Origin of the sequence: Sphingomonas sp. Leaf208, from assembly GCF_001421415.1 — a bacterium.
Taxonomy (GTDB): domain Bacteria; phylum Pseudomonadota; class Alphaproteobacteria; order Sphingomonadales; family Sphingomonadaceae; genus Sphingomonas.
Genome location: NZ_LMKH01000023.1, coordinates 1 through 56,720, shown reverse-complemented (window position 1 = coordinate 56,720; position 56,720 = coordinate 1). Strand labels below are relative to the sequence as shown.

At 64.0% G+C, this 56,720-nt stretch carries 54 protein-coding genes, 2 tRNA genes and 1 pseudogene (1 of these 57 running past the window's edge); 25 read left to right on the top strand and 32 right to left on the bottom strand.

Features of this window, described 5'->3' with window-relative positions:
- The 3 genes from ASE69_RS10225 to ASE69_RS10215 all read right to left on the bottom strand — a co-directional run.
- Positions 1–213, bottom strand: the 5' portion of a protein-coding gene (locus tag ASE69_RS10225; RefSeq protein WP_056485980.1) for an MBL fold metallo-hydrolase. The gene continues 768 nt to the left of window position 1, outside the view; only the first 213 of its 981 coding nucleotides appear in the window; it begins with the start codon at positions 211–213; its stop codon lies beyond the left edge, outside the window.
- A gap of 38 nt (positions 214–251) precedes the next feature.
- A complete protein-coding gene (locus tag ASE69_RS10220; RefSeq protein ID WP_056485976.1) occupies positions 252–2,174 on the bottom strand; it encodes a S9 family peptidase in 1,923 nt (640 codons plus the stop codon).
- A 210-nt stretch (positions 2,175–2,384) separates the two neighbouring features.
- Entirely contained in the window at positions 2,385–2,816 is a 432-nt protein-coding gene (locus ASE69_RS10215; RefSeq protein ID WP_056485973.1) for a hypothetical protein, read from the bottom strand.
- 330 nt (positions 2,817–3,146) lie between these two features.
- Here ASE69_RS10215 and ASE69_RS10210 point away from each other — a divergent pair, with 330 nt between their 5' ends.
- On the top strand, positions 3,147–6,227 hold the full coding sequence (locus ASE69_RS10210; RefSeq protein ID WP_056485970.1) for a TonB-dependent receptor domain-containing protein: 3,081 nt from the start codon (positions 3,147–3,149) through the stop codon (positions 6,225–6,227).
- Between the two features lie 200 nt (positions 6,228–6,427).
- On the opposite strand, the gene ASE69_RS10205 is transcribed toward ASE69_RS10210, so the two are convergent.
- Positions 6,428–7,522, bottom strand: coding sequence for a hypothetical protein (locus ASE69_RS10205; RefSeq protein ID WP_235518488.1), 1,095 nt, complete (start codon positions 7,520–7,522; stop codon positions 6,428–6,430).
- A gap of 129 nt (positions 7,523–7,651) precedes the next feature.
- On the opposite strand from ASE69_RS10205, the gene ASE69_RS10200 reads away from it, so the two are divergent.
- On the top strand, positions 7,652–7,912 hold the full coding sequence (locus ASE69_RS10200; RefSeq protein WP_056485967.1) for a hypothetical protein: 261 nt from the start codon (positions 7,652–7,654) through the stop codon (positions 7,910–7,912).
- A gap of 18 nt (positions 7,913–7,930) precedes the next feature.
- Positions 7,931–9,220, top strand: coding sequence for an aspartyl/asparaginyl beta-hydroxylase domain-containing protein (locus ASE69_RS10195; protein WP_156362291.1), 1,290 nt, complete (start codon positions 7,931–7,933; stop codon positions 9,218–9,220).
- Positions 9,221–9,254: 34 nt separating this feature from the next.
- On the opposite strand, the gene ASE69_RS10190 is transcribed toward ASE69_RS10195, so the two are convergent.
- The 3 genes from ASE69_RS10190 to ASE69_RS10180 form a co-directional block, all read right to left on the bottom strand.
- The gene (locus tag ASE69_RS10190; protein WP_156362290.1) at positions 9,255–10,388 is read right to left on the bottom strand and encodes an aspartyl/asparaginyl beta-hydroxylase domain-containing protein; all 1,134 of its coding nucleotides are present in this window, start codon (positions 10,386–10,388) and stop codon (positions 9,255–9,257) included.
- Positions 10,389–10,694: 306 nt separating this feature from the next.
- Positions 10,695–10,769 (bottom strand) — tRNA-Gln (locus ASE69_RS10185).
- Positions 10,770–10,821: 52 nt separating this feature from the next.
- Positions 10,822–11,931, bottom strand: coding sequence for a branched-chain amino acid aminotransferase (locus tag ASE69_RS10180; protein WP_056485961.1), 1,110 nt, complete (start codon positions 11,929–11,931; stop codon positions 10,822–10,824).
- 41 nt (positions 11,932–11,972) lie between these two features.
- On the opposite strand from ASE69_RS10180, the gene ASE69_RS10175 reads away from it, so the two are divergent.
- Together ASE69_RS10175 and ASE69_RS10170 are read left to right on the top strand one after the other, a co-directional pair.
- Positions 11,973–12,479, top strand: coding sequence for a MarR family transcriptional regulator (locus tag ASE69_RS10175; protein WP_056485958.1), 507 nt, complete (start codon positions 11,973–11,975; stop codon positions 12,477–12,479).
- A gap of 130 nt (positions 12,480–12,609) precedes the next feature.
- Positions 12,610–12,683: transfer RNA gene (locus tag ASE69_RS10170), tRNA-Gly, on the top strand.
- Positions 12,684–12,728: 45 nt separating this feature from the next.
- On the opposite strand, the gene ASE69_RS10165 is transcribed toward ASE69_RS10170, so the two are convergent.
- The 11 genes from ASE69_RS10165 to ASE69_RS10120 form a co-directional block, all read right to left on the bottom strand.
- The gene (locus ASE69_RS10165; protein WP_056485955.1) at positions 12,729–13,718 is read right to left on the bottom strand and encodes a sensor domain-containing diguanylate cyclase; all 990 of its coding nucleotides are present in this window, start codon (positions 13,716–13,718) and stop codon (positions 12,729–12,731) included.
- Entirely contained in the window at positions 13,711–13,950 is a 240-nt protein-coding gene (locus ASE69_RS10160; protein WP_133018988.1) for a hypothetical protein, read from the bottom strand. The genes ASE69_RS10165 and ASE69_RS10160 overlap by 8 nt, the downstream gene beginning before the upstream one ends.
- Positions 13,951–14,186: 236 nt before the next feature.
- Complete coding sequence (locus tag ASE69_RS22575) at positions 14,187–14,330, bottom strand: hypothetical protein (protein WP_200924158.1); 144 nt, start codon at positions 14,328–14,330, stop codon at positions 14,187–14,189.
- 18 nt (positions 14,331–14,348) lie between these two features.
- Positions 14,349–14,531 carry a hypothetical protein gene (locus ASE69_RS10155; protein WP_056485951.1) on the bottom strand — a complete coding sequence of 61 codons (183 nt, stop codon included), beginning with the start codon at positions 14,529–14,531 and terminating at the stop codon, positions 14,349–14,351.
- A gap of 183 nt (positions 14,532–14,714) precedes the next feature.
- Positions 14,715–14,960: a response regulator transcription factor gene (locus ASE69_RS10150; protein WP_268795501.1), complete on the bottom strand. Its 246-nt coding sequence runs from the start codon at positions 14,958–14,960 to the stop codon at positions 14,715–14,717.
- A 162-nt stretch (positions 14,961–15,122) separates the two neighbouring features.
- A complete protein-coding gene (locus ASE69_RS10145) occupies positions 15,123–15,845 on the bottom strand; it encodes a PAS domain-containing protein (RefSeq protein ID WP_056485945.1) in 723 nt (240 codons plus the stop codon).
- Between the two features lie 283 nt (positions 15,846–16,128).
- Positions 16,129–16,992, bottom strand: a complete 864-nt coding sequence (aqpZ, locus tag ASE69_RS10140; protein WP_082453060.1) for an aquaporin Z — start codon at positions 16,990–16,992, stop codon at positions 16,129–16,131.
- Between the two features lie 113 nt (positions 16,993–17,105).
- Positions 17,106–17,390, bottom strand: a complete 285-nt coding sequence (locus ASE69_RS10135) for a CsbD family protein (protein ID WP_056485942.1) — start codon at positions 17,388–17,390, stop codon at positions 17,106–17,108.
- A gap of 33 nt (positions 17,391–17,423) precedes the next feature.
- Positions 17,424–18,827, bottom strand: coding sequence for a mechanosensitive ion channel (locus ASE69_RS10130; RefSeq protein ID WP_056485937.1), 1,404 nt, complete (start codon positions 18,825–18,827; stop codon positions 17,424–17,426).
- Between the two features lie 98 nt (positions 18,828–18,925).
- Positions 18,926–19,291, bottom strand: a complete 366-nt coding sequence (locus tag ASE69_RS10125; protein ID WP_056485936.1) for a hypothetical protein — start codon at positions 19,289–19,291, stop codon at positions 18,926–18,928.
- A gap of 307 nt (positions 19,292–19,598) precedes the next feature.
- A complete protein-coding gene (locus ASE69_RS10120) occupies positions 19,599–20,414 on the bottom strand; it encodes an IclR family transcriptional regulator (RefSeq protein WP_056485933.1) in 816 nt (271 codons plus the stop codon).
- Between the two features lie 164 nt (positions 20,415–20,578).
- On the opposite strand from ASE69_RS10120, the gene lldD reads away from it, so the two are divergent.
- Positions 20,579–21,712: an FMN-dependent L-lactate dehydrogenase LldD gene (gene lldD / locus ASE69_RS10115; RefSeq protein ID WP_056485930.1), complete on the top strand. Its 1,134-nt coding sequence runs from the start codon at positions 20,579–20,581 to the stop codon at positions 21,710–21,712.
- Positions 21,713–21,920: 208 nt separating this feature from the next.
- On the opposite strand, the gene fucP is transcribed toward lldD, so the two are convergent.
- The 5 genes from fucP to ASE69_RS10090 are packed head-to-tail and all read right to left on the bottom strand — an operon-like array spanning position 21,921 to position 26,846.
- Positions 21,921–23,198, bottom strand: a complete 1,278-nt coding sequence (gene fucP, locus ASE69_RS10110; RefSeq protein ID WP_056485928.1) for an L-fucose:H+ symporter permease — start codon at positions 23,196–23,198, stop codon at positions 21,921–21,923.
- 28 nt (positions 23,199–23,226) lie between these two features.
- Entirely contained in the window at positions 23,227–23,979 is a 753-nt protein-coding gene (locus ASE69_RS22570) for an SDR family oxidoreductase (RefSeq protein WP_056485926.1), read from the bottom strand.
- Positions 23,976–25,253 (bottom strand): L-fuconate dehydratase, encoded by a 1,278-nt coding sequence (locus tag ASE69_RS10100; protein WP_056485923.1) that lies wholly within the window; start codon positions 25,251–25,253, stop codon positions 23,976–23,978. Before ASE69_RS10100 ends, ASE69_RS22570 begins: the two co-directional genes overlap by 4 nt.
- Positions 25,250–26,095 carry a fumarylacetoacetate hydrolase family protein gene (locus ASE69_RS10095; protein WP_056485920.1) on the bottom strand — a complete coding sequence of 282 codons (846 nt, stop codon included), beginning with the start codon at positions 26,093–26,095 and terminating at the stop codon, positions 25,250–25,252. Before ASE69_RS10095 ends, ASE69_RS10100 begins: the two co-directional genes overlap by 4 nt.
- 10 nt (positions 26,096–26,105) lie before the next feature.
- The gene (locus ASE69_RS10090; protein WP_056485917.1) at positions 26,106–26,846 is read right to left on the bottom strand and encodes an SDR family oxidoreductase; all 741 of its coding nucleotides are present in this window, start codon (positions 26,844–26,846) and stop codon (positions 26,106–26,108) included.
- Between the two features lie 112 nt (positions 26,847–26,958).
- Here ASE69_RS10090 and ASE69_RS10085 point away from each other — a divergent pair, with 112 nt between their 5' ends.
- Positions 26,959–27,300, top strand: coding sequence for an L-rhamnose mutarotase (locus tag ASE69_RS10085; RefSeq protein WP_056485913.1), 342 nt, complete (start codon positions 26,959–26,961; stop codon positions 27,298–27,300).
- A 21-nt stretch (positions 27,301–27,321) separates the two neighbouring features.
- On the opposite strand, the gene ASE69_RS10080 is transcribed toward ASE69_RS10085, so the two are convergent.
- On the bottom strand, positions 27,322–29,604 hold the full coding sequence (locus ASE69_RS10080) for an ATP-dependent helicase (protein ID WP_056486916.1): 2,283 nt from the start codon (positions 29,602–29,604) through the stop codon (positions 27,322–27,324).
- 109 nt (positions 29,605–29,713) lie between these two features.
- Here ASE69_RS10080 and ASE69_RS10075 point away from each other — a divergent pair, with 109 nt between their 5' ends.
- From ASE69_RS10075 to ASE69_RS10060, 4 genes are all read left to right on the top strand, one after another.
- On the top strand, positions 29,714–30,109 hold the full coding sequence (locus tag ASE69_RS10075; protein WP_056485909.1) for a GFA family protein: 396 nt from the start codon (positions 29,714–29,716) through the stop codon (positions 30,107–30,109).
- Between the two features lie 202 nt (positions 30,110–30,311).
- Entirely contained in the window at positions 30,312–30,641 is a 330-nt protein-coding gene (locus ASE69_RS10070) for a UrcA family protein (protein ID WP_056485908.1), read from the top strand.
- Positions 30,642–30,892: 251 nt separating this feature from the next.
- On the top strand, positions 30,893–32,560 hold the full coding sequence (locus ASE69_RS10065) for an inorganic phosphate transporter (RefSeq protein WP_082453058.1): 1,668 nt from the start codon (positions 30,893–30,895) through the stop codon (positions 32,558–32,560).
- 179 nt (positions 32,561–32,739) lie between these two features.
- Entirely contained in the window at positions 32,740–33,687 is a 948-nt protein-coding gene (locus tag ASE69_RS10060; protein ID WP_056485906.1) for a hypothetical protein, read from the top strand.
- Here ASE69_RS10060 and ASE69_RS10055 read toward each other — a convergent pair.
- Complete coding sequence (locus ASE69_RS10055; RefSeq protein ID WP_056485904.1) at positions 33,603–34,847, bottom strand: glycosyltransferase family 4 protein; 1,245 nt, start codon at positions 34,845–34,847, stop codon at positions 33,603–33,605. The genes ASE69_RS10060 and ASE69_RS10055 overlap by 85 nt on opposite strands.
- Before the next feature lie 141 nt (positions 34,848–34,988).
- Here ASE69_RS10055 and ASE69_RS10050 point away from each other — a divergent pair, with 141 nt between their 5' ends.
- Both ASE69_RS10050 and ASE69_RS10045 read left to right on the top strand, forming a co-directional pair.
- Positions 34,989–37,082 carry an HAD-IIB family hydrolase gene (locus ASE69_RS10050; RefSeq protein WP_056485901.1) on the top strand — a complete coding sequence of 698 codons (2,094 nt, stop codon included), beginning with the start codon at positions 34,989–34,991 and terminating at the stop codon, positions 37,080–37,082.
- A complete protein-coding gene (locus ASE69_RS10045) occupies positions 37,079–37,945 on the top strand; it encodes a glycosyltransferase family 2 protein (protein ID WP_082453057.1) in 867 nt (288 codons plus the stop codon). The genes ASE69_RS10050 and ASE69_RS10045 overlap by 4 nt, the downstream gene beginning before the upstream one ends.
- A 59-nt stretch (positions 37,946–38,004) precedes the next feature.
- On the opposite strand, the gene ASE69_RS10040 is transcribed toward ASE69_RS10045, so the two are convergent.
- From ASE69_RS10040 to ASE69_RS22050, 3 genes are read right to left on the bottom strand one after another with little or no spacing between them, the layout of a single operon-like run.
- Entirely contained in the window at positions 38,005–39,105 is a 1,101-nt protein-coding gene (locus ASE69_RS10040) for a glycosyltransferase (RefSeq protein ID WP_056485898.1), read from the bottom strand.
- Positions 39,102–39,929 (bottom strand): hypothetical protein, encoded by an 828-nt coding sequence (locus ASE69_RS10035; protein ID WP_056485896.1) that lies wholly within the window; start codon positions 39,927–39,929, stop codon positions 39,102–39,104. Before ASE69_RS10035 ends, ASE69_RS10040 begins: the two co-directional genes overlap by 4 nt.
- Positions 39,930–39,940: 11 nt before the next feature.
- Positions 39,941–40,207: a hypothetical protein gene (locus ASE69_RS22050; RefSeq protein WP_156362288.1), complete on the bottom strand. Its 267-nt coding sequence runs from the start codon at positions 40,205–40,207 to the stop codon at positions 39,941–39,943.
- On the opposite strand from ASE69_RS22050, the gene ASE69_RS10030 reads away from it, so the two are divergent.
- Positions 40,181–41,023 carry an amidohydrolase family protein gene (locus ASE69_RS10030; RefSeq protein ID WP_056485893.1) on the top strand — a complete coding sequence of 281 codons (843 nt, stop codon included), beginning with the start codon at positions 40,181–40,183 and terminating at the stop codon, positions 41,021–41,023. The two genes, ASE69_RS22050 and ASE69_RS10030, sit on opposite strands and share 27 nt — an antisense overlap.
- Here the strand turns inward: ASE69_RS10030 and ASE69_RS10025 are convergent.
- The 3 genes and pseudogenes from ASE69_RS10025 to ASE69_RS10015 all read right to left on the bottom strand — a co-directional run bounded on the left by ASE69_RS10025 (position 41,020) and on the right by ASE69_RS10015 (position 43,301).
- Positions 41,020–42,456: a mannitol dehydrogenase family protein gene (locus tag ASE69_RS10025; protein WP_235518481.1), complete on the bottom strand. Its 1,437-nt coding sequence runs from the start codon at positions 42,454–42,456 to the stop codon at positions 41,020–41,022. The genes ASE69_RS10030 and ASE69_RS10025 overlap by 4 nt on opposite strands.
- Positions 42,453–42,683 (bottom strand): annotated as a pseudogene (locus ASE69_RS22960) (altronate dehydratase); the annotation flags it as partial. The gene ASE69_RS10025 and the pseudogene ASE69_RS22960, both read right to left, overlap by 4 nt.
- 366 nt (positions 42,684–43,049) lie before the next feature.
- Positions 43,050–43,301, bottom strand: coding sequence for a hypothetical protein (locus tag ASE69_RS10015; RefSeq protein ID WP_082453055.1), 252 nt, complete (start codon positions 43,299–43,301; stop codon positions 43,050–43,052).
- A gap of 486 nt (positions 43,302–43,787) precedes the next feature.
- Between ASE69_RS10015 and ASE69_RS10010 the strand changes: the two genes are divergently transcribed.
- From ASE69_RS10010 to ASE69_RS09980, 8 genes are all read left to right on the top strand, one after another.
- Complete coding sequence (locus ASE69_RS10010; protein ID WP_056485881.1) at positions 43,788–45,017, top strand: tyrosine-type recombinase/integrase; 1,230 nt, start codon at positions 43,788–43,790, stop codon at positions 45,015–45,017.
- Entirely contained in the window at positions 45,014–45,796 is a 783-nt protein-coding gene (locus ASE69_RS10005; RefSeq protein WP_056485879.1) for a hypothetical protein, read from the top strand. Before ASE69_RS10010 ends, ASE69_RS10005 begins: the two co-directional genes overlap by 4 nt.
- 122 nt (positions 45,797–45,918) lie before the next feature.
- Complete coding sequence (locus ASE69_RS22045) at positions 45,919–46,086, top strand: excisionase (RefSeq protein WP_156362287.1); 168 nt, start codon at positions 45,919–45,921, stop codon at positions 46,084–46,086.
- Between the two features lie 207 nt (positions 46,087–46,293).
- On the top strand, positions 46,294–46,482 hold the full coding sequence (locus ASE69_RS22040) for a hypothetical protein (RefSeq protein ID WP_156362286.1): 189 nt from the start codon (positions 46,294–46,296) through the stop codon (positions 46,480–46,482).
- A gap of 435 nt (positions 46,483–46,917) precedes the next feature.
- Positions 46,918–47,901, top strand: coding sequence for a CHC2 zinc finger domain-containing protein (locus tag ASE69_RS09995; protein ID WP_082453054.1), 984 nt, complete (start codon positions 46,918–46,920; stop codon positions 47,899–47,901).
- Complete coding sequence (locus ASE69_RS09990; protein WP_235518477.1) at positions 47,898–49,466, top strand: DUF3987 domain-containing protein; 1,569 nt, start codon at positions 47,898–47,900, stop codon at positions 49,464–49,466. Before ASE69_RS09995 ends, ASE69_RS09990 begins: the two co-directional genes overlap by 4 nt.
- Positions 49,438–49,905 (top strand): hypothetical protein, encoded by a 468-nt coding sequence (locus tag ASE69_RS09985; RefSeq protein WP_156362285.1) that lies wholly within the window; start codon positions 49,438–49,440, stop codon positions 49,903–49,905. The genes ASE69_RS09990 and ASE69_RS09985 overlap by 29 nt, the downstream gene beginning before the upstream one ends.
- Positions 49,906–51,400: 1,495 nt before the next feature.
- Positions 51,401–51,721 carry a hypothetical protein gene (locus ASE69_RS09980; RefSeq protein ID WP_056485870.1) on the top strand — a complete coding sequence of 107 codons (321 nt, stop codon included), beginning with the start codon at positions 51,401–51,403 and terminating at the stop codon, positions 51,719–51,721.
- Positions 51,722–52,407: 686 nt separating this feature from the next.
- Here ASE69_RS09980 and ASE69_RS09975 read toward each other — a convergent pair.
- The gene (locus ASE69_RS09975; RefSeq protein ID WP_056485867.1) at positions 52,408–52,926 is read right to left on the bottom strand and encodes a hypothetical protein; all 519 of its coding nucleotides are present in this window, start codon (positions 52,924–52,926) and stop codon (positions 52,408–52,410) included.
- Positions 52,927–53,233: 307 nt separating this feature from the next.
- On the opposite strand from ASE69_RS09975, the gene ASE69_RS23460 reads away from it, so the two are divergent.
- From ASE69_RS23460 to ASE69_RS09960, 3 genes are all read left to right on the top strand, one after another.
- On the top strand, positions 53,234–53,530 hold the full coding sequence (locus ASE69_RS23460) for a DUF6894 family protein (RefSeq protein WP_056485863.1): 297 nt from the start codon (positions 53,234–53,236) through the stop codon (positions 53,528–53,530).
- Between the two features lie 94 nt (positions 53,531–53,624).
- Positions 53,625–54,266, top strand: coding sequence for a DUF433 domain-containing protein (locus tag ASE69_RS09965; protein WP_162236878.1), 642 nt, complete (start codon positions 53,625–53,627; stop codon positions 54,264–54,266).
- The gene (locus ASE69_RS09960) at positions 54,266–54,655 is read left to right on the top strand and encodes a DUF5615 family PIN-like protein (protein WP_056485857.1); all 390 of its coding nucleotides are present in this window, start codon (positions 54,266–54,268) and stop codon (positions 54,653–54,655) included. Before ASE69_RS09965 ends, ASE69_RS09960 begins: the two co-directional genes overlap by 1 nt.
- Positions 54,656–56,720 lie beyond the last annotated feature (2,065 nt).

Sequence of the window (56,720 nt, the reverse complement as noted above, 5' to 3'; positions counted from 1 at the left end):
CCCGATCATCGTGACGCGGATCCCGTCGACGCGCGCGTCGGGATTGGCCGGCGTGACCGGCACCGAGCGCGGCCATTTGGCGACGCCGGGCGCCAGCTTCCACCGCAGCACGTCTTTCAGGCCGCGGTCGGTCGGCGCCTGCCCCGGATTGAAAAACCGGAGACCATCGAAATGGTCGGACGGGGGGCCCTGGTAATAACGGTTCTTCGGCATGCGCCTGCCTAGCCCGAAGCCCCCCGGCCGCCCAGACGCTACTTCGCGTTCTTCACGTATTTGTCGAACCAAGCGATCGACCGCTGCCGGACATCCGCGGACTGTTCGGGGGCCGTCACGCAGTGGCCCGCGTCGGGATAGATCACGAGGCTGACGGGGACGTTGCGATCCTTCAGCGCGTGCCACCATTCGATCGACTGGGTCGGCGGCACCTCGATATCGCGCTCGCCGACATAGATGAACGTCGGCGTCCGCGCGGTCTTCGCGTGATAGATAGCGGAGACGTCCTCATACGCCTTCATGTCGTCGTACATCGACTTGCCGAAGAACGGCAGCAGCCACTGGTCGATGCCGTTGGTGCCGTAATAGCTGACCCAGTTCGACAGGCCGGCGCCGGCGACGATGCCCTTGAAGCGGTTGGTCTGCGTGTTGGCCCACATCGCCATGAACCCGCCATAGCTGCACCCGCCGAGGCCGAGGCGCTTGTCGTCGACCGGCGCGACGCGCTCGACCGCATCGACGCCGGCGAGCACGTCGCGCAAGTCGCCGCCGCCAAAGTCACGCTTGTTCGCGGCGGTGAATGCCTCGCCCTGGCCGTAGCTGCCGCGGGGATTGGGTAGGAAGACGTAATAGCCCGCCTTGACCAAAGCGGCATTGAGCGAGGTCGGATAGAGATAGCCGGGCGTCGAGGCCGCCGATGGGCCGCCGTGGACGATCGTGATCATCGGCGCCTTGCCGGTTGGTGCGATGCCCGAGGTGGGGCGGGGCGCGAGGAGCCAGCCCTGGACGTCGAAGCCCTCGTTCTTCCAGCTGATGCTCCGTGCAGCGGCGAGCGCCGGCATCGCGTCGTTGTCGTGCGTGATCTGCTTCACGCCCGCGTCCCGGGAGCCGAGCGGACCTGCGTAGATGGCTGGTGCGTGCTCGTAATCCTGGACCACGGCGGCGGCGATCCGTCCGTCCGCTGAGAACACCGCGCGGCCGTCGCCTGCGCTCGAGCTTGCCGGCTTGGCAAAGCCCGGCACGACCGGCTGGTCGGGAGTAAGCGTGCCGAACTGCATCTGGTCGCCGGCCAGCGTCACCGTGCGCAGGCCGCCGCGGGTCCAGGCGATCGTCGTCACCGTCGACTTGGCGCCGGCGGTGACGTTGCGCGGCGTGCCGCCCTCCAGCCCGACCGTGAAGACGTCGCCGCCGATCGAGCCGAAATCGCTCATCAGGCCACCCACATAGGCGACGGTGCGGCCATCCGGGGACACACGCGGCTGGTTGATTTGCGTCGTCGGCTTGGCGATCGATCGGACCGCGCCGGTCTGCGCGTCGATCGCGTCGAGCGTCGCCACCCACCAGTTGTTGTCGCCATTGCCGAGCGCGGTCGTCGCGACGAACCCGCGGCCATCGGGCGTCCAGTCATATTCGTAGACGTAACGCCCTGCAGGCGAGAGCGGCGTCACCGTCGTCGTGGCCTTGGCGATGTCGAACACGGCGAGGCGTTGCTCATCGCTCTTCTCGCCGATCTCGCCGATCATCCGGACGCCGGCCTGCGTCGCGCCGGACTCCTTGGCGGCGCCGAGCGTCACCAGCAGCGCGATCCGCTTGCCGTCGGGCGACACGCGCGGAGTCTGCGCGATACCGGCGATGGTCGCGACGGTGCGCGTCGCGTTGGCATCTGCATAGGTCAGCCGGACGTTGCCTGCCGCGGTGTCGCGGACCAGGAACACCAGGTCGCCATTGGGCGCGAAGGTCAGCCCCGCATAGCTGCACGTCGCGCACGGATCGATCGTCCGCAGCACGCGCCCGTCGGCGACGTTGCGGAGGGTTATGACACCATGCGCGCCGCTGCTCTCGACGGTCGCGGTGCGATCGCCCGCGGGAGACAGCGCGAGCCCACCATATTGGTGAGGCGTCTGCGCGGACGCATGCGCGGCGGTCGCGAGGAGAAGGGCGGCGGTGACGGTAAGACGCATCGGGGGCTCCGGCAGGACAGCGGTTGCCCCTGCTTAACGCGTGGCGGTCCTGCGGCAAGCCGGTGTCGCGACTACGCCGGCCAAAGACCTCGCACCGCGACCGCCAGGCATCCGTAGCGGGCCGAAATCGTCCGTGATCGCGGGTTCGTACCTGCTAGCTCGGGCAGTGAAATCCACGAGACGCGCTTAAGCCTATTTTTGCCCCAGTCACTAGCGCTGACGCTTCACCAAAACCGGTCGTTCGCCGTCGATCAACGCTTTAAACCCGCCGAAACCAGACTGCTTGATGATGACCGCGGTGCCGGGACGCGGTGCGAGCGTCAAAGGCTCGATTGTCTCCCACGCCGTATTGTTGGCCAGCTGGATTAAGTAACGCGCGTAACTTGACGCCCTTACACCGGTGATCGTCGTCTTCACCTCGGTAACCCTTGTAAGCCGGTCGGCCTCGCCGCCGCCAAGGGGGTTTTTTGCCGCATCTGCGAGCCCGAATCGCTGCTGTTTACGCTCGACGACAGCTGCGCGGTCCAGCGCCAGCAAGCTGCCGGACTTGCGTGCGCTCGCGATCTCGCGAGCGGCTGCGTCGAAGCACGACAGCCGAGCAGCATCGGTCGCAACCTGCTGGCATTCGGCAAGCGCGTCCAATGTTCGCGACGAGGTCCGATCGGGGGCGGCGGTTGCCGGTGCACCGCAGGAGACGCCCGCCAGAGCGAGGAGTGCAAACGGAACGCAATAAGCACGCAAATCACGCATTGGACTACCTCGAGACGAATAAAGGAAAGAATCTATCGGCCGACACCGGCGGGGGACACTATGTTGCGCTTATGTCACGCTAATGTCGCAAACGGAACTCAAAAGGTCCGAATCGACGATATTCATTGCGGTGCGGTAATAGCGATCGATACACCCCTCCCAGAGCCGGTTCTTTTTCCGGGGGCAAATGCACGGCGATACGCCGGCAACAAGGGGGCTAATATGACATCTGCTGCTCGTGCACACCTGCTTGCGACCACGCTGCTCATGGGAGCGGCGACGCTTGCCACGCCAGCGTTCGCGCAAGTCCAGGGTGACAATTCGGGGATTCGCGCTGGGGGCGCGACCGCGACCCAAGCAACCACGCCGGGCGCAAACGCTCAGGGCGAGGTCGGCATGACGACGTCCGAAGCGGCGCCGACCACCGAGAACAGCCAGGGCGACATCGTCGTCACCGGCTCGCTAATCAAGAATCCGGCGCTGATCGCTTCGTCGCCTGTTCAGGTAATTGGCCAAGAGGAAATTAAGCTCCGCCAGTCGAACACCGCCGAGGACGTTCTTCGCACGTTGCCGGGCGCGGTGCCGAGCATCGGTTCTGCCGTGAACAACGGCAATGGCGGCGCATCGTACGTCGACCTTCGCGGTCTCGGCTCGACTCGCAACGTCGTACTGCTCGACGGCAACCGACTGGCACCATCGGGCCTCGCCGGCCGCGTTGATCTGAACAACATTCCACTGGCGCTGGTCGAGCGCGTCGATGCGCTGACCGGTGGTGCTGCAACCACCTATGGCGCTGATGCCGTTGCCGGTGTCGTCAACTTCGTCACCCGTTCGGATTTCTCGGGTATCGACGCGTCGGTGTCGAACCAGATCACCGGGCGTGGCGATGGTGCGTATTTCCGTGGCGACATCACGATCGGCGCGAACTTCGACGACGGTCGCGGCAACGCGGTGTTCTCCGTCGGCTATCAGCAGTCCGACCCGGTCTATCAGGGCGAGCGGCCCTACTCGATCCAGAACTATGATTCGTTCTCGGGCGGCACCAGTGGTTCGGGCACGACGACCCCGTCGGTCTTCACGCTTGGAGGCCGTCGCCAGATTAACCCGACGACGGGTGGGCTGACGACGGCAGTGGTGCCGTTCAACTTCAACCCGTACAACATTTTTCAAACGCCGTTCGAGCGCTTCAATATGTACGGCGCGGGCCATTACGACGTCTCGGACAATATCGAGGTCTACACGCGCGGGCTGTTCTCGAAGAACACCGTCCAGACGGTTGTCGCACCGTCGGGCGTATTTGGCTCGTCAGTGGTGATCCCGCTGTCGAACCCGTACCTGCCTGCAGCGGCGCGCGCACAATTTTGCACCGCGGCCGGCATCACGGCCGCCCAGTGCACCGCCGCAGCAGCGGCGACCAGCGTCACGGATCCCAACTTCCGCACGATCACGACCAACCTGTCGCGCCGTACGACCGAAGCTGGTCCGCGTATCTCGAACTTCCAGACCACCATCTTCGACTATCGCGCAGGCGTGAAGGTCGGCATTACCGACGGTATCAAGCTTGACGTGTCGGGCGGGTATGGCGAATCGGAGAATACGCAGACCCTGCAGGGCTATGTCCTGACGTCCCGCGTACGTTCGGCGCTTTACGCGACCAACACCACGACCTGCCTTGGCGGCGCTCCGAACGGTGCAGCGCTCACGGCCGGATCGGGCTGCGTTCCGTTGAACGTGTTCGGTGCCGATGGTTCGATCGCTGCAAACCAGATCCCGTACATCACGGGTGAGAGCACCACGACGATCCGTACGTCGCTGGCCCAGGCTCGTGCAGTCCTGAACGGCGACTTCGGCTTCGCTTCGCCGTTCGCAACGGACTCGATCGGCTTCGCGGCCGGTGGCGAGTATCGCAAATATCGTGCGTCGCAGCGTTCCGACACGCTGGCGCAGACTTCGGGCGAGCTTGGTGGCGCCGGTGGCGCCGCGCCGAACATCGACGGCGGCTATGAAGTTACCGAAGGCTTTGGCGAACTCATCGCGCCGTTGGTTCAGGATCGTCCGTTCTTCCAGAGCCTGACGCTCGAGGCCGGCGTACGCTACTCCCACTACAAGGTGTTCACGGCGGCTGCGCCGACCTTCAATACGACCACCTACAAGGCTGGCGGCAGCTGGGAGCCGGCGACGGGCCTGAAGTTCCGTGGCATGTACCAGCGTGCGGTTCGCGCACCGAACATCAGCGAGTTGTTTGCGCCGCTCGTCTCGGGCCTGACCAATCTGTCGACTGATCCGTGCGCTTCGTTCAATGACAAGGGTGAGCGCATTGCCCCAACTCCAGCGGGTAATCTGGCCGCAATCTGCTTGGCTCAGGGTGCACCTGCGTCGCAGCTTGGCTTGATCCAGACTCCGACGTCCGGACAGGCTGTTGCTACCGGTGGTGGCAACCCGAACGTTGGCCCTGAAAAGTCGGACAGCATCACCGCGGGTATCGTGTTCCAGCCGACGCAGTTCATTCGTGGCCTCTCGATCACGGTCGACTACTACAACATCAAGGTGAAGCGGGCGATTACCAACCCGACCCCCGGTGATATCATCAATGCATGCTTTATCACTGCCCCGAGCGCGTCCAGCACCGCATGCACGTCGATCCGTCGTGAGCCAGTGACGGGTGCGTTGTCGGGCGACCAGTCGGTCTTCACGGGTCTTCCACAGCCCTTGTCGAACCTGGGCAAGATCAAGACCGACGGTATCGATCTCGGCGTCAACTACCGCACGCCACTGTTCCAGGACGTCAAGCTCGCGCTGTCGTTCCAGGGCAACTACACGCACGATTCGAAGTTCCAGGCCACGCCAACTTCACTCAACCGTGAGTGCACCGGCTATTATTCGGTGAACTGCGCATCGATCCAGCCGAAGTTCTCGTGGAATTCGCGCGCGACCTTCTCGTTCTTCAACAACGTCGACCTCTCTGTGCTTTGGCGCCACGTCGACAAGGTGCGATACGAGCCAGTAGCAATTACCTCGGCAGCCACGACACCCTTCTCGGGCACGCTCACCGGCGGGCAGCTTGCAGGCGATACTTACAATTTTGGCAAGATCCCGAGCTACGATTACATTGATCTGTCTACTCGGATCGGTGTGGCCGAGAACTTCGACTTCACCATCACGGTGCAGAACTTGTTCGACAAGAAGCCACCGATCGTTGGTTCGACTGTTGGTTCGACCCTGTACAACAGCGGCAACACCTATCCGTCGACGTACGACGCTCTGGGCCGTCGCTTTGCGGTCGGGGCACGACTGCACTTCTAGGATCTCGACGATCCGATCTCGGGGCGGCTCTTCGGAGTCGCCCTTTTTTTTGCCCGTGGGGGACGTGAATGGGGTCGCAACCTTCGTGCCGCGCGGGGCCGGCTGGTTGGCGCGAAGGAAGACGCTGCGTCTCAGTTTGACATGACGGGGTACGCAGGATCCCAGCCATCGGCGGCGTGAAGCTCCGCTTGGCTTTGTGCTCAGTCGAGCAGCGGCGCGGGTGGATCGAGTGCTACGCCGGCCCCGCGGGCGACCGCTTCGGCCCAGACCAGCACCTTGTCGATTTCCTCGGCGTGGAATGCCGCACCGTCGATCTGTTCTCGCGTGCGGTCGGCAGCACGGTACGCCTTGCCGTCCTTGGCGTTGCGCCCGAACGCCTCGCTTGCCGCCAACGCGTCGATTGTCGCGGGATCGTCGGCCAAGCCGAACAGGGTACAGAGCGCGGCCAGCGCCGGGCGGGGCGTGGCGAGCAGCGTCTCGCTCTGCAACGATCGCACGCGTCCCGGAAACCGCGTCGCGAGCCCGGCGAACAGGTCGGCCTGTGCGATCCAGCCGACCGCCGCGACCTGCAGGTCGGTCAGCCTGAAATAATCCTCGGGCGCGAAGCCAAGGTCGACCATGCCGTCCGCCAGCTGTTTGGCAAGCAGCTCGCGTACCCACAAACGCCCCCACATGCCCTTGCGCGCGATCGACGTAAGAAAGACCCGCAGTGGCGCGTACAGGAGCACCGCGTGTGCCTCTGGACGAAGCGTCATCATCGTCGGAGCCAGTGCATTGACCACGTTGGACGGCTTCACGATCACCGCCTCGCCCGGCACGAATGCGCGCGACAGCAGCGTGAGTGCGCTGTCGAGCCGGTCGGCGACCTGTGCCGGGTTGCCGCCGCGGTGGCGCCAGCCGACAAGGTCGTTGAGAATCAGCGGTTCCTTCAGCGTCGACGCAAGTCCCGCACGGTCGAGAACCTGCGCGAGCAGGGTCGAACAGCAATAGGCCGAGTGGAAGATGAAATGAACCGGATCGATCCGCGGGATCATGGCGGTCGCCTGCTGGCGGGGGACCACGACCGGCGCTGCCGCAGTCGGCAGGAATTCATCGGTCAGGAACGTCGCAGCATTCCGCATGGCGCGGTCCGCGGCGATCAGGTGAACTGCGTCGTGACCGGGATCGTAGCGATGCGCGAGCCATTGCGGGTCGGTAATGCGAGCCGCGGGCGCGGGCGTGAGGGCGGACCCGGTAGCGGCGCCAGCGCCAAAGCCGGTATTGGTGGTGGAGGGATATCGCGCCGGGATGGTCATGCAATCGGGATCGCATATCACGGCGCCGATCGCCACCAGCCAGGACGCTACCATGCTATTTTGCGATTGTGCCCGCCGGTGAATACGGCATGATACGGCAACGAACGCGGTGCTCCGGGAGGTTGTGCGATGATGAAGCGGATTGCGATTAGTCTGGCGACGATTGTCATTGCGACATCCTCTGTGTTCGCGCAGCAACCCGAACCGTCGGCGCCGGCGAAGGCGGTTGCCAAGCCGGAGCGGCCGATCTGCAAACGCTCCGCACCGTCAGGCTCGCTGGTCGAGACCCGGCGCGAATGCCATACGCGTGCCGAATGGAACCGGCTCGCCCAGGAGGGGCGCGCGGCGGGCCAGGACGTGGTGGATCGCGCTGCGATGGGCGGTCAATAAGCGCGCTTGGCGATCGGCGTGAGCAGTCAACTGGCACAACGGGTCGACGCGCTGCTGCGTGACGGCGACCAGGCACACCGGTCGGGCGATGCCGCGCGGTCGGGGGCGGCGTACCGGGAGATCCTGACGATCTCACCCGATCATCCCGTCGCGCTCAACGCGCTGGGGATGGCCGCGCTGGGGCGGGACGACCAGGCCGCCGCCGAGTATTTCGCGCGTGCAGCAAATGCCGATCCCGCCGCCGCGCCGCTGTGGATGAACCTGGCGAGTGCGCACCGCGGGTTGGGCGATGCGACGGCGGAGCGGACCGCGCTGGAGCGCGCGCTGGCGCTCGACCAGCGCAACCTGATGGCGAACGTGCGCCTTGCCGAACTGCACGACCGGACCGGCGATGCGGCGCAGGCGGCGTTCCGCTGGGGCGGGGTGGCGACGATCGTCCAATCGATGGCGGACCGATCGCCGCCGCTCGATCAATTGCTGGCGCGGGCGTCGGACCGGATCGCCTTCCACGCGCGCGCGCTGTCGGACGATGTCGATGCCGCTATGCAGCCATTGCGGGCGGGCGCTAGCCCTGCACAGCGCCGCCGGTTCGATGCCTGCGTCGATGCGATGTTGGGGCGTCGGACGATCTACGCACCCGCGCCGCACGGGATGCATTTCCCGTTCCTCCCGGCCGACGAGTTCTTCGCGCGCGAACACTTCGCCTGGCTGGCCGAGTTCGAGGCGGCGACACCCGTCATTCTCGCCGAACTGAAGGCGTTGCTCGCCGAACCGTCGGCGGGCTTCACGCCCTACGTGACGATGCCGCTCGGGACGCCGGCCAATCTGTGGAGTCCGCTCGATCGCTCGGACCAGTGGAGCGCACGCTATCTGTGGCGCTACGGTGTCCGCGACGACGCAGTCTGCGCGCGGTGTCCGCAGACCGCGGCGATCCTCGATGCGTTGCCGCTGGCGGATATTCCCGGCCGCGCACCGACCGCATTCTTTTCGGTCCTCAAGCCCGGCACGCATTTGCCGCCGCACACCGGGGTCAGCAATATTCGATCGGTCGTGCACCTGCCGCTGATCGTGCCCGACAAATGCGGTTTCCGCGTCGGGGGAGAGGCCCGCGAATGGCGCATCGGCGAGGCGTTCGTGTTCGACGATACGATCGAGCACGAGGCCTGGAACGACAGTGACACGATCCGGGCCGTCCTGATCGTCGATGTCTGGAATCCCCATCTGACGCCTGACGAGACGACCATGCTGCGCCGCCTGTTCGGTTCTCTCGGCAACAAGCTCGGCAATAGCGGAGACGTTGCCGACTGAAGCCGGGGCCGACGGGCTGCCCGCAGGGATCTGCTCAGCCCGTGTCGATCGCTGCGCCCTGATAGGTGTCGATGGCCTCGAAGATGTCTGTCAGCGCGGCGCGTTCGTTGGCGGTCAGTTCGGGCCGCCAAACCTCGAACAGCAGGACGATCCGGGTTTCCGTGCCGCGGTTCCACGCCTCATGCTCGAACGAATCGTCGAAGATCAGCATCTCGCCGGCTCGCCACGCGCGCGTTTCCGCGCCGACCCGCAGCGCGCATCCTTCGGGTGAGATCAGCGGCAGATGACAGATCAGTCGCGTGTTGAGCATCCCGTGATGCGGTCGAATGTGCGTGCCAGGCTTCAGCAGCGAAAAGATGGCCATCGGCGAGCGGCCCGCGATGATCGGGATCGGTGCTTGCTCGAGTGCGGCCATGGTATGCGGACAGGACGATGCGTTGGGTTCCACGCGCTCGCCCCCGCGCCACAAATGGAACGCGCTCCAGCTTGGATCGTCGAGCAACGGGTTGGCCGGCGCTGGCCGGTCTGGCGTCGACTGGACATAGGGCGCAAAGCCCTTCTCGGCCGCGACGACGCTTTCCAGCTCGGCACGCATATCTGCGGTCGCGGCCTCCATGGCTGCAACCCACGCGAACTCGTCGCGCTCGAAGAACGCACGCTGCGCAAGCCCGGGAAAATAGAACATCGAAGGCTGTTGCAGATACAGTTCGCGCCGTCCGAGCAGCAGGTCGAGCGCGTACCGCGTACGCCCTCCTGATACGCCAGCGGCAAGACCAGTCCCCGCCAGCGCATCGCCGAGATGTGCGGCAAACCGTTTCGCGCAATCCGCCAGGAACGCTTCACCGGCCTTCAGCATCGGCATCAGGACGGGCGCTATCGTGGCATTCGGCAGCGTGGCGACGTTCAGCGCGGTGCAATAAAAGGATTGCGCCGCGCGCTCGTCGCCGCGTCGGACCTTCAGCGCGGCCATCGTCAACAGCGCAGCCAGGTGGCGTGGTTCTGCTGCCAGGAAATGCACCAGCGCGGTTTCCGCCTCGTCGTCGCGGCCGAGCGACTGCGCGGCTTGTGCGATCAGGAACCACGGCGCGGGCATGCCCGGTGCCCCGTCGCGTAGAAGGGACAGCATTTCATAGGCGCGTGCCGCGTTACCGTTGCGGAGCGCGGCCATCCCGTCGCGCGCGAGAGTTTCTGCTTGAGGCCGGGTGAGTTGCATTCCTCCAGCGTAACGATGTGGAAGCGGATGCCAAGTGCGCGGGGCTCGCCTGGCCTAGGCGGGGCAGCTCTACCGGGGGAATGCGACGTGACGGCCCCGATAGGCGTCGCTCCAGATCGCCAAAAAATGTGACCGCGGCGATAAACTAGCTGGACCGAAGCCAAGGCGGTGATCAGTCCGCGAAGATGCGATTGCGACACTCGACTGGCTGATGGTCGCACATCGCCGACAATTACAGCAGATCGAGAATTAGGTAAGACTTGGCTGGGGCGGCAGGGTTCGAACCTGCGCATGGCGGCATCAAAAGCCGCTGCCTTACCACTTGGCGACGCCCCAACAGAGGCGGCCTTATAGCGGGGCAGCGGCGCGTGAAAAGCCCTTGCGGACGTCAATCCGCGAGATGGTGCAGCCAGTTGTTCTCGTCCGGCGCGGTGCCACGCTGGATCGACACGAGCGCGTCGCGCATCCGCATCGTTAGCGCACCCGGAGCGCCATCACCGATCGTGAAGCGGCCCTCGGGACTGGCGACGGTGCCGATCGGCGTGACCACGGCTGCGGTGCCGCAGGCGAACGCCTCGACCAGCCGGCCGCTGGCGGCGTCTGCGCGCCACTGCTCGATCGTGTAGCCTTCCTCGCGGACAGTAATGCCGTTCGCGCGGGCGAGCGTCAGGATCGAGTCGCGGGTGATGCCGGGCAGGATCGTGCCGGTGAGGGCAGGGGTCGCCATGCTGCCGTCGTCGAACACGAAGAAGATGTTCATGCCGCCGAGTTCCTCGACCCAGCGCCGCTCGGCCGCATCGAGGAAGACCACTTGGTCACAGCCGTTGCGGATCGCCTCGGACTGCGCGAGCAGGCTGGCGGCGTAGTTGCCGCCGCACTTGGCCGCGCCAGTGCCGCCCTGAGCAGCGCGCGTGTATTGCTGGCTGACCCAGATCGACACGGTGGGGGCGCCGCCCTTGAAGTAGGCGCCGACCGAAGAGGCGAGCACCATGTAGAGATATTCGGCGGACGGCTTCACGCCGAGGAACACTTCGCTCGCGAACATGAATGGGCGCAGATACAGCGCGCCGCCATCGCTCTCCGGGATCCAGGTCGCATCGGTTTTCACGAGGCGCTCGACCGACTCGAGGAACAGCTCGGTCGGCAGCTCGGGCATCGCGAGGCGCCGTGCCGAATCCTGGAAACGGCGGGCATTCGCCTCGGGGCGGAACAGCGCGGTGCCGCCATTAGCGAGTCGATACGCCTTCATCCCCTCGAAGATCTCCTGCGCGTAATGCAACACCGACGAGGCCGGATCGATCGTCAGCGGCGCGCGCGCGGTGATCCGCGCGTCATGCCAGCCCTCGGTCTCGCTGTAGCGGATCATCGCCATGTGATCGGTAAAGACCCGTCCGAATCCGGGATCGATCAGTCGCTTCGCCCGCTCGTTCGCCTCGACCGGAGTCGCGTTCGGCTCATGGCGGAAGGCGGAAGACGGCGTAAAAGCTGGAACGGACATCGAAAATCTCTCTCGTTGCGGGTTGCCGACGACTACGGGCGATGTCTAAACCGGTCAACATGCCTGCCACTCCGTCTTCTGCTTCACCCCTGTTCCTTCGCGAACCCGAACTCCGCCGCGGCATGGAGCTGCTGTACTTCGGTTATAGCCACCTGACACGGTCGATCGACCAGGGTCTTGCCGAAGAGGGGCTGGGCCGCGCGCACCACCGAGCGCTGTATTTCATCGCGCGAAAGCCCGACATGACGGTGAGCGAGCTGCTGTCGCTGCTGGCGATCACCAAGCAGTCGCTGGGCCGCGTGCTGAACGAACTCGCCGACCGCAAGCTGGTCGAGACGCGGCCGGGCGAACGCGACCGGCGGCAGCGGCTGCTGCGGTTGACGGCCGAGGGCTCGAAGATGGAGCGCGAACTGTTCGAGGCCGCGCGAGTCCGTATGGCGGACGCATATGCGAGCGCGGGGCAAAGCGCGGTATCGGGGTTCTGGGCGGTGCTCGAAGGGCTGGTGCCGGAGGCGGACCGTTCGCAAGTGTTCGGCCTGCGCGGCTAGTCGATCCTCCTGAGGGCAGGTCGGTTCACGCCGGACGATTTGGCGTTGACGTCGCTGCAAGGACTGTGGCACTCGGCCGCTCATCGAGAGCCGGTGCAAGACCCGGACCGACAGGCGTAGATCGCCGTTAGCGGGTGTAGCTCAATGGTAGAGCTTTTGCTTCCCAAGCAAGTGACGAGGGTTCGATTCCCTTCACCCGCTCCACGTTTTCGCGGAAGTCCCGAATGTCGCCGTTCCGCGTCCGCCGTTCTACATCGGCTCCGCGAGTTGCGTACGGTTCCTGCCGCCGGATTTCGCTGCGTAGAGCATCGTGTCGGCACGTTCGAGCCAGGCGGTTAGCGTGTTGAAGGATGCGGACAGCTCAGCGACGCCGAAGCTCGCGGTTACGTGGATCGTACCGCCGCCATGGAGCGTCATCGGATGTTCGGCGATGGTATTCCGAAGTCGCTCCGCGACGACGAGGGCTGCCGCGCCGCTGGTTTCCGGCATCAGGAGGGCGAATTCCTCGCCGCCGAGACGACCGAACAGGTCGCAAGGGCGCAGCGTCGTTTCGGCAAGGCTGGCGATCTGCTTCAGGACCTGATCGCCGATCGAGTGGCCGTAAGTATCGTTCACCCGCTTGAAATGGTCGACGTCGATCATGATCAGCGAACTTGCCCGCCCGTAGCGAAGCGTGCGCTCCATTTCGCGTTGCGCCTGATCGACGAAGCCACGCCGGGTCAGTGCGCCGGTAAGATGATCGACCTGTGCGATCAGCCGCAGTTCGAGTTCGTCGCAAACGATGTTGGCGAAATTGCTCAGGATGGCGATGTCTGCAGGGCTGAACCGTCTGGGCCGGGTATCCATCGCGCACAGCGCCCCGACATTGTATCCTTCGGGCGTGCGCAGGGGGATGCCCGCATAGCTCCTCACATAGGGTGGACCGACGACGAGCGGACTTTCGGCGAACCTCGGGTCGGCCAGGGCGTTTTCGATGATCAACGGGTCGCGTTGCTGGATCGTATGCGTGCAGAAAGATACCGCGCGGGGCGTTTCGCTCTGCTCCATGCCGCGCCGCGCCTTGAACCATTGCCGATCGCGATCGACGAGCGTCACGGTCGCCACGGGTACCGCGAGCACCGTGCGGACGAGCGTGACGATCTTTTCGAACGGCTCTTCGACCGCGGTGTCGAGCACGTCGAGGCGACGCAAGGCTGCGACCCGGCCATCGTCGTCGTCGAGCAGCAGGGCGTTATCCATGATCCGGTGCCTTCATCATCGCGCGGATTGCTACGGTGAGATCGTCGGCATAGCTGTCGACCAGCGTGCGGATGCTCGCATCGACGACGTCCTCGCCCAGTCCCGCCGCCCTCAGGCTGACGATTAGTTCGGCAAGATGTGCCTGGTGGCGCTGTACGCTCGCCAACAACTCCGCGGGGATCTCGAGCGGTTCCGCCACGCTGGGGGTAGGCTGAAGTTGATCGATGCGCACGTTCGGCCTCTCATTGCAGCACCGAGTCTTTACAGCCGAACGGTTAACAGAGCTCAAACGCGCGTGTTCGACACTCTCGACGATTCCCGGCTCCAGATAAAAAGATGCCCTGCCGGATCGAGGATCGGCAGGGCATTCCGAGGTTTCACCGTCCGTCGCGAATATCGCCGGATGTTCGTGCGAGCACTGAAAGTCCTGGCGAACGTCGATTCAAATTACGGAGGGTACCATGTCCGTTACTTCTTCTTGCCGCTCTCACCCGAGGCGCTCGAGACGACCGTTCCAGCGGACTTCACATCCTTGCCGACGCCGTTAACCGTGTGACATCCCGTCAGCGCCAGGCCTGCAGCAAGTAGTGCCAGTGCGAATACGTTCTTCATACTTGGTCTCTCTCATGTTCAGTGTTTGAGGTGGATGGTGCCGGTCCGACGAGTGCGGCCGACCGCCGGTGAAGTTTTCGTGATACGAGCGGCCTTGGCGTCGACGTCAGCCTCGGACGGGGTTGCCCCGGTGAGCTTGAAGATCGCCTCCGCAACCGAGACTCTGGCCTTGTCGGCAAAATCACCGGTATCATCACTCATGAGCACCCATTCTCCATCCGGGTCTGGTCAAGTCCCGTGATTTAACGTGATCCGAATGACGGCAACAGATCGGGTTGTATCAACCCGATAGTATTTTCGACATCTCGCACGGATACTGTCGGACAGGCGGCACCTGCTTGGTTCGATCAATATCAGCGGCGTCATCGATCAGGCCAATGCCGATCAGGGCTGTAGCGTCACGACCGGGACGGGGCTTGGCAGCAGCGTCTTGCGATCGGCCCCATCGCCGAACCCGCGGGCACGCGCCCAGGCCGCCGCGGCCACCCTGCGATTGACGCCGATCTTGCTGTAGACGCGCGCGACATGGTTGCGAACGGTGTTGCCGCTGACGTTCAATGTGCGCGCCATCGTCTTGTCGTCCATGCCCTCGCAAATCAGCGCCAACACGTCGCGTTCGCGCGCGGTCAGATCGTTCAGGCCCGATGTGACGGCCTCGCGCGGGGGTTCGGACTGCAGCGCAAGATTGTCCAGAATGGCGTGGCTGAGCCATTTGGATTCCGAGATCGTCGCCTCGATCGCGGCGGCCAGATTGCGCTCGTCGATCCGACGATTGGTGACGTCCTGAAAGGTCTAGAGCGCGTAGGCCTTGTCGGCGATCATGATCGTGGCTTCGGAAATCCGGCATTCGAGACGCTGCCCGCACTTGGTGCGGACGAAGCCGGATGAAATTCCTGATGGCCAGATCTCGATGTCGTCGGTCGATCGACCGGACAGGTCACTCCGCGAATACCCGATGAGAGAACAGAAACTGTCATTCGCGACGGTCACGAAATTGTCGGCCGGATCGACGATCATCATGCAGGCCGTCGACGTCGCGAACGCGGTTTCGACGCTTGTTCGGAGTTGATCGTAATGGCGTTCGGTCTGCTGCCATGCTTCGATATCCGTCAGCGTAAACAGCATGCACGGCTGGCCGGCGACGGTGACGGGCTGGCCGGTAACGATCACGGGCCGGCTTGTGCCGTCAGGCATCGCCAGGCTCGTCCGCGTCTGCGGGATCGTCTGCGCGTTGACGAGCGCGCGCTTCACCGCCGCGTAGTTCGCGACGCCCTCGAGGATGTTGCGCTCGTACATAGAGCGTCTCAGCCAATCCTCGTCCGCGCTATCGGTAAGCGCGAGGAAACTACGATTGACCATGACGTAGCGCAGATCACGCAAGCCGCAGACGATGGCGGGGGCGGGGTGCGACTCGATCGAGCATTCGAGCCGCGTCATGCGATCTGGCGCATGCCACACGGTGCTCGCGAGCGTATGGTGGGGCCGTGTGAAGATATCCAGGCAGTCGTTCGTCATGGTCGTTCCTCGTCGTCACGAAGATACGCTTTAGTTGATCGATAGATGGAGGCAAAAATTCGTCATGCCAGGAGCGCCCCATTTTGATACTAGATAGACCTGTATATTGGTGGGCAATCTGTATGACAGATAAGCCGAAAGGTCAGGGTTAGTTACTTAAGTCGATATTGACGGTATTAACTACGATATTATCTCAGACCGGTTCTTGTATTGCTGCTTCAGGTGTCGTGTTGTTGTTGACCAGGTGAACTACTGCTTCCCATTCTGGCGGCTGCCGAACTGATTATCCTTCACGCGGCGCAGTATTGCGGTCATCGCCGACCATCAGTTCGACCGGGGTATCGCCGATCGGGCCAGGTGATTGATCTTCGTCGGTATGCGCGAACAGCCAGCGACCGAGAAGGCCAGCTACCGCGGCGCCGCTCAGCGGTGCGATCCAGAACAGCCAGAGCTGCGACAGCGCCCACCCGCCGACGAACAGAGCGGGACCCGTGCTGCGCGCCGGGTTCACCGACGTGTTGTCGATCGGGATCGAGATGAGATGGATCAGCGTCAACGCGAGACCGATCGACAACGGCGCGAACGCTGCCGGGGAACGCTCGTCGGTCGCGCCGAGGATTACCGTCAGGAAACCGGCGGTCAGCAGCGCCTCGGAAAGGAACGCGGTTGCCGCGCCGTATCCGCCCGGCGAATGCACGCCGTAGCCGTTCGCGGCGAACCCGCTGGCGACTAGGTCGAACCCTGCGGTCCCCGATGCCAGTGCAGCGAGCGCCGCGCTGCCCAATATGCCGCCGATGACCTGCGCGATGACATAGCCCGGCAAGTCGCGAGCGGGAAAGCGGCCGGCGACCGTCAAGCCGACGCTGACGGCCGGATTGAAGTGGCCACCTGAGATGAAGCCGACGGCAAACGCCATCGTGAAGACGGTAAGGCCGAACGCCAGTGCCACCCCAGCCATGCCGATCGTGCCGGGGACGCCCGTGCCCGCGGCAAGGACCGCAGCACCGCAACCACCCAGGACCAGCCAGAACGTGCCGATGACTTCGGCGGCCAGCCGTCGCGCGGTAGCGATACGGCGGGGTCGGGCTGCCTGATCAGCGGACGTGCCGATGGTCGACGCGCGCTGGAGGTGTGGACTGTCGGCCATGTCTTTGTGCCTAACATGGGCACCTCGATGAGCGCCCGTCGGTCTTTGGGGTGGCGGGCAGGGCACAGCGATCGCTGCCCCACCCGCCGTTGGGAAGCGGCGTCTCTGGCGGTTTACTTCCCGCGCAGGGTGTTGATGACCGCGATCCCGAGCACGCCGGCCACGGCGGCTGCGGTGAAGGGGCGCTCCTTCGAGAACTGGCGGACATAGTCGAGCAGCGGGCGGATGTTGTCCTCGACGACATCCTTGGCCTGGCCGACGGTCTTCTGGATCGTGCCGCCAAGCTGGTCCGCGGCGCCTTCGCTCTGCAGCGACGTGTCGCCGATCGCGCCGCCAAGCGTTTCCTTGAGCTTGCCGCCGACGTTGGTGGCTGCGCCGTTGAGGGTATCGGTGTTCATGAGAGTCTCCTTTGATTATTTAGGGAAGGACGGTCAGATCTGGGTGCGGTCGGAAAGGTCCCGCACGTCGCCGCGGTCGTCCTGACGGGCGAAATTGCCGTCCGACTGACGATCCATCCCTGAGGAGGGCGTCGTACGGTCGCCATCGATGGCCGGGGTGGTGCGGTCATCGGTCGACTTGGCACCGTCGAGCATCCGCTTCACGGCATTCCCGGCCGCATCGCGACCACCCAGGCCGAACGCCAGGGCAAAGGCGACGGCGATCGCACCGAGCAGCAACCCGAACGCCAGGTTGATGATGTCGTCGGCCAGACCCATGAACCGCAGGCCGATCGCCGTGCCGAGCACGATGATCGCGATCCGCACGACAGGGGCGGCAACGCGCGTGCCCTGGTCGCCGTTACGCTCGATCGCGTGCGCCACGAAGCGGGCGATGACGACCGATGCAAAGATGATGATCGCCCCGAACACGACCTGCCCGAACAGCGTCAGCACCTCGGCCATGATCTGCGAGCCATAGGCGAAGCTCAGTTGGCGGAACGCTTCCATCAAGCCGAAGATCAGGATCGCGACGAATGCGCCGGTGCCGACCGTCTTCGATGGCACGAACGACTGGCCTGTGGCGCCGAGTTCGCGGTTTTCCGTGTTGCCGAAGATGCCGATCGACCCGATCGTCCGGTCGAAGCCGGTCGTTGCCAGGAACTGGGTCAACAGACGCGACGCGAATTTGGCGATGACATAGGCCACGGCGAGGATCATGCCGGCGGCGATGACGTGCGGGATAGCGTCGAGGATGATGCGCAGCATGGCGGTTGCCGGCTGCGAGATCGCCGCGATGTTGAGCGTGTCGAGCGCCGCGATCGAGACCGGGATGATGATCAGCGCGAACACGATGCCGCCGATGGTACGCGGCAACATCGTCGGGTCGGTCGGCGTGGTCGCGCCGACATGCGTCGAGAAGCGCTCGACATGGCTGGCCGTGATGACCGCCTCGACCGCCTTCTTGGCGACCTTGGCGAGGACATAGCCGAGGAAGAAGATCAGCGCGGCACCGATGATCCGCGGGATGGCCGTGCCGAAGCCCTGCAGCATGTCGCCGAGTGGGCCGGTTGCCCCGGCCAGACCCAGTGGCTGCGTCGCGAGGAACAGCGCGATCAGGAGGACCACCCAATAGGCAGCATCACCGACCTGCGCGCCGATGGTGGTCGGGTTGCGCGGGTTTGCGTTCGGCTCGTTCGCGTGGATCGCGAGCGGCGTCTTGTTGACGAGCTTGGCGACGCCCCACTTCACGGCCCGGGCGATCGCCCAGCCGATGACGAGGATGATCAGCGCCGCGATGATCCGGGGTGTCCAGATCTCGACATAGCTCCAGGCTTGCGCCCCGAAATCGCGGGTGTTCGATACGACCGTATCGCCCGCATAGGTTACGTCTTGCATGTGTGTGTCCCTTGAAACCCTCTACGGGGCCTGACGTCTGCCGTTGCGCGGCGTCGTGTGCCTTGGGTGTGCCTTGGCCTCGATGCCGCGGTTCCGGATTAGAGTGGTGATGCGGGGTCGGTCAGGATGCCGCACGCAGCAGCGGCCTTGCCGACCTCGAGCGGTACCTTGGGATCCTTGACCTGACCCGACACGCGAACGAAGTCGCTGGCCGTCAGGCGGCCCGGCGTGGTGTCGCCTTCGCGCGACGCCTTGGCCGCGCGACCGAGCTGCTGGAGCTGGCCAAGCGACAGGTTCGCCTCGAGCCGGTCACCGACGCACTGCGACTGCGCAGGCTGGAAGCCATACCCCTCCAGCGAGGTGGCGATCTTGGCCGACGGATTGACGCACGCAGCGAGCGACAGCGTGGTGATGCCGACAGCAGCGAGCGTCGCAACGCGTGAAAAACTAGGATGCCGAGTCATGAAAAGCCCCTCTTGTCGGGGCCATGACATCAGGCCGGAGTGGCCCGCGATCCGATGATCCCGAGCGCCAAACCATTCAATTCATTTAAAAGTTTCTAGTATCGTTGACCAGTCGCCGGGTAGATAAATACTATTCTACCCGGATGAGTGGATAGCGGATCTCAGCAAAGAAACTGTTCAGGATGACCTTCAATGCGGCCCCGCCAACGCCATCTGGCTGGTCGATATGGGCCTACGTTCGACGCACTCAGCCGCGGATGAGGGTGGCAAGTGATAGGGATGCGGCTCACGACCACGGCCTCAGACGTCAGGCGGACGTCTCGCTCGGCGCGTACCAGCCTAGCGCTTGCGAAATCTGCGTCGCGGTGTGCTTCAGCGCGACCAGCGCTTCTTCGGCGGAGATATGCGGCGTTTCGTCGATGACCTCGAGGAACGGGATGGTCAGCGCGGCAACGACGTGGCCGTCAAAGCCGAAGATCGGGCAACTGATGTCGGAAACGCCGCCCATCCGTGCGCTGCGGATCGATTCATAGCCGCGTTCGCGGATTTCGGCGAAGGCGGCATCGAGCGCGTCGCGGGCCGCCGGGTCCATCGTTTGGTCGAGTATCGCGGATCGGACATCGTCGGCCATGAAGGCGAGCAGGACGTGACCTGAGCAGTTTGTCGCCAAGGCTATGCTGGTGCCGAGACGAACGGCGAAACCGGTCGGGCCGGGGCTTTCCTGTCGAAGGATGATCAGCCCGGACGTGCCGTTGACGACGACGAGATGGCAGGATTGCATCGCGGTCGCCGCCAAGGTCTGCATCAGTGGCGCGGCGACGTGCGTCAGTTCCTGCGCAGGGGTCGCGCGGTGCGCCGTTTCGAGGAGCTTGTAGGTCACCCGGTAGCGATCGCTGCCGGGATCCTTGTGCAGCCACCCCCGCCGGTCGAGCACGACGATCACGCGGAAGAGTTCGCTGATCGACCGCGCGAGGCGAGTGGCGATTTCGCTGACCGTCAGGCCATTCGGTTCGCGCGCGAGCAGTTCGATGATGTCGATCGCCTTTTCCAGCGCGGGCGCCGAATAGACGCGCGGACTGGCGCTATTGGTGTCTGGCGGAGGCGGCGGCGAGGGAAGCGGCATGGTCGAAGCTATCGTGATTGCGGGCGCGATCCTTATGCCGCAAGCGCGCGGCGTCGAAACAACAATCTTTCATATCTGAAAGTTGCTGGCGGAGGCGTTGGCTTGCTAGGGAACGTCGTACGCCGCGATTTCGGGATCGATGTGCACAATATGGGAGATGCCGCATGACGATCGCCTCGACGCTCGATTTCCGCGAGGCTGCACGCAAGCGGCTGCCGCGATTCCTGTTCGAGTATGCCGATGGCGGTTCCTATGCGGAGGCGACGCTCGCGCGCAACGTCAGCGACCTGTCGGGCATCGCGTTGCGCCAGCGCGTGTTGCGCGACGTGTCCGATATCGATCTGTCGACGACGCTGTTCGGCCAGCACCAGGCGCTGCCGGTCGGGCTCGGGCCCGTCGGGATCGCGGGCATGTACCATCGTCGCGGCGAGACGCAGGCGGCGCGCGCAGCGCATGCCGCGGGCGTGCCGTTCTGCCTGTCGACGGTGTCGCTCTGTTCGCTCGGCGAGGTGGTGAAGGCGGCGCCGACCGGGCCGACCTGGTTCCAGCTCTACGTCATTCGCGACCGCGCGTTCATGCGCGATTTGCTTGCCACGGCGAAGGCAGAAGGCGCGAAGGCGCTGGTGTTCACGGTCGACATGCCGGTGCCGGGCGCGCGCTACCGCGATCAGCATTCGGGAATGTCGGGGCCGCGCGCTCCGCTGCGCCGGATGTTGCAGGCGATGGGGCGTCCCGGCTGGGCGTGGGATGTCGGGGTGCACGGGCGGCCACACCAGCTCGGCAACCTGGAGCCGGTGCTGGGCAAGGCGAGCGGGCTGAACGATTACATGGGCTGGCTCGGCAACAATTTCGATCCGTCGATCGCGTGGAAGGATCTCGAATGGATCCGCGAAGGCTGGGACGGGCCGCTGATCATCAAGGGCATCCTAGATCCGGATGACGCGCGCGAGGCGGCGGCGATCGGTGCGGACGGGATCGTCGTGTCGAACCATGGCGGGCGGCAGCTCGACGGCGTGCTGTCAAGCGCGGCGGCACTGCCGGCGATCGCGGAGGCGGTGAAGGGACAGCTTACGGTGCTGGCGGATTCGGGCGTGCGGTCGGGGCTCGACGTGGTGCGGATGCTGGCGCTGGGGGCGGATGGCGTGCTGTTGGGACGGGCGTGGCTGTATGCGCTGGCGGCGCGGGGGGAAGCTGGCGTGACCCATTTGCTGACGCTGATCGAGCGCGAGATGCGCGTGGCGATGGCGCTGACGGGGGTGCGGTCGATTGCGGAGATCGACCGGAGTATTCTGGTCTGAGGGCAGGGCGTCGCAAGGCTCGCTTCACGCTCACGCACGCCAACAAAGGCCACCACCCCGGCGAAGGCCGGGGCCCAATTGGGCGGCGGAGGTAACCGGAGACCGTCCTTCATTACGTCGACCTTTCCAATTGGGCCCCGGCCTCCGCCGGGGTGGTGGCGAGTGGCGAGGTTCTGCCAACTGTCTTCGCCTTGCGGTGCTCCGTTGCTCAGTGGATCGTCGGCTGCACGACATCCCCCGACAGCGTCCGCCCGGCCTTCACCGCGAACGCCAGCACCACCAGGAAGCAGACCGCCGGCACCAGCATCGCGGTGTCGATCCCGGCGAGATCGGAGATATGCCCCATCAGCCCGGTCAGCACCGCGCCGCCGATGATCGCCATGATGATCAGCGAAGCGCCCGCGCGACGGAGCGGGCCGAGCCCGTCCATGCCGAGCGCGAAGATCGTCGGGAACTGGATCGACATGAACAGGCTGGCGAGGACCAGCGCGTACAACCCGATCTGCCCACCGACGAGACCCGCGACGGCAGCAAGCAACGCGCTGACCACCGCGAAGATTGCGAGCAGGCGAGGGGGGGCGATCTTGCCCATCAGCGCGGTGCCGGCGAACCGGCCGATCCCGAACAGCACGAGGCTTGCGAACAGGTAGTCCGCGGCGTCGTGCTCGGCCATGCCGGGGACGTTCGCCTGTGCATAGCGGATCGTATAGCTCCAGATGCCGACCTGCGCGCCGACGTAGAAGAACTGCGTCACCGTCGCGAAGATCAGCCGCGGGTGGCGGAACACGTCGACGAACCGCGATGGCGCGCCGACGGTTTCTTCCGCGCGATGCTCGGGAAAGCGGATCACTGCGGCGGCGACCGCGAACAGCAGCACGACCAGCCCGATCACCAGATACGGCGTCTGCACCGCGACGACTTCGCTGCGATAGAAGGCCTCGCGCGCCGCCGGGCTCATCGCCGCGACCGCGTTCTCGTCGTGGACGATCGCCGAGAGGATGAAATACTTGCCGATCAGCACGCCCGCGACGGTGCCGACCGGGTTCGCTGCCTGGGCCCAGTTGAGCCGCTTGGCTGCGGTGGTCGGGTCGCCGAGTTCGGTCATCAGCGGGTTCGCCGACGTCTCGAGGAATGCCAGCCCGCACGCGATCACGAACAGCGCGGCGAGGAAATACAGATACTCCCCGTAATGCGCCGCGGGATAGAAGAGCAGCGCCCCCGCCGCATACAGCACCAGCCCGGTAACGATCGCGGTCTTGTAGCCCTTCGCGCGCGTCACCAGCGCGGCCGGCACCGCGAGCAGGAAATAGCCCATGTAGAAGGCCTGCTGGACGAAGCTCGTCTGGAAGTCGGTGAGCGTGAACGCCTTCTTGAACTGCGCGATCAGGATGTCGTTGAGGTTGTTCGCCATCCCCCAGAGGAAGAACAGCGCGACCGTCAGCACGATCGCCGGCACATATTTCCTGTCGGCGGTCGTTCCGCTCATGATCCACTCCTGATTATGTTTATGTTTGTCAGTCTATCGCGCGGTCGAGGTGGGTGTAGCCGCCATCGACATAGAGCCACTGCCCAGTGGTGTGGCTCGCCCGGTCGGACAGCAGGAAGACCACCGTGTCGGCGATCTCGCGATCCTCTGTCATGCGGTGGCCGAGCGGAATGCGCGCGACGATGCCGTCGAGCTTCGCTTGCGGATCGTCGAAACTGTCGATCCAGCGCTGGTAGAGCGGCGTCATCACCTCGGCGGGGATCACCGCGTTGACGCGGATCCCATCGCCGCGCAGCGCCACCGCCCATTCGCGGGTGAGCGCCAGTTGCGCGCCCTTGGCGGCGGCATACGCGCTGGTGTCACCCTGACCGGTGACCGCGGTCTTCGACGAGATGTTGACGATCGCGCCGCCGGTCTTGCGCAGATGCGGCACCGCGTGATGCGCCATCGCGAAATAATGGACGAGGTTCTGGTCTAGCGAGGCGCGAAACTCCGCCGGCGTCCGGCCGAGCCCGATATTATCGTTGGCGCCGGCGTTGTTCACCAGCCCGTCGATCCGACCATAGCATGCGACCGCCGCCTCGACCGCCGCCGCGCACGCAGCGTCGTCGGACAATTCGGTCGCGACGAACAGATGCTCGGGGGTGAAATCCTCCGGCGCGCTTCGCGACACGATCACCGGGATCGCGCCCTCCTCCGCCAGCCCGCGCGCGATGGCGAGGCCGATACCGGCCCCGCCGCCCGTGACGATCACGACCTTGCCGTCGAGCCCGAGCTTCACCCGGCGAACCGATAGTCGATCAGCGACTGCGGCTTCATCTCGATCGAATAGCCCGGCAGCGTCGGCGGCATGTAGGCTGCGTCGCGGATCACGCAGGGGTCGACGAAATGCTCGTGGAGATGGTCGACATACTCGATCACGCGCTCCTCCTTGGTCCCGGAGAAGCAGAGATAGTCGATCATCGACAGATGCTGGACATATTCGCACAGGCCGACGCCGCCGGCATGCGGACACACCGGCAGGTCGTACCGGGCCGCCAGCAACAGCACCGCGAGCACTTCGTTGACGCCGCCCAGACGGCAGCTGTCGATCTGCACGACGTCGATCGCGCCTGCCGCCATGAACTGTTTGAACATGATGCGGTTCTGGCACATCTCGCCGGTCGCGACCTTCACTTCGCCGATCGCGTTGCGGATCGCCTGGTGGCCCAGGATATCGTCGGGGCTGGTCGGTTCCTCGATGAACCAGGGCTTCGCGAAGGCGAGTGCGTTCACCCATTCAATCGCCTGCGGGACGTCCCACACCTGGTTCGCGTCGATCATCAACTTGCGGTCGGGGCCGAGCACTTCGCGTGCGATCGTCAGGCGACGGATATCGTCCTCCAGATCGCGACCGACCTTGAGCTTGATATAGTCGAAGCCGGCATCGACCGCTTCCTGCGCGAGCCGACGCAGCTTGTCGTCGGGATAGCCGAGCCACCCCGCCGACGTGGTGTAGCAAGGGAAACCGGTCGCCTCGAGATCGGCGATCCGCTCGGCCTTGCCCGCAGCGCGATTCGTCAGCAGCGTGAGCGCGTCGCCGGGCGTAATCGCGTCGGTCAGGTACCGGAAGTCGATCGTCCGGACTAGTTCCTCCGGCGTCATGTCCGCGACGAGGCGCCAGACCGGTTTGCCGACCGCCTTCGCCCACAAATCCCAGATCGCGTTAACCACCGCGCCGGTCGCGAGATGGATCGCGCCCTTGTCGGGGCCGATCCAGCGCAACTGGCTGTCGCCGGTCAGGTGTCGCCACATCCGCCCCGGATTCTCGATGATCCAGTCGAGGTCGAGCCCGATGACGAGATGCCGCATCGCCTCGATCGCGGCAACGCAGATGTCGTTACCGCGGCCGATCGTGAAGGTGAGGCCGTGGCCTTCGAGACCGTCCGTATCGGTGTCGAGCACGACATAGGCGGCCGAATAATCCGGATCGGGGTTCATCGCGTCGGACCCGTCGAGCCCCGCGCTGGTCGGGAAACGAAGGTCGATCGTGCGCAGACCGGTGATGGTCGTCATGCGGCGGCGACCATCGTCTGAACCTGTTCGCCGAGACCCTCGATGCCGAGCCGCACCGTCTGGCCCGCGCGCAAATAGACCGGCGGCTTCTGGCCCAGGCCGACGCCCTTCGGCGTACCGGTCGAGATGATGTCGCCGGCTTCGAGCGTGCAGAAATCGCTGAGGTACGAAACGATCGTTGCGACGTCGAAGATCATGTTGGCAGTCGTGCCGTCCTGATAGCGATGGCCGTCGACTTCGAGCCACAGGCCCAGCTTTTGGGGATCGCCGACCTCGTCTGCGGTGACGAGCCAGGGACCGATCGGGCCGAACGTGTCACAGCCCTTGCCCTTGTCCCACGTGCCGCCACGCTCGAGCTGGAACGCTCGCTCGGACACGTCGTGGACGACGCAATAGCCGGCAATGTGCGACAGCGCGTCTTCCTTGGCGATGTGGCGGCCGGGCGTACCGATGACGACGCCGAGTTCGACCTCCCAGTCGGTCTTCTCCGAGCCGCGCGGGATCTCGACATCGTCGTTCGGGCCCTGGATCGCGCTGGTCCATTTGCCGAACACGACCGGCTCGGCGGGGAGGGCCATGTTGCTCTCGGCGGCATGGTCCGAATAGTTCAGGCCGATGCAGATGAACTTGCCGGTGCGCGTGACGCACGGCCCGATCCGTGGCGCGCCGTCGACCTTGGGCAAGGTCGCCACATCGAGCGCGGCGATCTTCGCGAGCCCCTCGGGGGACAGCAGGTCACCGGCGATGTCGCCGAGGTCCGCGGGCAGCGCGCGGATCGCGCCGTCCTGATCGAGGATGCCGGGCTTTTCCTGGCCGCGCGGGCCGTAACGCAATAATTTCATCGGATGATCCTTAGTTGACCCAGCCGCCGTCGATCACGTGGACCGCGCCGGTGGTGAAGCTCGATTCGTCGCTGGCGAGATACAGGAACAGCGCGGCGATCTCTTCGGCGCGTCCCAGCCGGCCCATCGGCTGGCGCGCGACGAACGCCGCGTCGGCCTCGCTGACCGAAATGCCCTGCGTTCCCGCCTGCGAGACAATGCGTTCGCGGAGGGAAGGGGTCTCGATCGTGCCGGGGCACACGCAGTTGCAGCGGATCCCGCGGCCGACAAAATCGGCGGCGATCGCCTTGGTGAGCCCGACCACCGCTGCCTTCGACGCGCCGTAGGCGTAGCGGTTTGGGATGCCCTTCACGCTCGACGCGATGCTGCTCATGTTGACGATCGCACCGCCGCCGCGCGCGAGCATGCCGGGCAGGAACGCGCGGGTCATGCGGTGCATCGCGTGGACGTTGAGGTCGAACGACAGCATCCAGTCGTCGTCACTGCCCTGGAGAATATCGCCCGCCGCGACGAAGCCGGCGACGTTGGCAAGAATGTCGATGCCGCCGATCGTGGCGGGCAAAGCGGCGATCGCGTCGGCGTCGAGCAGGTCGACGACCAGACGTTCGACGCCGTCGATGGCCTGCAGCGCATCGCCGTCGCGGTCGAGCGCGAAGACCCGTGCGCCCTCGTCACGGAAGCGTTCCGCGGTGGCGCGGCCGATGCCTTGTGCCGCCGCGGTCACTACCGCGGTCTTGCCGGACAGTCTCATTCCATCTCCTGCGCGTCGTTGTGCGTTTCGTCGGTTTTATTAGTCAAAGTGACTTTTGAAAAGGGGCGGCGACGCTATTGTCGTGGGAGTACGCCGTATCGAAGGAATTTCCGTGACGTATCGCATCGTGACCGCGCTGGACCTCGTCGACGACGCAGCGCTGATTGCCGCTTATCGCGAACGACACGCGCCGGGTGCCGTGTGGCCCGAGGTCGTGCGCGACATCGTCCAGCGGGGGTATCGAGAGATGGAGATATGGCAGGTCGCCGACCGGCTCGTGATGATCGCCGAGGTCGAGGATGATTTTCCACGCGCGGCCGACCCGGAGTTACAGCCGGTCGTCGCGTCCTGGGAGACGGCGATGGACGTGTATCAGAAGCCGATCGCTGCGGACGGGCCGAAATGGGCGGTGATGCAGCGGATCTTCTCGCTCGCCGATCAGACCGCCGGCTGATCGTTTTCCCGGTTGATGTCGTTAGGGCGTGAGCGTCACGAAGCTGTCCATCACGCGCTTGCGGCCCGACTGTTCGAAATCGATTTCCAGCTTGTTGCCCTCGATTTCAGCGATCGCGCCGTAGCCGAACTTCTGGTGGAACACGCGCTGGCCGAGCGAGAGGTCGTCGCGGCCCTTGTTACCGAGGCTGATCGCGCTGGAGCGGCTTTCGACGACGCGGGCGGGTTTGGTGGAGAAGGTGCTGCCGGTGCCTGATGCGCGTTGCCAGCCGGGGCCGCGGCCAGTGCCGCGTGCAACGTCGGCGAACGGATCGGCGCGGTCGGACCAGTTCGCCTGCCAGAGGCTCGCGCCGCCGGACATCGTGGTTTCGGTGTCGATATGCTCAGCTGGAAGTTCGGCGACGAAGCGCGAGGGGATCGACGAGTTCCACTGGCCGTAGATGCGGCGATTAGCAGCGTGGATGATGACCGCCAGTCGCCGTGCACGCGTGATCGCGACGTACGCCAGGCGTCGTTCCTCCTCGAGGCTCTTTACGCCGCCTTCATCCAACGAGCGCTGCGACGGGAACAGCCCTTCCTCCCAGCCCACCAGGAACACCGTGTCGTATTCGAGGCCCTTGGCGGCGTGGATGGTCATGATCGTGACCTGCGGGTCCTGCGCGCCGCCCTCGTTGTCCATCACGAGGCTGACGTGTTCGAGGAACGCGCCGAGCGAGTCGTACTCCTCCATCGCGCGGACGAGCTCGCTGAGGTTCTCCAGGCGGCCGGTCGCCTCGACCGACTTCTCGGCCTGGTACATCGCGGTGTAGCCGCTCTCGTCGAGCAACTGCCGGGCGAGTTCGGCGTGCGGCAGGCTGGTCGCCATGTCGCGCCAGCGGGCGATGTCGCCGACCAGCCGTCCCAGCGACTTCTTCGCAGCCCCGGTCAGTTCGTCGGTGTCGAGAATGCGCGCGGCGGCGGTGGTCAGGGGCGTGCCGGTGGCGCGCGCGAGCTGGTGGATGCGCGCCACCGCCTTGTCGCCGAGGCCGCGCTTGGGGACGTTGACGATCCGTTCGAAAGCGAGGTCGTCCGCCGGTTGGTTGACGACGCGGAGGTACGCCAGCGCGTCGCGGATTTCGGCGCGTTCGTAGAAGCGGAAGCCGCCGACGATCTTGTACGGCATCCCGATCGCGATGAAGCGGTCCTCGAACTCGCGCGTCTGGTGCTGCGCGCGGACCAGGATCGCGACCTCGTCGAGGCTCTTGCCCGAGCGGCGGACGATGTCGATCTCCTCGCCGACACGGCGCGCTTCCTCGGGGCCGTCCCAGACGCCGATGACCTTGACCTTCTCGCCGACGTCGCGCTCGGTCCAGAGCTGCTTGCCGAGCCGCCCGCCATTGTTGGCGATCACGCCCGACGCCGCGCCGAGGATGTGCGGCGTGCTGCGGTAATTCTGTTCGAGGCGGATGACCTTCGCGCCGGGAAAGTCGCGCTCGAACTTCAGGATGTTCTCGACCTGCGCACCGCGCCACGAATAGATCGACTGGTCGTCGTCGCCGACGCAGGCGATGTTCTTGCGCTCCTGCGCGAGCAGCCGCAGCCAGAGATATTGCGACGAGTTGGTGTCCTGATACTCGTCGACCATGATGTATTTGAAGCGCTGCTGATACTGCGCGAGCACGTCGCGGTGCGTCTTCAGGATCACCAGCATGTGGAGCAGCAGGTCGCCGAAATCGCACGCGTTGAGCGCGATCAGCCGCGCTTGGTATTGCTGGTACAGCTCGCCGCCGCGGCCGTTGGCGTAGCGCTCGGACTCGCCCGCATCGATATCGGCGGGGACGAGGCCCTTGTTCTTCCACTGGTCGATCAGCCCGGCGAGGCTGCGTGTCGGGAAGCGTTTCTCGTCGATATCCGCGGCGAGGATCAGCTGCTTGAGCAGGCGTAGCTGGTCGTCCGTATCGAGGATCGTGAAGTTCGATTGCAACCCGACGAGTTCGGCATGGCGACGCAACATCTTGGCGGCGATCGCGTGGAAGGTGCCGAGCCACGGCATCCCCTCGACCGCATCGCCGACCAGCCGACCGACGCGCTCGCGCATCTCGCGCGCGGCCTTGTTGGTGAAGGTGACGCTGAGAATCTCGGACGGCCACGCCTTCTTCGTAAAGATCAGGTGCGCGAGCCGTGCAGTGAGCGCCGCGGTCTTGCCCGTGCCGGCGCCGGCGATGATCAGCACGGGCCCGTCGGTGGTCAGCACCGCCTCGCGCTGCGGCGGATTGAGACCGCGCAGATAGGGAGGCTCTGCTTGCGGCGCGGACGTTTGGGCGATCTGGTTCACCGGTGAACAGGTAGGGAACGGGGGGCGATGGGGCAAGCGGGTATGGCTTGCGCGGTTCGACGATACGTGGAACAAGTTGAGAACATAGAGGGAGGCGGGCATGCTGGCGGGACGATGTCATTGCGGAGCGATCAGCTATGTCGCGGAGGGCGAACCCGAGCATCACGCGCTGTGCCATTGCGGCGATTGCCGGCGAAGCGCGGGTGCGCCCATGGTAGGCTGGATCGCATTCAGGTCCGAGCAGGTGACCATCTCGGGCGATCCGGTGACGTATGAATCGTCGGCGAGCGGTCGGCGTCAATTCTGCGGACGGTGCGGGACGGGCCTGTTCTATACCAATGCCGCGTATCTGCCGGGGATCATCGACGTGCAATCCTGTACGCTGGACGATCCCGAGGCGGTCGCGCCGGGTGCGCATATCCAGGTGGCCGACCGTTTGGCGTGGATGACGGATGTGGCCGCTCTGCCTGCGTTCGAGCGATATCCGGGGATGTGACCTAACGCCTCATCTAGAGTTTCGGCGCGTCGTCGGACCGACGCCAAACCGTCGCGCGAGCGTAACGAAGCGCGGGTAGGGGATGCGCAGCGACGTGGTTCGTGGTCGGAGATGCCGCACCCAGAAAGGTGTCCCGACGCGCTGGCGCCGTCGCCCGCAGGCATAGCCTTGCGGACCGCAGGACCATTTGAGGAACATCATCATGAAGCTTTTCATCAGCGTCGCTTCGGCGGCGATCGTCGGCGCTTGCCTGTTTTCCACGGGTGCTTCCGCGAGTTCCGGGCGCGACCCGGTATCGGTGCGCGTGTCGCGCGCCGGGCTCGACCTGACCAGCGACGCCGGGCGCACTGCGTTCCAGCGCCGGCTGCGTTCGGCGATCACGAGCGCTTGCCAATCGCACGGTGCCGGCCTCGCGGCGCTCGCCGACGCGCAGCAGTGCCGCAAGGAAATGACTGCGGATGCGGACGTCAAGATGGCCACTTTGTTCGGCAGCAATGGCATGCAGCTCGCGAGCATCGGTGAGACTCGGTGAATTAACTTACTCACGTCCGACAAAGTCGGTTCCGAACATCCTCCCCCGCAAGGGGGAGGTGGCGCGAAGCGACGGAGGGGGAGGACACGGAACGCACGTTGTCCTCTGCCTCCCCCTCCGTCTCGCGAGGGCCAGCCACCTCCCCCTGGCGGGGGAGGATTGTAAAGGGCGACGTCCCAAATAGGGTCGAACGACCGCTTGATTTACATCTGTCATAAGATTGTCATCGTAAGGGCCGACTGCACATTCCTATGGCAACCTCCACATTTGCACCCGATGCGGTGACGGCTGATTCGAGCGCTACCGCTGCGCCGCATACTGGTCCCAAGCTCGATCATTCGCTGCATCCGTCCGGGCGCTGGATATTCCTCGCCGTGCTGATCGGCGGCCTTGCCTATGCGGGGTTCAGCATCGCCTTCGATACCGCGCAGGTCGGCGAGAGCCTGGCGGGCGGGGCGTTCGCGTTCCTCGCGCTGGCGCTGCTGATCGCGCTCGGGTTCGAGTTCGTGAACGGATTCCACGACACCGCCAACGCGGTCGCCACCGTCATCTATACGCATTCGATGCCCGCGCCGCTCGCGGTCGTCTGGTCGGGGTTCTTCAACTTTCTCGGCGTGATGCTGTCCTCAGGCGCGGTGGCGTATTCGATCGTCACATTGCTGCCGGTCGACCTGATCCTCAACGTCGGCAGCGTCGGCGGGTTCGCGATGATCTTCGCGCTGTTGCTCGCGGCGATCCTGTGGAACCTCGCGACCTGGGCGGTCGGGCTGCCCAATTCGTCGAGCCATGCGCTGATCGGCTCGATCCTCGGCGTCGGCCTTGCCAACCAACTCATCAACGGCGGCGGCGCGGACGGAACGTCGGGCGTCGACATGGTGCAGGTCTGGAAAGTTCTCTCCGCGCTCGCGTTCAGCCCGATCGTCGGGTTCGTCGGCGCGCTGCTGCTGCTGCTCGTGATGAAGCGTTTTCTGCGCGACAAGAAGCTGTACGAAGCGCCCGAGGGCCAGACGCCGCCACCGCGCGGCATCCGTGCGTTGCTGATCGGCACCTGCACCGCGGTCAGCTTCGCGCATGGCAGCAATGACGGTCAAAAGGGCATGGGGCTGATCATGCTCATCCTGATCGGCTGCGCGCCGACCGCCTATGCGCTGAACCGGACGATGCCTGAGAGCGCGATGCCGGCGTTCGTGCAAAGCGCGCAGGCGGCATCGGCCGCTTACCGCGCGCATGCCGACGGCGCGCCGGCCGACGTCGTCACGTCGCGTGCGCAGGTCACGCAGGCACTGAAGACCAAGCACGTCGCCGACCCGGTCATCTATGGCGCGCTGGCGACGCTGTCGGACGACGTGTCGAGCCGGATCGAAAGCTATGGGTCGCTGGGCAAGGTGCCGGCTGCGGCGACCCCGAACTTGCGCAATGACATGTACCTCGTGCTCGATACGACCAAGCTGATCGCCGAGGACAAGTCCGCGCAGACACGCTTTACCGCGCAGGAGATCACGACGCTCAAGAGCTACAATAGCGGGCTCGAGCAGGGCACGCGCTATATCCCGACCTGGGTGAAGGTCACCGTCGCGCTGGCGCTGGGCCTCGGGACTATGGTTGGATGGAAGCGGATCGTCGTCACCGTCGGCGAGCGGATCGGCAAGACGCACCTGACCTACGGCATGGGCGCGTCGGCCGAGCTGGTCGCGGCGGCGACGATCCTGCTCGCGGTGCGATACGGCATGCCGGTGTCGACCACGCATATCCTGTCGTCGGGTGTGGCGGGTGCAAGCGTTGCGAACGGCGCCGGGTTGCAGCGGCGTACGGTCATGAACATGGCGCTGGCCTGGGTGATGACGCTGCCGGTGGCGATGCTGCTATCGGGCGGGCTGTACTGGCTGCTGCTGACGCTGGCGCATACGTTCGGGTATTGAGCGGGCGCTTGATCCTCCCCTGTAAGGGGAGGTGGCTGGCTCTTGCCAGACGGAGGGGTGTCGCCCTGAGTTGATGGCGGATACCCCTCCGTCAGTCCCTATGGGCCTGCCACCTCCCCCGATGGGGGAGGATTTAGGTCGGCCGGAACCTGTCACTCGCGCCGCGGGTTGCCGGAGCCATGCGATTACGATGCTCGATCTGTGGGAACTGGGACTGGCTCGTGCGCGAGGACTGGTTCGAGTGTAGCCACTGCCGCCTGCTTGTTCGCGACGTGAGCGAGGTCGGTGCGGTTGCAGGCGAGATCGTGGCGCGGTTCGAAAGCGGGCTTGTCGACCTACAGCGCGATCCAGCCGAACGCTGGATGCTGGACCCGGCGGGATTGCGCAACGCGGCGTGGCGGTTCGGGTTCGAGGTGGAGCCGGTCGCCGTTGCGCGGGGCGATGTCCGCTTTCCCCCTGATTATCGCCCAGCCCAGGCGCACTCGGCCCCCGCGACGACTGTGCCGCACGCGATAGGCCTCGGCATCATGGCGCGGCCCGCCGATGCGAACGACATCGTCGAGATCGCGGCACACTATCGCACCGCGTTTGCCCGGATCTTCGTGCTGCTCGACGGCACGGCAGACGAAGCAGGGGAAATCGCAGCGCGGGTCCCGTGGATCGAAGTCGCCCATCACCTGCTTGCAGGCGACTTCTCCGCGCAGCGCAACCGCCTTCAGGACACGATGCAGACCCGCTGGGTCTTGCAGATAGATACCGACGAGCGCCCCGATACCGCTTTGCTCGACGCGCTCGGCTGGCTCGTAGCCGCGGCGGATCGCGACGGGTTGCGCTCGCTCGGCCTGCCGCGCCGCAACCTCGTCGACGGGGTGCAGTCCGCGTCCTATCCGGACATCCAGTACCGCCTCAATCGCAGCGATATCCGCTATGCCGGCCGCGTCCACGAGCGCCCGGTTGTGCCGTTCGCCGAGAGTTCGCTGGCACTGGCAGGTGCGCTCGAACACCGGCTCGATGGCGAGCGGGTGCGCGAGCGGACGCGGATCTACGAGGCGATGTCGACCGGCGCGGGCAGGCCGGAGGACGAGGCGTTGCTGCTCGCCCCCTTCGATCCGATCGCGGTGCGATAGACCGCGGTCGTCTGCGCGGACAGGGTATCGCGCGTGAACATCCCCGACGCCCGCCGACTCGCTGCGGCGTAATGTGCACGCAACGCCGGGTCCTCGATCAGCCGCTGGACCTGCGTGGCCAGGTCGTCGCCGGTGCAGGTCTTGGCCAGTAATCCGGCACCGCTCTCGCCGATGAACAGCCGTGCGCTCGGGTCCTCGGCGCAGGCGACGACCGGTCGGCCGAACATCATCGCTTCCTGGTACACCAGCCCGAAGCTCTCGTACCGAGACGGCGCAACAATGATATGGGCCGCGCTCATCAGGTCGTGCAACGTCGGTTCGTCGACACGGTGATGGCAGCGCAGTCGCGCTCGCGCGGTGGACGGAAGCGCTTTCAAATCGTCAGCATGGACGCCGACGATCGTGAGGCGGAAATCGCGCATCCCGGCATCCGCACGCCGGGCAAGGATCCTCAGCGCCATGATCAGGGCATCGAATCCCTTGCGATGCTCCTCGCGTCCGACGAACAGCAGTTCGATCGGCTGGTCCTCGCGGACATCGTCGGGATAGGCTGCGGCCGTTCCTCGCGCCACGATCTCCGGTGGCAGGCTGAGGCCGATGACCGCGTGGCGCGCGGTTTGTCCGGGGGCCTCGACACCGTACAATGCTGCGATCTTCTCGCCGTGAAGCTGCGTGTTCGAGATCAGCGCCTTGCTGAAGCGCGCTGCGATCCGCTCCGCGAGCATGGCCGCACGCCGATCGAACCGGTCGCGGAGGCTCGTTACCGTCTCCGCCGAGGTCGCTGCCGGGGTCGAGTTTCGCGTCACCAACGGCGCAGGACCGGTGAGCGCGATCGCCAGTCCTGGCGCATACCAGTTGGTTGCCTCCACCACGTCGAACGGTGCCCGTCGGTGTTCGCGCGCGACCGCTCGGCGAAATGCGAACGGCGCGACGAGGTGCCCGATCCCCGCAATCTTGCGCAGGCGCGCGGCGAACGATCCCTCGCGCAGACCGCAACCGATGACCGACACCCGGCCGTCGTGGCTGTCTTCGCGTCGGTCCATAGTGACGACACAGACGTCATTGCCAGATTGTGCCAACGACTGAGCAATCTCGCGCGCGGCGCGAGTAAGTCCGCTCTTTTCAGGAGGATAGGCCCAGGTGAGTAGAGCGATCCTCACAGCGATCGATCACCGAGAGAACGAGGCGCCGCAGGGAACGTAATAACCTGCGTCAATACCGGCATGTAAAGTATCATCGGCCCGGAACTCGGCAACCCCGTGAGCGGTTCCTTACGTGAATTGCAGATGAACGGGGGAAGGGTGTTCGTACTACATATCGCGTTGCAGGGGTGTTTACGCGCAACCGACGTCGAATACGGAATCACCGCGGATACCGGGGGCCATATCCGGTACCTTCTCGATCTCGTCGCTGCCAGCGGCCGCAATCCGGCGATCGACCGGATGGAAATCGTGACGCGCGCGTTCCATCATGCAGCCTATGCGGAATGCTATGCCGAGCCGATCGAAACGATCGACGGCACCACGCGCATCGTCCGCCTGCTGACCGCGTCTGACGCGTATCTCGTCAAGGAAGACTTGTGGACCGAGCATGACAGCCTGGTCGAGGCTCTGGTCGCACACATCGCTACGCTCGATCGCGCGCCGGACGTCATGCACGCGCATTATGCGGATGCCGGACTGATCGCGGCGCGCGTTTCGGCGCGTACCGGCATCCCCTATGTCTTCACCGCGCATTCGCTCGGCCGGGTGAAGTTGGCCGCGTTCGATCGTGATTGCGCGGAAACCGCGGGACTCGATCGACGGATCGCGATCGAAGAGGAAGCCATCGCCGGGGCGGCAGCGATCATTGCCTCGTCGCGCGACGAGGCTGAAGTCCAATATACCGATTATGATGCGTATGATCCGGGCCGGATCCGCGTGTTCGCGCCGGGTAGCGATCTTAAGCAGTTCGCGAACTGCGGAACAGATGCTCGCGTCGATGCGCTGATAAACCGGTTCCTCGACGATCCCGCCAAGCCAGTAATTCTCGCGATTGCGCGCCCGGTGACCAAGAAGAACCTTGCGGCGCTCGTCCACGCTTATGGTCGTTCGCCTGCGCTTCAGGCCGCGGCGAACCTGGTGATCCTGGCAGGCACGCGCGACGACAGCGCGACGCTAGAGCCTGAGATTCGCGACAACATTGCCGAACTGCTCCAGTTGATCGACCGCTACGACCTGTACGGCAAGGTCGCCTATCCGAAACAGCACCGACCGGACGATATCGCCGCGGTCTATGCCCATGCCCGTACCCGGCGCGGCGTCTTCGTCAATCCGGCGCTCAACGAACCGTTCGGGCTGACATTGCTCGAAGCGGCGGCCAGCGGCTTGCCCGTGGTCGCCACCGACAGCGGCGGCCCGAACGATATCGTCGAGACCTGCGGCAACGGCATTCTCGTCGATCCGCGTTCACCTGGCGCCATCACCGATGCGATCCAGAAGATACTAGACGATCCGGCGCTGTGGTCGCGCTACTCAGCGGCAGGATCGGTAGCGATCCGTGCCTATGACTGGGACCGGCACGTACAGCTTTATACCGGGTTGCTCGCAGAGGTCGCGAACGCCGCGCCTGCGGTCATGGACCGGAAGCCGGAATTGTTGCTGGTGTCGGACATCGATGGGACGTTGATCGGTTGTGCCAAGGGCGTCGACGCTTTCGCCGCGTGGCACGAGGCTCAGACTGATGTCGCGTTTGCGATCGCGACGGGGCGCAGCTTCCACAGCGCGATGGCAGTCCTCGGGCAGCATGATGCGCCACGCCCCGAAATCCTCATCACCTCGGTCGGTTCTGAAATCTATTACCGGACGGTGCACGGGGCGGTGTACGACCGCGATACCGAATGGGACGGGATTATTGCCGCGGGCTGGGACCGCGAGGCGGTTGCCGCGTTGATCGGCCAATATGCCGGACTGACGCCGCAGAGCCCGCTCGAGCAGCGCCGGTTCAAGCTCAGCTATTTCGCGGATGGCGACATGGCGGCTGCCGAGCGGGTGCGGGCTTTGCTGGCGGAACACGGCCATAGCTGTTCGATCATCCAGAGCCACGGCCGCTATCTCGACATCCTGCCGCATGCCGCGTCGAAGGGTACTGCAGTCGAGCACGTCCGCCGTCGCCTCGGTCTCGAACCGCGACAGGTGATCGTCGCGGGGGACAGCGGCAATGATATCGAGATGCTGCGATCGTCACGCCACGCGATCATCGTCGGCAATTATTCGGACGGCCTGGGATCGCGCGCGGACCTGGCGCACGGCTATGTCGCGATCGGTCATCACGCGCGCGGCGTGATCGAAGGCGTCGCGTTCTTCCGCGATGCCGCGGCCGGGATCGACGTCGAGGGTATCAGGAAGGCATCGTGACGTCCTCGACGGTCAGCGTGCTGACGCTGGTACGCGGACGCCGCGCGCACCTGGTGAACCTGATCGCCGGTCTCAACGCAGCGACGCGCAAGCCGGACGAATTGGTGATCGCGTACATGCAGGACGCGCCGCACGCCGATCTCCCGCCGACCGACTTTCCGGTGCACGCGGTGTTGGTCGAGGGCGACGCGGTGCCGCTGGCGGCGGCGCGCAACCGTGCAGCGGCGGCTGCGAGTGGGGATCAGTTGATCTTCCTGGACGTCGATTGCGTTCCTGCGCCGACGTTGGTCGAACGCTATGCGGCTACGGCGGTCGAGCCGGGCGGTATTCGGTTGGGCGAGGTGCTGTATCTTCCCGCCGACGCAATGGATGCCGGGCTGGACTGGGAGATGCTCGACCGGGTCGGCCTGCGTCACCCGGCCAAGCCGCCGATCGCGCCCGATGAAATACGCCCGACGCCGAGCCATGGCGAGCTCTGGGGCCTGTCGTTCGCGATCTCCGCGGCGGACTGGGCGCGGGCAGGGGGGATGGATGAGCGCTATGTCGGCTATGGCGCCGAGGAAACCGACTTCGCCGCGCGACTCGAGCGCGCCGGGGTGCCGATGTGGTGGGTCGGCGGTGCGCGGGCGTATCACCAGCATCATGTCGTCCATACGCCTGCGTACCAGCATTTCGACGCGATCGTCCGCAATGCGCGGTTGTTTCGCGGGACTTGGGGGCGGTGGTGCATGGACTATTGGCTGGGGCATTTCGCCGAGCGCGGGCTGATCGCCTGGGACGGGGAGACGATTACCGTGTTGCGGGCGCCGACTGCGGAAGAGGTAGCAGCGTCGAGGATGCCGCCGGAGGTTTTGTTTAGCTGAGAAACTGCGCAACGTTTCGATCCTCCCCCGCCGGGGAAGGATCGACTAGCGCTCGAACTCTAAGCAGGCGCCCAAAGCGAGACCGCCAGTCCTTCCAGATAGTCCGCGGCGACCTTGGCCGCATCCGCGTCGTACAGGTCGGCGAGCGCGACGGGATCGAGCGCCTTCGCGGCGTCGAGTATCCCGCGCCAGGGTGCCAGCGCCCCGGGCCATGACGGCAGCGCGATCGCCGCGCCAAGCTCCGCGAGACGTTCCGCCTTGCGGGTCTGTTCACCGAAATACCGCCATTCGGGCGCGCAGACATAAGGCCGGCCGACACGTGCGATCTCATGCACCGTGTTGTCGCCGGCCGATGCGATGACGACGTCGGCAGCGGCGATGTGGTCGGTGACGCCGGGGACCCAGCCGAGCTCGACGAGATTGCCGAAGTCGGTCTCATGCCCCTCGCGGTGGACCGGCCCGAGCACCAGCCACAATGCATCCGGCACCGCGCGCGCCGCCATCGTCAGCGGCGCGTACGGCGTGCCTGCGCCGCCGCCGCCGGTGAGGACGACGATGATTTCCTTGGTTGGGTCGAGGCCGAGTTTCGCGCGCGCCTCGGCCTTGGTCGGGACGGGGTCGACCGTCGTGCACAGGCCGCCGGCGTAGCACGTGTTGGCGCGGACCCAGTCGGGCGTGTCCGCCTGTTCGAGCGCCTCGCCGAAGGGTGCGAGCAGGCCAACGCTTGCCTGGTAGGCGCCCAGATGACCGGGATCGAGGCGGTCACCGTGCATGCGGATGCTGATCGCGGGCACGCTCGCGATCCGCGCCAGCAGCGCGATCTCGGCGGAAACGTCGACCACGAACAGCGCCGGATCGACGTCGTCGAGATGGTCGATGATCGTCCGCATCGTCGCCCGCGTCTTCGCGACGCCGAGCGGGACGCAGTGCATCACCTCGGGCGTCGCCTGCGCGAACAGCCCCGGGGTCGGTACCGGCGCGCCGATCATGTCGGGCAGCGCGGTGATCGTGATCGGTCGCTCGAACCCGTCGAACAACGACGGCTTGGCGGTCAGGATCGTCACCGCGCGCTCGGCAGGCAGTTCGCGGATGATCGCCATCGCACGGTTGGCGTGGCCGCGACCCTGGTGATGGATGAAGAACGTGATCGGCTTGGTCATGCCGAACGTTCTACCGATCCGGCCTCCGAAGGCGATTGATATCGATCAGCATAGTTCGCGCTCAGTCCGAATGCCGCCTCGACCTCGGGATCGAGCCACGCAGTGATGTGTTCGGCATCAGCAGGCGCGAGTTCGGGATAAGCCGTCGGAACATAGGGGGCATAGCCTTGTCCCTTGTAGCTGGTGATCGGCACATATTCTTCGCGCCGCGGGATCCCGGTTGCCTCGGACAACGCCTCGACGAACGCCGACGGAGCGCGCGCGAACGCATCATAGCCGAGCAACGCGACGTTGTGCGTCCGGTTGGTCAACGACGCCCAGTGGCGCAGCTTCGCGGTGCGCTTGGCGATGCAATTAGCGAAGCGTTCGCCGGTTTCCGGATCGCGCTCGTGCAGCATCTCGTCGCCCTGCATCGGATGCCCCGGCTCGATGGGACCGAAATGATCGTCCCAATAGCTGTGCCATTGGCTGCGGATGAACGCGTCGAACGGCTGCGCCTTGAGGTCCGGGTGCGCGTGCCATGGCTGGCGGTGAAGGCTACGGGTCCAGTCGAACGCGTCGCGGGCGACGACCAAGACCAGCGTATCCTTCACGAACAACGTCTGCGGCGGCACGAACCAGTGCTTGAAGCCGAATTCCTCGGTGATCGTCACGCTCGGCATGTTCGCCTCGATCGCCCGCGTGACGAGATTGGTACCGCTGCATCGCTGGCCGTAAACCTGGACTCGCGTGATTGGCACGTCGCCCCGCTTGAGGATCCGCAGGCCCTCCAAAGGCTGGAGCCAGTTCAAGGGTTTAACGTGCGGTTTGGCGGGCGTCGACATGGGGAATGCCGCTAGCGCCGACTGGTGTCCGGTACAACCATCGCGCCGGGAAACGCGTCGATGGTGGTGTTGGTATTTAAGAAACGGAGATCATCCGGACGGTGCGCGGCAACGGCTGTATCTTCATGCCGGTAGTCGTCGCGAAATAGCGTTCGGTCAAAGCGACACGTCGATCCGATTGCTGCGCTGGCGTGCACGCGGTACGTTCTTCGGATGCAGACACAGCCGACCAGCCAGGCGCGGATCGCCGCATGACCCGTATCGACGCGCACCAGCATTTTTGGTCATATTCGCCGTCTGCGTTCGACTGGATCGATACCGACAGCGTGCTTGCCCGGGACTTTTCGCCTGCCGATCTGATGCCGCTGTTGGACGGCGCGGCGATCGATGGCTGTATCGCCGTGCAGGCACGACAGACCGAGGCCGAGACCGCCTGGCTGCTGGAGCTCGCGGCTGCCAATTCGCGAATCATGGGCGTGGTCGGCTGGATCGATCTGCGGGCCGGCGATATTGCCGAGCGGCTGGAGACTTGGTTGGGATCGTCCAAGCTGGTTGGCTTTAGGCATATCGTCCAGGACGAGCCGGACGACGATTTCCTGCTGACATCGGACTTCGTGCGCGGGGTCCGGGCGACGGTCGAGCGCGGTTTCAGCTACGACATTCTCGTCAAACCTCGCCAGGCGATCCATGTTCGTCGCTTCTGCGATCTGGTCGCGGCGGGGCGTTCGACGGCGCCGCGGCTGATCCTCGATCATGGTGCGAAGCCCGACATCGCGCACGGTGGCTGGCAGCCCTGGGCGGACGCGATCGCCGACATGGCGCAGGTGCCGTCGCTTTATTGCAAGATATCCGGGCTCGTCACGGAGGCGGATCACGCGACCTGGACCGCGGATCAGATCGCGCGGTATCTCGATCACCTGCTTGCGTGCTTCGGCCCTGACCGCCTGATCTTCGGCTCCGACTGGCCGGTCTGCCGCCTTGCCGCCGAGTATCGCCAGGTCGTCGACCTGATCGACGGGTTCGTCGCGCGCGCCTGCCCGGAGGCGCGGGACGCGATCTTCGGCGGCAATGCTCGGGCGGCCTATGGGGTCTAGAGGTTCACGCCCGACCAGTTGCCGCGGCTGATCCGTTCTGCCGCATCGGCGATTGCGGACCGGGCGGCTGCGTCGTCGCGGAGTTCGGGTGGGAAGCCCAGTCCGGCATCGATCAGACGCGCGACGACCTCGGCGGGCGTTCCGTCGCGTGCCGCAGAGGCGAGGCGATCGCCGGCTGGATCGAAGATCGGAATATTGTCGCGGGCACGTTGCGTCAGGAACGCTACCCACGCGCCGAGCGCGATGACGACGCCGGCGGGCATGCGACCCGCGCGGCGGTTGGCGACGAGTGTATCGCCCAGCCGGTAGGGCAGCTTCTGCGATCCGTCCTGCGCGATCTGGTCGAGCCGGTGGACGATGACCGGGTTGCGGAACCGCTGGAGCACGGCGGCGCGGTAGGCATCCAGGTCGAGACCAGGGGTGCTGGGCAGCATCGGGATGATGTCGTCGCGGATCATCGCATCGACGAATCGGGCGAGCGCCACGTCGTTCATCGCGTCCGCCACGCTCGCCGCGCCGCGGAGCAGGCCGACATAGGCGAGCGTCGAATGCGCGCCGTTGAGAATGCGCAGCTTCGCCTTCTCGTAGCTCGCGACGTCGGTCGTGATGGTCGCGCCGACCGACGCGAGATCGGGGCCGAGCGGCGTGCCGATGTCCTCGATCACCCACTGTGCAAAGGATTCGCGTTGGACCGCGGCGAGGTCTTCGAGACCGATCGCTTGGGCTACGTCGTCGTAGAGCGCAACGTCGGACGCCGGCGTGATCGAATCGACCATCGTCGACGGCACGCTTACCTCACCGGCGATCCAGTCCGCCAGATCCGTGTCGCCCACGCGGGTGAATGCGACCAGGGCGGCGTGGAGCTTGGCGCCGTTGCTGGCGAGATTGTCGCATGGCATCGGCACGAACGGCGCGATCCCCGCATTCCGGCGCGCGGCGAGGCCTGCGACTAGCCATCCGACCAGGCTGCGCGGCGTTGTCGTCCCGGCGAGGTCATGGACGATATCGGCGTGCGACAGGACGAGTGTGCCGTCGGCGGCGAGGCAATAGCCCTTCTCGGTAACGGTCGAGGTCACCAGCCGTACTGCGGGATCGGCGAGCAACGCGTGCGTTTCGGCCGCGTCGTCGGGCCCGAGGAATCGGCGATGCGCACCGATCACGCGGTTCGTTGACTGAGCGTCGCGGATCGCGAGCGTGTAGAGCCCGTCCTGCTCGGCAAGTGCTGCGACCGTCCGCTTGCTGCGCATCGAGACTGCGGCGATGCCCCAGCGTGGATCATGGTCCAGCAGCGCGTCGATATACGCCGCCTGATGCGCGCGGTGGAATGCGCCAGGCCCGAAATGGACGATGCCGATAGAGGGCATCGCGCGGCCTCGCGGGCTCTCGATCGTCGCCGGCAGTTGGTCGAGCGTCGCATGGGTCAGTCGTGTCAAAGCGTTACTCCACGTTTCCATATCGCGATCTCGCGTTCGCCATTGCGCTCGGCGGCGGTCTCGCGGCCCGATGCGATCGCGGCGATGCAGTCGAGCATCGCCGTTTCTGCCGAGGCGAACCCCTGGTCGAGCACATGTCCGGCGTCGAAATCGATCCAACCCGGCTTGCGCTGGGCAAATTCGGTGTTCGACGCGATCTGGATCGTCGGCACGGGAAAGCCGAGCGGATGCCGCGGCAGGTTGCGCGGAACGGCCTGAGACAGGGTGAGCACGGCGTCGCCGGTATCGATCCGGTCGCCGATATCGCCGTCGCGCAGCAGGGTCGCGACGCCGTCGCCTGCGCTGACTATCACTGCATCGACCATTCCGAACCCTCCGCTCCATTTTCGCGTGCAGGATCGCATAGTCTCAAATCGGCGCGCGACGCACGAATAAAGCTATCTGGAAGCGTCAGCGGATCGGGCAGGACGCGGTCTCAGCACGACGATTATTGCTAATTCATTTGAGAACAAACGGCTCTCAAGCGCACGTTTCGACGTGGCATCGTCCAAGCCCAGGTCGATTGGACCGGTGCATAACACCGGTCCAACAGATTAGTTGCTGTCGGAATCGTCGCCATCGTCGATCGCGAGATACAGACCGCCACCGACCGCAACGGCGGCAAGAGCGATGATGATGAAACCACCGTCGGCGACCTCGGACTTCTTGACGGTCGGCGTGCCGACGCGTGCCGACTGGATCGTCGAGAGGCTGGATGCCGGGTTGGCCGAAGCCGCGTTCGCTGCAACTGGTGCGGCGAGCAGCATGAGGCCAGCCGATGCCGTGGCAAGTGACTTAAGAAACATGAAATCTCCACTGTTTGAGTAAGACTTCATCCTAAACCACAAAGTATCTTAACATGAAATAAGTTTCATGAACTAAAGAATGTTCGTCAGACCTAAGTGTCGGTAATATTTAAGAACTTGTGCGAATACCCACCCAAACCCGCCTAGCGTGAACGTGTCTCGTCTGAGTTACATGTTGGGCTCAGTCCTCGACCTCTGCGGGGCGGGCAGGTCAGACGCCGTCGCAAGAACGACTGCAACTGGCGGGACAGATTTGAAGAAGGGGGTTCCGGCCTACCGGCATCTCGCGAGGAAGCGAGGACTTGTCCGGCTGGAAAATGGCTCCCTGAGTAGGACTATAACTTGTAAAGCGTTGCCATTCGATATTGTTCGCTCTCTCCCTTTTCTAACCGAGAAAGAGGCTATTCAGCGTCCGATCGTGTTCGTTGACGTCCGTTCTCATTCGTGAGAGTGTGAGGGAACGGACGAGGGAGCGGAAACGACACTATGAGCTTAACTGCATCGCAGGTTTCAAAGCTTGGCCCCGGCCGTCACGCCGATGGCGACGGGCTCTATATGTTGGTCAAGCCGACCGGCGCGCGGTCTTGGCTCCTCCGGGTCCAGTTGGAAGGGAAGCGGCGCGACATTGGCTTAGGCTCGGTCGAAGTTAAATCCCGGATCGGTGCCGAGTTGGTTGAGGAAGTGTCAATCTTGCATCGCCGCGTTCTCACACTGGGCGAGGCTCGCGACAAGGCGTCGGTGCTCCGCAAGTTCGCGAAGGCTGGCCGCGATCCAATCCTAGAGCGTGACAGGGACCGCGGGTCCGTGCCGACGTTCAAGGAAGCGGCCATCGCCTGCCATGCTGAGCTTAAGGCGGGCTGGGCCCTAAAGAGCGCGGCGTCGTTCCTGTCGTCGCTGGAAGATCACGCCTACAAGCCGTTGGGGCGTATGCGGGTGGACTCCATTGAGGCTTCCCATATCCGCGGCGCGTTGGCGCCGATCTGGAATGACATACCGGTCATGGCGCAGAAGGTCCGCCAGCGTATCGGGACGGTGCTTAACTTCTCGAAGGCGAGCGGCTGGCGCACGTCGGAAGCGCCCGGGAAGTCGGTCACGGTTGGCCTGTCGCGGCAGGTGAAGGGCGGCAACTTCGCTGCGATGCCTCATGTCGAAGTGCCGGCGTTCGTGGGCTCTATGTCGGAGCGGGCGGCGACCGCGGGGCGTACAGCCTTGTTGTTCCTTATCTTCACCGCCGCCCGGTCGGGTGAAGTGCGGTCCGCCCGCTGGTCGCAAATCGATCTAGAGAAGCGGTTATGGATCCGGCCGGCAAAGCTCATGAAGTCCAGGGAGGCCCATACCGTCACGCTGAACGAACAGGCGTTGGAATTGCTGCGACGCGTCGACGCTGAACGATTGGTAAAGGTGGATGGGCTTATTTTCTCAGGCGCGAAGGGCAAGCCGCTTTCCGACATGACGCTATCGAAGGTGCTCCGAGATTGTGCCCTGCCATATACCCCGCATGGGTTCCGCAGTTCGTTCCGCGATTGGGCGGCGGAGGATATGCCAAGCATCCCCGACGCGGTTGCGGAGGTGGCTCTGGCGCACGCGGTTTCAGACAAGGTTGTCGCCGCCTACAAGCGAACAGACTTCCTAGAAATGCGGCGCAAGCTGCTCGACGCGTGGGGGCGGTATGCTGCCCGGGCTGACGTCGTTGCACACCTGAAGGCCGTCGCGTGACGGACCGCCGCGAACTTCCCCCCGGTACCCAAGCCTTGATTGACCTCGGGCTGAAGGGTGCTGCTGACGAAAAAGATAGCATTCTGAAGGGCCTATCCGCATGGTTCGACCGTCGCGAAATGCTGCGGCCCGAATGCACGCAGGGGCAGGCTCTAAGTGCGATCGGTGATCTGCTGGGGCAGGTAAGGGAGGTGTGCGAGCCGTTGATGCATACAGCCTTCGGAAAGCAGGACAGCGCAGCTATCGACCAGTTAAAGTCCATAGGCAGGCCAGCCGAACAGGGGAGGGTTGACCGGCTTAACCTGTTGGCGCGCAAGCTCTTGGTGGCGGCGCGGTTCTTCGATCGCGGGACTAGCGTTAGCTCGATGCAAGAAGCGGTCTACGAGGTGCGAGCGATCCACGCGGGCGATGATCCGCGACTATTCGCGGTGGTAGAGGGCAAAAGGAAGCAAGGCCGACCGGGGAATGCCTTCCGGATCGCAGTGAACAAGCTGCGCGCCCTGGAATGGGACGCCGTACTTCAGGGCCGCGGCGTGTCGGCCGTTGAACGGCACACGCTTATCCAGAAAGCATACGGGGTTGAGTGGGGCACGATGCAGAAATGGAGCGCACCTTGCAGCCGGGATCTAGGAATTGAGTTGGTCGCGCACCTGAAGAAAACGGCGCGCGAAGACGGTGCTAGCGGGCGTTCAGTGTTCGGCGAAAAGTACGGACTAGAGTTTGCCGACGCGCTCACGTTCGACGGCTCGCTCTACCTCAAGGAGCTTAGGAGAAAGTAAGAAAAGATTGGGCGTACTTTTCTGGAAAAGATCGCCCTTTCGTTTCCTTGGCTTCCCGTGACTACGAGCGGTAATTCGATGTCGCCCGATGGTGTTCGCATCATCCCAACGGGAGGCATTAAATGGACGTTGAAACAATCCGGGTCTCTGCATTTATGCAATGCTTCGGCTTCGGTCGAACGAAGACTTATGAATTGCTCAATTCCGGCAAGCTGGAAAGCATCAAGGTCGATGGCACTCGACTAATTAAAATGCGTAGCGCACGCGCGCTCATCGGCGAGCCGGCTTGATCGGTCATGGTAACAGCAGCAACGACGCGCGGTCGTAAAACGCGAGAAGCCCACACCGGGCCAACGGTGCGGGCTTCCACGAACTACTTCAACAGCAGAGTCTGCACACATACTAACTCCGCCCTCCGCCTGCAACGGCTTAACGTTGTCGGTTTGCACGGATGCACTGCGGCACTGGTTGCTGCCCTCGCATGGGGGAGCTTCAACATGGTTGAACACCAGCGCGGGGCTATGTCCGTGCTCGCCGAAGGCAAGCCGCTCAAGCCTCGTGAAGGTCAGTTCGTTGGCGGAATTGCCTTCTACGCGAACCCGCTCACCGAAAAGCAACGCAACTGCCTAGTGATCCTGCTCGACAAACACGGCCTTCCCTCACTGACTGACGGAGGCGACGCATGAGCCGGTGTCACCAACCCACAAGCACGGCTGCTTTCGCATCGATCCAGCAGGCAACCGCCCACCTGGAGCGCGTCGTGCTGAAGGTGCTAGAACAGTACCCGGACGGCCTCACCGTGGGTGAGACATGCGCCCGCGCTGATTACCCGCGGTATAGCCTGCAACCCCGATTCACGGCGCTAAAGGACCGCCGCGCTATTCGCGACACCGGCTTGCGCCGACCGAACGTCTCGGGTCGAAACGCGATCGTCTGGCGCGCTTGCCATCACGATCGCAGGGAGGCGCAGGCATGAACGCCCCGATAGCCTTTTCGTCGTGCTGGAACAGCTTGAGCGCTCGTCGTGGTGCGTCGTTCGTCGCCGCCTTCAGGACGGACGCCGGACGTTCGCCAGCCGGGTTGCGGCGGCTCCCCGTCATATCCCATCTTAGGAGCTTCTAATGTCCCAGATGGATAGCGCCGCATTCGCGGCCGTCACTCAGCAGGTCCGCGACCGATTCCCCGTCTCAGGAGTCGCGAACAAGGCGGGTGTTAAGCTCTCTCGCGCTGGTCGGGAGTGGAAGGGGTGCTGCCCGTTCCACCCGGACAACTCGCCGTCGTTCACGATCTATGCGGACGATCGCCGGTTCCAGTGCTTCGGCTGCGGCGCGCAGGGCGATGTAATCGACTTCGTAATGCGCGCCTACAAAGTGAAGACGCGCGAGGCGATCGGGATGCTGGACGGTGGCGCATTGCGCGAGCTGGAGCAGCAGCGCGCACCCGCTAAGCCGAAGGCCGACATGCGCCCGATCGCACAGCGGATCGTCAAGGCGTCCGTGCCGATCGACGGGACACCCGCGGCGATCTACCTGCGGTCGCGCGGTATCACCATCGACCTTCCACATACCTTGCGGTTCGCTCGCCTCCCGCCGCCCAAAATGGAGGGGAACGGTGTGCTGGCGGCGAACGGTCCGGGGTTGCTGCCGACGCTCGTCGCCATCGTCACGGACGCGGCCGGCGAGCTGGCCGCATTGCAACGCACGTATCTGACGGAGGACGGGCGCAAGGCGGCAACGAAGGCGACCGACACGGACCGCAAGCCCAAGGTGAAATACAGCCTGGGCAACGTTATAGGCGGCTCGATCCGACTTGGCCCGCCGTCGGCGAGCATCCTCGTCTGCGAGGGGCTGGAGGACGGCTTGACTCTAGCGCAAGGTTTGGGCCGGTCGGTCTGGGTGGCGGCGGGAACGTCGATGATGCCGGCGATGATTTTTCCGCCCGTCGTGCGGTCGGTCGTCATCGGCGCGGACGGCAACGCGCCAGGTGAGGTGGCCGCACAGAAAGCGGCCGAAGCCTACGTCGCCTGGGGCCTATCGGTTCGGATCATGCGCCCGACGCCGCCTTTCGTGGACTTCAACGCCGAATTGATGGGAGCCAGCGCATGAACGCCAGCCTCGCCACACGGTACGACACCGCCGAAGTCTTCGAAGACGCTTCGCTTTACATGGGGCAAGGGTCGCATTCGGCTCCGGTCTGGTCAAAGCCCGATATGACGGTGCTAGCTGGTGGCCGCACGGCTCCGCCTGATATGCCGACTGATATGTTCGGCACACTCTGGCCGCTCATTCGCGATCTGGCGGCGGGTGCTGGTGCGCCGGCTGAATACGTGGCCGTGAGCATCATTGCCGTTGCCGCTTCGCTCGTCGGTGCCAAGCGGTCGGTGCAGCCGTTCCGCGAGGCTCCCCAGTGGCGGGAACCGTGCATCTTGTGGATTGCTCCGGTTGGTGATCCGTCCTCCAACAAGTCGCCCGCGATCGACGCCGCTACCGTCCCGCTTAAGGGCATGGAGAAGGAACTAGCGGAGCAGTTCAAGGCCGGGTTGATCGGGTGGCAAACGACTGCCGAGCGCGCGAAGGCGGAGAAGGCGGCGTGGTTGGCCGACGTGAAGATGGCGACTAAGGAGGGCGTGGCTACCCCGACGATGCCCGATGCCGCGGTAGAGCCCGACGAGCCGCAGCGTCCGCGCCTTGTCGTGCAGGACGGCACGCCCGAAGCGGTGATGGAGATCCTATCCGGCAACCCCAACGGCATCCTTCATTTGCGCGACGAGCTGGCCGGGTGGTTGCTGAGCTTCGAGCGGTATTCGCCTGGCGGTCGCGAGTTTTGGCTAGAGGCAAATGGCGGGCGGCATTTCACCGTCGACCGCAAAAGCCTCAAGGCCCCGCTGTTCATCAAGTTCAACGGCGTGACGGTGCTGGGTGGTATCCAGCCGGAGAAGCTATCCGAATGCCTGCTGAAGTCTGCGGACGACGGCTTGGTTGCGCGCTTCCTATGGGCGTGGCCCGACCCGATCCGATACCAGCGGCCGACCGGCGTTGCCGATGCGGCATTGCTTGAGCATGTCTATCGCCAGCTGCTCCGCATCCAGCCCGGTCGCGACGAGGAAGGGCAGGCGGTCGCGATCGTCCTCATGCTGAATGACGCGGCGGGCGCGATCTTTGAGGAATGGATCCGGGACAATGATTCAGCGATCCGGGAGGCGGCGGGTCTCTACAAAGGGTTCCTCGGCAAGCTACGCGGCATGGTTTTGCGCCTGTCGCTCGTCGTCGAGCTTATCGGCTGGGCGGCAACCGATGGGCGCGAGCCTACCTGCATCCGCGCTGAGACGCTTACGGCGGTCCTGAGCTTCATCGACGACTATGCGAAGCCGTCCGCGGTCCGTGTGTTCGGTGATGCCGCCTTGCCTCTGAGCGAGCGTAATGCGGCGGCGCTCGCCCATCATATCCTAAAAACGAAGACGCAACGCATCAACCTACGCGAAGTGAGACGGGAAAGCGGTATCGCAACCCTGAAGATTGCGGCCGATGTCGAGGCCGCGACTGAAGCGCTGGTGGAGGCGGGATGGCTCCGCGGCATCGGGGAACGTGCCGGCGACACGGCAGGCAAGCCGCGCAAGGATTATCTCGTCAATCCGATGGTGCATGACGGGGTGGCAAATGGGGTGGCGTGACGTTGCCGCGTCGGTGATGGCGGAGGGCGCTCAACCCGCCCCCGCTCCGGCGGTCGAAAACTTCGGGCTTCCGGATGACCTAGCTAGCGAGCTGCGGCGGCTGGAAACGATGCCGCCGCCGCGCAAGCTCGAGTGTGCCGCAAACTGGCGGGGCGTGGTGATCGACGCCATGACACTCGCGCGCGATCGGTGGGCGGCAAAGGCGATGGCGCTCGGTTGGACCGCCGGCGACCTGTTCGGGATCGGTCCGCGCGACGACTGGGATTTTCAGGGGCTCGCGGTCTGGCTCGACGGGCGGCGTATTGTCCTGCTCGATGACAAACGTGCGATAGCTGCTGACGCCTCGGGCGAGTCGCGCTCATCGTTTGATCGTGGCGGCATGCGTCACGGTACGCTCCCAACGATCGAGCCGGTGATGCTGTGGGATTTTGGACGATGAAAGATCCAGCGTTGCTCTTCGGGCTGGTCGAACAGCTTGTAGGCTGCCGCTTTCGGCGGCGTAGCTTTCACCGCAGTGTTGATCTGCCTACGCTAGAGTTTTGACCCTCCCGAGTAGTTTGGTCCGATGACCGATGACCGATGACTGATGACCGAAGGCCGAAGTTCGGGATTTATTTTACGAACTTGCCCGCGCTATGCGTTCTGACCATCATGGCAGATCGGCATTAGCTCAGTGCCCAACCGGTAATTCGGTCATGCATTTCCAGTGGCTTGTGCTCAACGGCAAGGGTGGAAGGGCCGTTGGGTCGCGCGCGGGGGCTGGACTAAGTGTACATGCCATAAACGCATCAGGGGCAGGACGCGCTATGCGGCAATTACAAACGGCCGCATCCAAGGCCGGGCGTGCGCAATCCCCGATAAAATCCGACTTTAATTGCCGTTGGGCTCTCAGAGATTTGTCGCTAACCGCCGATTGTCAGTTATCACCTTCTGGGAAAACTGTTCCCAGGCACTAGAAGACGGCACTCCAAACGGAAGCTGGTGGGGGCCGCTCTAGTGAGGTGGTCCACCATGGTCGTTTCTGCTTGGCTCCTTTCTTTCAGGGATGGGCTTAGGCTCGGCCGGCATAACGATCCGTTCCAGAGCATCGACGTAGCGCCACTCATTATTATCTGAGCAGGAGCTTCCGGTGGAGAAGTAAATCGTGCATCCCAAATACTGAGTTGCGTTGGGTCCTAGTCCAACTGCCGGTAATTTAACTGTTTCGCCAATGGTGTTGCAGCCTGGCCCGTTTTGCCGCCATTTCCTAGTCAGGATGACGATAATGTCTCGAGACGTGACGTTCCTAACCCGCATTGGGGATTGGCAGTTCACACTTGGTGATCTCGGGTCTCGCTCAACCACAGCCAGCTGACTCAACGGTGCCGCTGAGGTAAGCAATAGGAGCACGCAGATGAGAGGCACCGCTACCGCTTGCTTCATGATCGCTCCTAAACTTCTTATATGGAATAATGTTTATCGATTCTGTTATATTGTCAAGCGACACACTTACTATGTGCAAGATTAAATGTTGCGATGATCTATCTGCCTGAAATGGAAAACATTTTGGCCGGCCGGGGACGGGCCGGCGATGGTCAGAACATAGAGCGGGGTTCGGCTTCAGTAGGTGGAACGCCCATGGCAGGGGGCTATTGGCACTATCGGCACTATTGGCACGGGGCCTTTCTGTCGATCCGCGACCTATTGGCACTAATGGCGAGCCTTCGCTACGTAACCAAAAATAGGTTATATCTATCTATATATTTACAGGGCGCAGGCGACGGCTCGGGAGCGAGATAGGCCCCATGCCAATAGCGCCAATAGTGCCAATAGGTCGGCCCCTCCCTCTGTTTTAACAGGCAATAACAGGGGACCGGGCGGACGATGGCTAGGTGATGATACACCGTAATAACACCTGAGGACCGCCCCAGACGGGCAACGTAGGAGTGACGGAAATGGCATTCGATCCAGACTTCGGAAAGCAAGGCTTCGCACGCGATCTGTTCCGGCTGCGGTTTCGCCGGCTGCGGATCGATCAGCCGACGTTTGCCGCTCGGTTCGGCCTGTCGTTCGGCATGGTGAAAGATCAGGAGCAATCGCGGGGCAAGCCGTCCAGGGCGTTCAAGGTGCTGGTGGCGGCGATCGAGCTAGACCCCGCCTTGATCGAACGGGCGGCACGGATCGCGGAAGAGCGGTGGCCGGATGCGCAGGTTAAGATAACCGGGGATAACGACGGCGCGGACGTTTCCGAAGCCATCGCGGGTGTGTGCGCGTAACTCTATGCGGCGGGCGCTCCGCAATAATACCAGTCACCCTTGGCGCGGGAAGCGGACCGGTACGCGCGATCACGCGGCATATCTATGGCGCGGGCAGTCCGCCTTAGTGTCACCCACTAAAGAGCGGCGGCATGACACGCGGCGGGAGTTTTGGGACCAGTACGCGCCCGACTGCGCGCGAGAATGCAGCCTTCGCCAGCTATGCCCGCCCGATGCTTGAAGCTCGATGCGCACAGTACGCGCAGGCACGCGGAACAGAATGCGGCGGGGCGTCCGTAGATCTTGGACTCCATACGCGCGGGCGTGGCGGACTGGCGAGCGGGTAGCCCGCAACTATGCGATGCAGTCAGCGCGGGAGGCAACTGGGCTCGAGCGCAGCTTTCTGGCGACATCGCGCGGGTGCGCGCGTCAATGCGGCGGAGGACCCGCGACAATCCGACGCCATAACGCGCTGAGGGTCAGACGGCCTTGCCCCGCTTTCCGCACACATCGCACGGGTGCGTACGAGAAATGCGACGGACGCCCCGCAATAGTCGGAGGCCGTAAAGGCGGGCGTTTGCGAACAAGTGCGCACGCATGTCCGATAATGCGGCTGGGGCTCCGCTCTTTCGAGACCCCGTAAAATAGGGATCGGAAACGGTTGGCCGGTCCGTCTTTTAGCGGTGATTAGCGGTCGCGACGGTTATTTAAACGTGAGAAACGGTGGTCGTCGGCGGGGTCGCAGCTTGAGGTTTGAGCAACTCAAAATGGCACCGACGAGGGTCCGCGGTGCCTATCGCCGCGAGTATGCCTGCGCCAATCCCTGCGGCGACGAAAACCGCGATGGAATAGCGAAGTACTCTGAGATCAGAGCGCTTTTCCGTCTCGCGCCGGATCTGGCCGGACCATTCTGCGTCGGTTGGGTACGTATTTACGACGTCGTTCTTTGCTAGCTTCAGGTACTCCCCAAGCTCGCCGTGATAGATTCTGTAGCGTCGGTCGACTCGAAAGCGCCGAAGGTGTTCGGACAAAACGAGCGCAACCCACGCGCCACACATGGAGAGTCCCAGTAGCGCGATTGAGTAGTACAATGGACCGACGCACACTGCACGAGACGTGTTCAACAGCTGGGTCAATTCGAAAGCCAGCGCAGCACCGCTAGCAAACAGTATCAATCTGGCCTGCTCGATCTCCAGCGCGACAGAGGCATCGTCATCCGTATCCACGCCAGGGAGATGCTGCTCACGTAGATGCTTGGCTATGCTGCGCTGTTCTTCACTACGCGCATCGATGCGAGGAGGTCGCCTCCGGCCCTCAGGTTTGGACAGGGTTGCGTCCGGAGCTACTTGATCGGTTGGTGTTGGCATTCGCCTAGGCTAGCCGACGTAGCGATATTGCAAAGCTCCAAACGAAACAGCCCTTCATTCCTGGCAGGGCGCATATCGCACTAGGGCACCGCGCATTCGGATCAAAAGGCCGTCTGAGCGATTAGGCCCCCTGCGAGAGACGGTAACTAAGCGACGGAGTGCACCAGTGCCGCGTTTCTATTTCCATACAGAGACCGATGTTCGGGTCACGGATACCGATGGGCAGGAATTTGGGAGCTACGAGGACGCGCGGCGTGAGGCTATTCAGACGTGCGAGCAGATGATGAAAGACGCCGCAGTTGCCTTCTGGGGTTCGCGCCCGTGGAACGTGTCAGTGACGGACGAGACGGGCCTGATACTTTGGAAGATTTATATTGATGGGCAGACGTCTGCCGCGGGCCGGAGCCTTGAGCCCCGGATAGCTGGTTCTGATCCTGATCCTGATCGGCCCACCATACTTTGACGGCGCACGCGCCTCGGGTGAAATGCGGATATGCGAAACTTCCCATGCACCGCGAAGTGATATAGCTCAGCGGCATGAGGCACCGGGTCAGATCATGGTAGAGGCCGGCGACATTGTGGGGGCTTTCAGCGAGGACCAAGCCGCTCGCCTCTCTGGCGTATCGCTGAACCAACTGCGGCGTTGGGACGGCGACGGGTTCTTTTGCCCGAGTTTCAGCGACGCCAAGGGCATCCCCTTCGGTCGCATCTATTCGTTCCGCGACATCGTTTCGCTTCGGGTACTGAACGATCTGCGCAACGAGAAACGTATTTCTCTCGCTCATTTGCGCGACGTTGCACGCGACCTTTCCCATCTCGGGGATGCAAAGTGGACGGCTACAACGCTGTACGTTCTAGGCAAACGCGTCGTGTTCGTCGATCCACGTACGAACCTGCGGCAAGACGTGGTCAGCGGGCAGCGGGTGTTTGACATTCCCCTGCGCGTTGTAATTTCTAGTACGCGTAGAGCGGTCCTCGATCTCAACGATCGTAGCGAACGCACCGGTCAGATTGTTCGAGCCCGCTTTGTCGCCCAGAATGAACCGGTGATAGCCGGTACTCGTGTCTCCGTTGCGGCTATCCGGGAATTCGCTTCCGCTGGCTATAGCAGCGCTAAGATCATCAAGGAATATCCCGGTCTGACGGACGCCGACGTTGAGGCGGCTCTTGGCTTTGAACCGGAGCGCGTCGCCGCTTAATGCCGAAAGCTGCGACCAAGCTCTATCTCTTCCTCGACAACAACGTGCCTGATTCTATCGGCCGCTACCTTCAGCGTCAGGGCCATAGCGTACAACGCCAGCGTTTTTATATCCCGGCGGATTCGCCCGATCCCGTGGTAGCAATGACCGCCCTTCAGGCGAGGCGAATCCTAATAACGCAGGACAAGGACTTCAACAGCCAACGGTTTCAGCAGGATAGGTTCGCGACCTTAAGCCGCATATCGCTCAGTGGGGCGTCAGTGACGTTGCTGCCAGCTCTTAAGGAGCATCTTGCGCTGATTGAGTTCAAATGGAGCCACGGGCTTCAAACTAAAGCTCTGCGGATGATCGCGTTCGTGAAGGTCGGAAACGTGCGCTTCAAGGCTTAGCCCTATGCTTGCATTGAGGAACAACCTTTACTCCTGGGGCGGTGATTAGGGTCGCAGCTCGGGACCGCGGGGCGTCGAACCTGTGACCGATAATAACGATTATCGGACGCGAGTATGGTTTGGCCCTGTTTTAAACGGTCTATAACGGACCTGCTCGGTACGGCCACCCCGCCCCTAAAATAGAGGGAAATAGAGGCACGCGGGCCGCTCGGCGTCAGCAGCGGCAAACGTAGCAACCAAGCTGATACGGGCGGTTTACGGGGGCGGGGCTGCGAGGAGTTTTCGGAAGCCTTATGTGGCGTGCGTCGTTGTTCTCAACGATCAGCATGCGGCGGGGTTCTTCGAGACTGGGAAAACAGGGTAAGCGGAACGTCTGTCGCGCGATGCAGAAACGCCCCGCTATTGATGGCGGGGCGTTCTATAGGCTCGGTAGGGGGGTGGCTTCGTGGTATGGTACAGGAACGCAGGAGAACGCACCGTGCAGATGAAGCGTCGGAACCTTTACCGGAATTGTGACAATTGCGGTCGCAATAGTAGTATGACGTTCGAGGAGCCTGCGCACGACAGCACCGGCTCCAATACGATTTGGGTTCAAGCTACCGGATGCTGGAAGGTATCGGATGGTAAATTGACCAAGTCATGCGTTACAGCTGAAGTATGATTGCCTATCCCACGATCGCAGTTTGTTAGACGCCATGTCCGTAGACCCGTACCGAATTTTGCAGCGGCCTCGGCAATTGACTATCCTGCCCGCTAAGCGGCCACCCCTGCCACCAAAGTTTAAGATACTAATCTACGCCCGCTCCGAAGTTAGAACGATCACGGAAGTTTATAAGGCTACACCGCGCCAAATGATCGCGGATGTTGACGGCGTGGCATACCGGTTTGAAGACCGTATATGGGGGCTGCTTCAAGACCTCATCGGGGGTGGCATGAGCGATCCGCAGCAGTATGTGGGCGTCCGTCTCGTTGCCAAGCAGCATAATCTGCATCAGTGGCGGTATGGGCCGGTTAGAGCACCGGCTTTTTCGCAAGGCCCTGTCGCCTGAATTGCTCGTCACAAAGGTATGGCGGTTGTCGACAGTTGGGCCTCTGCCATCGCGTTCGTCGTCTTGATCGTCACGGCTGCGGCGATTATCGTTTGCCATTATGCTGACCAACGCCGCGGCGGAAGCCGCGTGGCAGAAAGCGGTCGCGTGAAAGCTGTTCGACCAAAGCGGGCTGCAATGCTCCGTTGTGCCGGCCGGCAGAGAGTAAATTTGCCTGAGGTTGCGGTTCGGCAATCGCTCTGAGTCACGTCAACCGGTGCGGAGCTGGCGGCAGGGAGAGGCGTTAATATGCCATTGGGAAACCCGATTTCAGAACTTTTCGTCGGGAGGCTTTTACCATCTCGGCAGGTGAGGGAATGGTCCTTGTCGAGGCGCCAGGCGTAGTCGCTACGCTTGATATCGACGCCGCGTCCCTCCTTTCCGGCCAGCTGCTTGCCGCATGCGGATCGGCACGGTTGCAGCAGCACGCAGCGGTTGGTCAGGATTCGAACCTTGGCCCTTCCTCATTACCATAGAACGCGCAACAGTTAGGCAGTTTCTCCATTACGATCTAAGCGGCGGTGGAGGCGCGAACGAGGGGGCACCATGCTAATACTTGCAGTGTTGATGCTCGCATCCGGCGCGGAGCAGTTTGCCGACTTGATCCCAACGGAACGCCTGTCCTCTGGCCCCCATACCTTAATGATAAGCGATGGCCGGGCGATGACGCGCACCGAGTACCGAACTGGTCCAGCTTGCATGAGAGCCCGAGACGCTGTTCGCCGGCAGGTCGCCCAGCCAGCCGATACGCCGACTGGGATCTATGGCCCACCCCGGGTGCAGGCATTCTGTGTTCCGCGTTGACGTACAGGCCCCACAATTAAGCCGCTAACGCCGACCCCTTCCTCATAAGGATAGGCGAAATAGCGAAGTCCAGTTTGTTGTTGCCCCCTAAAGGCCTGACAGGGCCTCGCAGGTTTGCGCGATGAACTCGCGGGGTGATCGATAGCGCAAAGCGCGGTGCGGATGCACCTCGT

Coding starts and splice junctions, on each gene's coding strand:
- ASE69_RS10220 (WP_056485976.1), bottom strand. CDS start 2,174: ATGCGTCTTACCGTCACCGCCGCCCTTCTCCTCGCGACCGCCGCGCAT.
- ASE69_RS10210 (WP_056485970.1), top strand. CDS start 3,147: ATGACATCTGCTGCTCGTGCACACCTGCTTGCGACCACGCTGCTCATG.
- ASE69_RS10205 (WP_235518488.1), bottom strand. CDS start 7,522: ATGACCATCCCGGCGCGATATCCCTCCACCACCAATACCGGCTTTGGC.
- ASE69_RS10200 (WP_056485967.1), top strand. CDS start 7,652: ATGATGAAGCGGATTGCGATTAGTCTGGCGACGATTGTCATTGCGACA.
- ASE69_RS10190 (WP_156362290.1), bottom strand. CDS start 10,388: ATGGCCGCGCTCCGCAACGGTAACGCGGCACGCGCCTATGAAATGCTG.
- ASE69_RS10180 (WP_056485961.1), bottom strand. CDS start 11,931: ATGTCCGTTCCAGCTTTTACGCCGTCTTCCGCCTTCCGCCATGAGCCG.
- ASE69_RS10175 (WP_056485958.1), top strand. CDS start 11,973: ATGTCTAAACCGGTCAACATGCCTGCCACTCCGTCTTCTGCTTCACCC.
- ASE69_RS10165 (WP_056485955.1), bottom strand. CDS start 13,718: ATGGATAACGCCCTGCTGCTCGACGACGACGATGGCCGGGTCGCAGCC.
- ASE69_RS22575 (WP_200924158.1), bottom strand. CDS start 14,330: ATGAAGAACGTATTCGCACTGGCACTACTTGCTGCAGGCCTGGCGCTG.
- ASE69_RS10155 (WP_056485951.1), bottom strand. CDS start 14,531: ATGAGTGATGATACCGGTGATTTTGCCGACAAGGCCAGAGTCTCGGTT.
- ASE69_RS10145 (WP_056485945.1), bottom strand. CDS start 15,845: ATGACGAACGACTGCCTGGATATCTTCACACGGCCCCACCATACGCTC.
- aqpZ (WP_082453060.1), bottom strand. CDS start 16,992: ATGGCCGACAGTCCACACCTCCAGCGCGCGTCGACCATCGGCACGTCC.
- ASE69_RS10135 (WP_056485942.1), bottom strand. CDS start 17,390: ATGAACACCGATACCCTCAACGGCGCAGCCACCAACGTCGGCGGCAAG.
- ASE69_RS10130 (WP_056485937.1), bottom strand. CDS start 18,827: ATGCAAGACGTAACCTATGCGGGCGATACGGTCGTATCGAACACCCGC.
- ASE69_RS10125 (WP_056485936.1), bottom strand. CDS start 19,291: ATGACTCGGCATCCTAGTTTTTCACGCGTTGCGACGCTCGCTGCTGTC.
- ASE69_RS10120 (WP_056485933.1), bottom strand. CDS start 20,414: ATGCCGCTTCCCTCGCCGCCGCCTCCGCCAGACACCAATAGCGCCAGT.
- lldD (WP_056485930.1), top strand. CDS start 20,579: ATGACGATCGCCTCGACGCTCGATTTCCGCGAGGCTGCACGCAAGCGG.
- fucP (WP_056485928.1), bottom strand. CDS start 23,198: ATGAGCGGAACGACCGCCGACAGGAAATATGTGCCGGCGATCGTGCTG.
- ASE69_RS10100 (WP_056485923.1), bottom strand. CDS start 25,253: ATGACGACCATCACCGGTCTGCGCACGATCGACCTTCGTTTCCCGACC.
- ASE69_RS10095 (WP_056485920.1), bottom strand. CDS start 26,095: ATGAAATTATTGCGTTACGGCCCGCGCGGCCAGGAAAAGCCCGGCATC.
- ASE69_RS10090 (WP_056485917.1), bottom strand. CDS start 26,846: ATGAGACTGTCCGGCAAGACCGCGGTAGTGACCGCGGCGGCACAAGGC.
- ASE69_RS10075 (WP_056485909.1), top strand. CDS start 29,714: ATGCTGGCGGGACGATGTCATTGCGGAGCGATCAGCTATGTCGCGGAG.
- ASE69_RS10070 (WP_056485908.1), top strand. CDS start 30,312: ATGAAGCTTTTCATCAGCGTCGCTTCGGCGGCGATCGTCGGCGCTTGC.
- ASE69_RS10065 (WP_082453058.1), top strand. CDS start 30,893: ATGGCAACCTCCACATTTGCACCCGATGCGGTGACGGCTGATTCGAGC.
- ASE69_RS10060 (WP_056485906.1), top strand. CDS start 32,740: ATGCGATTACGATGCTCGATCTGTGGGAACTGGGACTGGCTCGTGCGC.
- ASE69_RS10040 (WP_056485898.1), bottom strand. CDS start 39,105: ATGACCAAGCCGATCACGTTCTTCATCCATCACCAGGGTCGCGGCCAC.
- ASE69_RS10035 (WP_056485896.1), bottom strand. CDS start 39,929: ATGTCGACGCCCGCCAAACCGCACGTTAAACCCTTGAACTGGCTCCAG.
- ASE69_RS10030 (WP_056485893.1), top strand. CDS start 40,181: ATGACCCGTATCGACGCGCACCAGCATTTTTGGTCATATTCGCCGTCT.
- ASE69_RS22050 (WP_156362288.1), bottom strand. CDS start 40,207: ATGCTGGTGCGCGTCGATACGGGTCATGCGGCGATCCGCGCCTGGCTG.
- ASE69_RS10015 (WP_082453055.1), bottom strand. CDS start 43,301: ATGTTTCTTAAGTCACTTGCCACGGCATCGGCTGGCCTCATGCTGCTC.
- ASE69_RS10010 (WP_056485881.1), top strand. CDS start 43,788: ATGAGCTTAACTGCATCGCAGGTTTCAAAGCTTGGCCCCGGCCGTCAC.
- ASE69_RS22045 (WP_156362287.1), top strand. CDS start 45,919: ATGGACGTTGAAACAATCCGGGTCTCTGCATTTATGCAATGCTTCGGC.
- ASE69_RS22040 (WP_156362286.1), top strand. CDS start 46,294: ATGGTTGAACACCAGCGCGGGGCTATGTCCGTGCTCGCCGAAGGCAAG.
- ASE69_RS09995 (WP_082453054.1), top strand. CDS start 46,918: ATGTCCCAGATGGATAGCGCCGCATTCGCGGCCGTCACTCAGCAGGTC.
- ASE69_RS09990 (WP_235518477.1), top strand. CDS start 47,898: ATGAACGCCAGCCTCGCCACACGGTACGACACCGCCGAAGTCTTCGAA.
- ASE69_RS09985 (WP_156362285.1), top strand. CDS start 49,438: ATGACGGGGTGGCAAATGGGGTGGCGTGACGTTGCCGCGTCGGTGATG.
- ASE69_RS09980 (WP_056485870.1), top strand. CDS start 51,401: ATGGCATTCGATCCAGACTTCGGAAAGCAAGGCTTCGCACGCGATCTG.
- ASE69_RS09965 (WP_162236878.1), top strand. CDS start 53,625: ATGGTAGAGGCCGGCGACATTGTGGGGGCTTTCAGCGAGGACCAAGCC.
- ASE69_RS09960 (WP_056485857.1), top strand. CDS start 54,266: ATGCCGAAAGCTGCGACCAAGCTCTATCTCTTCCTCGACAACAACGTG.